This is a genomic window from Clostridium sp. FP1 (assembly GCF_011065975.2).
GTDB lineage: Bacteria > Bacillota > Clostridia > Clostridiales > Clostridiaceae > Clostridium_AD > Clostridium_AD tagluense.
Map to the genome: position 1 here is coordinate 2,216,173 of NZ_JAAMNJ020000001.1, position 57,671 is coordinate 2,273,843.

Genomic DNA, 57,671 nt, shown 5'->3' on the forward strand with positions numbered 1-57,671 from the left:
TTAGTATCGCTGGCGGAGCTTGCGATGGTATTAATGATAGTCAAAAGGGATTTATTATTCGTGGTGGTCGTGAAATGGAAAACCACTTTGAATGCTTGTGGGATTTGTTCCGTTCTATTCCTTCTATTGAGACGGAAGATGTTTCTGTTTTAGATGAATTTTATTGGCTAAATAAAAAAGATCCAAATTATTCTTTGCAGAGAGTAACGATGAATAAAGGTGAGGATGCCCATACCGATGGAAAGTTTGGATTAAGTGATAAAGCTTCTATGGAACTTGTTAAACTATTTATGAGTCGTGATGAAGATTTGTATGATAAGAAGATTTCGGATGTGTTCTCAGAGGAACTTATTAATTCTAACTTCTGGCTTTATTGGAGAACCATGTTTGCTTTCAGAGATTGGCACAGTGCATTGGAAATGAAGCTTTACCTTCAGAGATTTATTCATCACATTGGGGGCCTTCCAGATTTATCTGCTTTGAAATTTACCAAGTACAATCAATATGAGTCATTAATTCTACCAATGGTAAAATATCTTGAAGCTCATGGCGTTAAGTTCCAATATGATACGGTGGTAACAAATGTTATTTTTGATATTAAAAATGGCAAAAAGCTTGCTAAGGAAATTGTTTATAAACATAAGGATAAGGAAGAAACTATAGAACTTACTAAAAATGATTTAGTATTTGTCACTAATGGAAGTTGCACAGAAAATTCTACCCTAGGTGATCAAAACCACGCACCAAAATTTGATAAATCTATAGGCGGTTGTTGGCAGCTTTGGAGAAATATTGCGAAACAAGACCCAGCTTTCGGTGATCCCGATAAATTCTGTACTAGTACAGAAGAAACATTTTGGGAATCTTCTACAATTACCACACTTGATGACAGAATTCCTCCATATATTGAGAAAATTTGCAAACGTGACCCATTTAGCGGAAAGGTTGTTTCCGGTGGTATCATTACTGCAAAAGACTCAAATTGGCTTATGAGCTATACTGTAAATAGACAACCTCACTTTAAATCTCAACCAAAAGATCAGCTAGTAGTTTGGGTATATGGTTTATTCTCCGAGATTCCAGGAAATTATATAAAGAAACCAATGAGAGAATGTACAGGCGTGGAAATTACCCAGGAATGGCTTTATCATATGGGTGTGCCTGAATCTGAGATTCATGATATGGCTACAAAATCTGCAATCTCTATCCCTTGCATGATGCCGTATGTTACTGCATTCTTTATGCCAAGAGCAGAAGGTGACAGACCTAAGGTTGTGCCTGAGGGCTGCGAGAACTTTGCTTTCCTTGGTCAGTTTGCTGACACACCTCGTGACACAGTGTTTACAACCGAGTATTCAGTTAGAACAGCTATGGAGGCAGTTTATACATTGCTAGGCATAGATCGTGGGGTTCCAGAGGCATTTAATTCATGCTATGATGTCCGTCAACTCTTAGATTCTACAGTAAAAATGATGGATGGTAAAAAAATTACTGAATTGAACCTCCCATTTATGGAAAAATTTATGAACGAAAAAACCATGAAGATGGTTTCTGGAACAGTTATTGGAGATTTGTTGAAAAGGTATAAAATGATCTAAACCAATATAAATACAGAGGTAAGTTATCTCAGTCGGCTAATTTATTTTTAGTCGGCTGTTATGATTTACTTTTATATGTCTATTGAAAAATATTTAGAAGAAGTTGTACAATAAATACTTATCTTGACCAGAGTTATAAGGATTTGAGAAAAAAATTAATATAAAATGGAGGGGTACTGATTTGGATATATATAAAATTCTTGAAATCAAACAAAGTGTGTTTGAAGATAATGACAAGCAGGCGGATTTGCTTAGGGAACAATTGAAAAAAGACAAGACCTTTTTATTGAATTTAATGTCATCACCAGGCTCGGGTAAAACAACAACTATTTTAAGAACTATTGAAGCTTTAAAAGATGAAATGAGAATTGGCATTTTAGAAGCCGACATTGACTCAGATGTTGATGCTAATACTGTTTCTAAGACTGGTACAAAAGTAATCCAATTGCACACAGGTGGCATGTGTCATCTAGATGCAGATATGACTAAGCAAGGGTTAATAGGCCTTGGAACAGAAGACGTTGACTTCGCTATTTTAGAAAATGTAGGAAACTTGGTATGTCCAGCAGAATTTGACACTGGTGCATCAAAAAATGCCATGATTTTAAGTATACCAGAAGGCGATGATAAACCTCTAAAATATCCTTTAATGTTTTCCATTGTGGACGTTTTATTAATTAACAAGATGGATGCAATAGGTTATTTTGATTTTGATTTAGAAGCAGTGAAAGCACGTGTAAAAAAATTGAATCCGAATATTAAGGTTATCCCCATTTCTGCTAAAAAAGGTGAGGGAATGGATGAATGGACACAGTGGATACGTACAGAAGTAAAAAATTGGAATGAAAAATAGCACCCATAATTATATGAAATAATGGATTAAATTTGGGGGGGAAATAATGTGGTAAAGAAAAAAGTACTTGAACTAGCCAATAAGATTGCTGCTGGGATTACTGGCGGGATAGTAAAAGTAAAACCAACAGACCCAGAATATAGAATTCTAGAGCCCGTTGTTACAGATGAAATGGCAGAGATAGCACTTAAGCTTGAGATTCGCAAACCAAAAAGTGTAAAGGAAATTGCGGGCCTTTGCGGCAAACCTGCTGATGAAGTAGAGAAAATACTATTTAAAATGGCAATTGATGGTGTTGTTAAAATAGATGAAGAAGAAGGAATTGATAAGTACTCCCTAGAGCTTTATGTTCCTGGTGTAATGGAATACATGGTTGCAAACAAAGGAAATGTTGCAAAGTATCCAGTAATTGCCGAGTGTTTTGAAGAATATACAAGAAAATTAGGGGGATTAATGGCAGGAAATATTCCAGTAGGGCTTGGCGTAATGAGAGTTATCCCAATCGAAACTGCTATTGAGGGGGAGACAAGAAGAGCCTCTTATGAAGAAATCGCAAACCTTCTTAATAAGCATAAGGTTTTCTCTGTTGCGGATTGTTCATGTCGTACATCCATGAGAGTTATAGGGCAAGGTTGTGGGCATACTGTTGAAGAAATGTGTATTCAGCTTGGACCTGCTGCTGAGTACTATATTCGTACAGGAAGGGGCAGAAAAATTACGAGGGAAGAGGCTATTGCTATTTGCAAGCAAGCTGAAAAAGAGGGGTTGGTACATTCTATACCAAATTTATCAGGACCAGGAAATGCCCTTGCCATTTGTAATTGCTGCGGATGTTCTTGCTTCGGACTTCGAAATACAACCTTCTATAAAAATCCTGATTGGTCTAGGTCAAACTATGTAGCAGTAGTTGATAAAGATAAATGTGTTGCTTGTGGAGAGTGTGTAGAAAATTGTCAAGCAAGTGCAGCAACACTAGGACAAAATTTATGTACAAAGAAACCTGTTATAGAGCCTAAGGAAAAAGATACACCAAGGGATACGAAGTGGGGAAAAGATAAGTGGAATTTTAATTATCGTAATCGTAAATTTGTTGAGGATGGTGGAACAAGCCCCTGTAAATCTGAATGCCCAGCTCACATAGCAGTTCAAGGCTATATCAAGATGGCATCTCAAGGAAGGTATAGTGAAGCTCTAGAACTTATAAAGAAAGAAAATCCTTTCCCAGCAGTCTGTGGACGTATTTGTCCAAGAAAATGTGAAGATGCTTGTACAAGAGCGGGTGTAGATGAAGCCCTTGCCGTTGATGAAATTAAAAAATTCATTGCAGACCAAGAACTAAAATCAGAGCATCGTTATGTACCTGAAAAATGTGCACAAAGACCAGGGAAAATCGCTGTAATTGGTGCAGGCCCTGCAGGACTTTCTTGTGCTTATTTTCTAGCGGTTGAAGGATATAAGGTAACAGTGTTTGAAAAGCAAAACAAGCTTGGAGGTATGTTAACCCTAGGAATTCCTTCCTTCAGACTAGGAAAAGAAGTAGTAAATGCAGAAATAGACAGTTTGATAGAATTAGGAGTAGAGTTTAAAGCAGGAGTTGAGGTTGGCAAGGATGTTACCCTATCTGAGCTTAGAGAGGATGGCTACAAAGCGTTTTATGTAGCAATTGGTGCTCAAGCAGGTAGAAATCTAGGTCTTGAGGGTGAAAGTGCTTCCGGAGCAATAACAGGTGTAGATTTCTTACGCAAAGTAAGTCTTGGTGAAAATCTGAAAATGGAAGGTCCAGCAATTGTAATTGGTGGAGGAAATGTTGCTATTGACGTTGCCAGAACTGCAGAAAGAGTTGGTGCCACGCAAATAGATATGTATTGTTTAGAAAATAGACAAGAGATGCCTGCTCTTCCGGAAGAAATTGAAGAAGCGTTGTCAGAAGACATTGCTATCAACAACTCATGGGGTCCAACACGAATTCTTAATGAAGATGGCCATGTTGTCGGTGTAGAATTCAAAAAATGTATTTCTGTCTTCGATGAAAATAAAAGATTTAGTCCTAAATTCGATGAAAATACAACAAAAATTGTTAAAGCAAACAATGTATTGATTTCAGTTGGTCAAGGAATGGAGTGGGGCGGATTATTAGAAGATTCCAAAATAGAATTAAATCCCAATAAGACAATAAAAGCTGATCCAATCACTTTCCAAACAGGTGAGCCAGATGTATTTGCCGGCGGAGATGCATTAACAGGTCCTAAGTTTGCTATAGATGCTATTGCACTGGGAAAGCAAGGATCAATTTCAATCCATCGTTATGTTCATGGAGATAATTTAACAATATGTCGAGAGAGAGAATACCATGCTCTTGATAAAGAAAACTTAAACATGGATGGCTATGACCGCTTGCCAAGGCAAAGAGCACTTCACGTGGATGGAAGCAAGTCAAAAGAAACCTTTAAAGATTTGCGTGTTACATTTACGCAGGAACAAATAAAGAAGGAAACGGAGCGTTGCCTTGGATGCGGGGCTACGGTTATAGATGAATACCAATGTGTAGGCTGTGGAGTTTGTACTACAAAATGCAAATTTGACGCAATTTCACTGGTAAGAAAATATGATAGCGCTGGTGTAGATTTTAAGGATATGAGACCGGCAGTTATAAAACATGTTATCAAACGTCAAGGAAAAATTGCAATGAAAAATGTGAAAAAAATATTCTCAAAATAAAGACATAGCATAGAATAATTAATGTATTATAGGGTAAAAGACGGGAGAGCACGCGTTCTCCCGTTCTTATTCTTTGACAAGGAAGGTGAGTTTATTTGCATGAAGTTGGAGTTTTGATGGAAGTAGTTAAAACTGTTGAAAATTTCGCACAAAAAAATGGAGTAACAAAAATCCAGACATTGGTTCTTCAAATTGGTGAGCTATCATCAATGATTCCTAGATATATTGAAGCCTGTTATCCAGCTGCAGTAGATGGTACCATGTTGCAAGAAACGGAATTAAAAATTGAAATATTACCAGGCAATGGTATTTGCAAAGAGTGCAATAAGGTTTTTAATCTCATTGAGAATAATAATGTATGTCCAAAGTGCACAAGTAAGCACTGGGAGGTATTAAGTGGAAAAGAGTTTATGATTAAGGAAATCATTGCTTGCTAAAATGACAACCCTTGAATTCAGGGGTTTTTATTGTTTTTTTGGTAGTTTGGAGTGAGCATCGGTACTAAATCTCTGCTTTAATACATATAAGTAGTGAGGTGGTTATATATGAAGAGAACTATGGTGTGCAAGCAATGCGATAACAATAAAGTAACCTTTGAAAAAATTCAGCAGCAATTATATATCAAGTGCTCAAAATGTGGGAATACAATAATGCAAACAGTACATCTGGAATCTTGGGATAAAAATGTAGCTAACACATATAAACTTAGAATCAGTATTGAAGATGACAGCTTAATGGAGGCAGATTTAATTGAAACACAAGGTAATAAGATAGCGTTTCAAACTTTAAGTAAAGAACAAACAAAAATTAGATTAATGTATGTAAAAGAATACGAATACATAAGGCAACTTGGAGAAGACGAGTAAGGATGTAAATTGTTTGCTATTTAACAATAAGATATAGGCCTATGAAACCTAAATATTTTTAACATAACTTCTCATTTATATGTTATTTTAATAATATGGACTTAAATTACTATGAGTATTCTTTATAATAATGCACAAAATAATAACGCAAATGAAAATCATTATTAAATAAAGAGGAGGTAATTTATATGGCAAACAGAACATTAGTACCACAAGCTAGAGAAGGACTAAACAAGTTTAAAATGGAAGCAGCTAGTCAAGTTGGAGTTACCTTAAAAGATGGATACAATGGAGAATTAACTTCTAGAGAAGCAGGTTCAATTGGCGGACAAATGGTTAAGAAAATGGTAGAAACTTACGAAAATAATTTATAATTAAAAGGGAGCAATTGCTCCCTTTTCCCATTTTATAAAAATATAAATAAAACATCAAGAATATTCATTTATAAGCAACTATAAATTTCTAAAGTATTTTATCAAATTTAAAAAAATATATGTTATGTTAAACAAACAAAAAGGACAAAATATGATAAACTAATAAGACTAACAAAACTGACAAGGAAGAAGAGAGGTGTATAAAAATGGAATTTATCAATGGTATATTTAATAAAAAAACTCAAAATGTAATAAATGATTACAAAAATAAACTTCCAGAAGATATACAATACATTGATTCGTATATAGAGATAATCAAACTAGCATTAGTGAAGAATAATATAACTAGTGTTGAATTATTTTATTCATTTGATGGCAGAGGATTATTCGATAAGATCAAGAATGAAAATTCATCCAAGAATATTTTAGTTTTATACAAAGGACATATTGACAATCTAATTGCAAAAAATGGATATATAAATATATATCACTCAAAACGGGGTAATTACTCTTTAGTTGTTTTTCAACATCAATTTATATATGAAGAATTATTTGGAGTTGAATTATGGAATGATGGAAGTTCAACACCTCAGAAAATACATACATTTAACTGTTACATAGCAGAAAAAATTAATTATTTTGCAGCCATGAATTGTAAAGTTATGGGTATAGGTATAGGAAATATCAACAAGAAACAGTATGAAAATTTGATGGAAGATTATCACAAGACAGTTAAAACACCCAAAAATAAAACAACCACAGGTAAAGTAGCAATATATACAGGCATTGCATCTACAATTGGGGCTGGATTGCTTATAGGTTTAAAAATATGGTCAAAAAAAGATAAAAGATAATACAGGCAATTATGTATTTAATAAAAAAATCACGCTTATCCTAGCGTGATTTTTTTACATGAAATTTAAGCAATTTATCAAAAGTGGTAATGTGATATGTATGGAATAGATAAAAAAGTAATATTTGGATATATGAAGAATAATATGTATTGAGGTGATTAATATGAATAAGAAACAGTCTCCTACTTCTATAAGTGGGAGTTACACGCCGCAATAAAAATAAAACTATAAATTGAAGGGTGGATGTTTTATGTTAGATAATTTTGAAATTTCAGAAGCTATGACAGTAAAGTTAGATGACTACCTACCAGAAATGCCTACATTTGCAAAAGGAATAAGAAGGGCTCCGAGTAGAGGATTTCATTTAACAGAGGCTCAGACAGAAATTGCACTTAAGAATGCACTGCGTTATATTCCTGAAAAGTATCATGAACAACTTATACCTGAGTTTTTAGAAGAATTGACAAAATTAGGAAGAATATACGGGTACAGATTTCGCCCAGAAGAAAGAATTTATGGTAAACCAATAGATGAGTATAAAGGGAAATGTATAGAAGGCAAGGCTTTTCAGGTAATGATAGAAAATAATCTAGATTTTGAAGTAGCATTATATCCATATGAACTTGTTACATACGGAGAGACAGGAAGTGTATTTCAAAATTGGATGCAGTATCAATTGATAAAAAAATACCTTGAAGTAATGACGCAGGATCAGACACTTGTACTGGAATCCGGACATCCACTTGGACTTTTTAAATCCAGGCCTGAATCACCAAGGGTAATAATAACTAATGCACTTATGGTAGGCATGTTTGATAATCAGAAGGATTGGGAAATAGCCGAAGAGATGGGTGTTGCAAATTATGGGCAAATGACAGCTGGGGGCTGGATGTATATAGGGCCTCAAGGAATTGTACATGGAACATATAACACCCTTTTGAATGCAGGAAGATTAAAATTAGGTATTCCAAATGATGGAGATTTAAGAGGGCATTTATTTATAAGTTCAGGACTTGGGGGAATGAGTGGCGCTCAAGCAAAAGCAGTTGAGATAGCAAATGGTGTGGGAATAATAGCTGAAGTTGATAAATCAAGAATAGACACAAGAATTGAACAAGGTTGGGTTAAAAAGTATTCAGAAGATTTGGATGAAGTGTTTAAAATTGCAAATGAGCACACATCAAGGAAAGAGCCTATGTCCATAGGATATTGTGGTAATATAGTAGATTTGCTTGAATATGCAGTTGAAAATAACATTAAAGTTGATTTATTGACTGACCAAACTTCATGCCATGCTCCATATGATGGAGGATACTGTCCACATGGTATAACTTTTGAGGAAAGAACAAGATTACTTGCACAAGACAGAAAAACATTTAATCAATTAGTGGATAAGAGCTTAAGAAGACACTTTGAATTAATAAAAACACTTGTTGATAGGGGAACCTATTTTTTTGATTATGGAAACTCTTTCATGAAAGCGGTATATGATGCAGGAGTAAAAGAAATATCCAAGAATAAAACAGATGATAAGGATGGATTTATCTTCCCATCTTATGTAGAAGATATAATGGGACCACAGCTATTTGACTATGGTTATGGACCTTTTAGGTGGGTTTGCTTAAGTGGAAAGAATGAAGATTTGCTAAAAACTGATTATGCTGCAATGGAATGTATAGATCCAAACAGAAGGTATCAGGACAGGGATAACTATAATTGGATAAAGGATGCAGAAAAAAATAATCTTGTAGTAGGAACTCAGGCAAGAATATTATATCAGGATGCTATAGGAAGAATCAAAATTGCACTGAAATTTAATGATATGGTTAGAAAAGGAGAAATAGGTCCTGTTATGATGGGACGGGATCATCATGATGTGAGTGGTACAGACTCCCCATTGAGAGAGACCGCTAATATTAAAGATGGAAGTAATGTTATGGCAGATATGGCTATTCAATGTTTTGCTGGTAATGCGGCAAGAGGAATGAGTTTTGTTGCACTTCATAATGGTGGTGGAGTGGGAATAGGAAAAGCAGTAAATGGCGGATTTGGATTAGTACTTGATGGAAGCTATAGAGTAGATGAGATAATTAAATCTGCACTATCCTGGGACGTTATGAGTGGAATTGCAAGACGTTCATGGGCAAGAAATGAACACTCAATTGAAACTGCTGCGGAGTTTAACAAAACGCATAATGGAACTGACCATATAACCATTCCATACATTGTAAAAGAAGGGTTAATTAAAGACTCAATAAAAAAATGTTTGAATAAGGCATATTAAAAGATAATTTATTTTGGGCTCCATATTAATTAGCAGTAGTAAGTCCAAACAGTAGGTAATCCTCTCGCAAGATGATACCTTATTTTTTACGAAAGCTGTATTTCAGTAATACAGCTTTCGTAATTTTATATTGAGTGCTCTAATTACTTTTGTGTTGCTTTTTAGTATTACACATCATATGGGGGACTGCTTAAACTGCAATTTATTATAAAATATAGATTATATTTTAAATTTATTCACTTCTTGTTCTAATCTATCAGTACTTTCTTTTGATTTTAAAACTTCCGCCATAACATCTGTTGATTTATAATTTGCTGTAGTAACTCTATCTGCTATATTTGCAGTTCCACAAGCACCATCGTTAGCTGCTTGGGCCACGTTATTTATAGCGCCTAAAACTTCTTGAACTGAAGCTAAAAGCTCCTCAGAAGTAGCACTAAAATCTGTTACTAGTTCATCTACAAAATTAGCATCCTCGTTATATTTTTCTGAAACATCTAACATTACCTGATAATCATTAGCAACATCTGTAGATACAAAAGTTAATAAATTATTAGAATTAGTAGAAAGATTATTTACTGAAGATATAACGTTTGTTGTTACAGCTTGTATTTTTAGCACCGTATCTTTTGATTGTTCTGCAAGCTTTCTTATTTCATCAGCAACAACTGAGAATCCTCTTCCAGATTCACCAGCTCTTGCGGCTTCGATAGCAGCATTTAATGCAAGTAAATTAGTTTTTTCGCTTATCTGCATGATAGATTCAGACAAGATATTGATTTCACCAACTACCTTTGAATCTTCTATTGCTTGCTCAAGTTGCGTTTGTGTATGAAGAAGAATGCTCGCAGCTCTCTTTTGAGCAATATTGGCATTTTCTTTAATGGAAGTTGCTCTTTTACTAATTTCATTAGCAGCAATAGCACCTTTTTCCGATCTTTGCGCTATAGAATTAATGCTTATTTCCATTTCTTGTGAAGTTGCTGACATTTGTTCAGATGCTGCTGAGGTTTCTTCCATACTTGCAGCTAATTCTTCTGTGGTTGCAGATATTTCTTGTAAGTCACTATCTAATATCTGTACATTGTCTACAATACTATTCACTTTCTGTTCCATAGCGGAGGATTCTGTTTTAATACTATCCACTAAATTCACTAATGAATTTTTCATATTATTAATACCATTGGTAATTGAGCCTATTTCATCTTTTCTTGACAATAATTCAGAGTCAAGCTCTTGGGAAAAATCACCCTTTGCGAGTATTCCTAAATATTGAGAAGATTTTATTATTGGATTGGTAATTCGCTTTGTGCTAATATTAATTAAAATAAATGTTAAAATTAACATAAATATTGAAATAACCAAGACTATAATAGATATTCTTTTAGCACTTGCTATTAATTCATTTTCTGACATAAAAGATGCTAAAATCCAGTCAGTATTATTTATTTTATATGTATTACCAATATATTTAATGTCACTAATAGTCACATTAAAAGAATTTAAATCTTTTGACAATACTTTTTCTACTCCTGGTATATTTACTTCTTTTATATTTTTAAAATTATTAGCAGCATTATTTCCATCTGCCATAATCATTCCTGTATTATGTATAAGCATATAAAAACCTGTTTTCCCTATTTTCATTTTACTTAACATGTTACTAATCACCGATTGTTCAACATCAATTCCTATTGTACCTAATACCTTTCCGTTAGAATCAGTTAATGAACGTACATTACTTATAACCATTGAACCAGTATCGGCTTTATAAGGGGCTGTTCTTATTATATTTCCATTTCCTTTTAAACCTTTCTGATACCAATCTCTAGAAGTTGGATCATATTTTTTTGATATAGTAGTTTCTGGCCAATTTACATAACCACCATCTTTAGTAGCCAAATAAACAAACATTGTACCAGGATGTGAATTTGCATATTGTTCAAATACATTATAAATTCCACGTTCTATTGTTCCGTTTTTAGAGGGTGTCATTTTAGTAGTTTTCGTAGTATTAATATAATTTGTAATATTACTCTTGTTTACTTGAACTGTTAAGGGATGAGTGGCTAGCATATTTATATTTTTATCTATTTGATCATAAAAAATTTGGATAGAATGCTCAGCCAATTTCATCTGTTCCTTAGAATTATTAAGATAATCTTTTCTAGCTTGAGTATTAACTTGATAGCTAATTATAATACCAACAGTTGCAAGTGCCAATATTATAATAAGTATGGTAATAACTAAAATTTGAGTTTGAATACTTTTAAATTTCTTAATCATAATAACTATCTCCTAACCTGAATTATATCCTTCTATTTAAACGTTCTCACCTTATCATACATTTTTTCTCCAAATATCTTATGTACAGCAGCAGTAAAATGCCATTCATCCCAAAAATAATATTGCTCTGCATTATCATGTGCAGGTTTGATTTTTGGATAAGTACTTTGACACGCCTTATTTAGTTCAACTAACCCATATTGGCTTGGATTTTTCATTATATTTTCACTGATTTTAGGTAAGTCAAACATCATGATTTTGATATTTGAGTTTTTTTGTAATTCTTTTATGGTTTCAGGAAGTTTTTTATTTATATGGTTTACAAAAGCTTCAGCAGATTTTGTTCTATTATTAGTAATTTCATAAGGTACAAGTGATAAATCACTGCTATTTACTACAAGAAACTTTTTAGCTCCAAGCCTTTCTAATCTTTTAACTGCGGTATTTATATTAGCAACAGCTTTATCTGCAACGTTTTCAACTGTACCGGGTAAAGAATAATCCATGAATAAAAAATAATCATTGGCAGAAGCGAAAATAAAATACAATGCATCAGGATCAGCCTTACCTGACTTTAAATTTTTTTCGAATTTTTCAATTTGTCCGAGTACTCCTGTATTGCCCAAGTAATCCATCCACTTAGAATAGTTTTTTTCTCCAGTAGTTGCACCACCTGTAGCATAGTCAATTAATGGTACACTTAACTTTTCGGCTAACACTTCAACAGATGTAGGTCCATTTGAATATCTACCTTTCCAATATAATTTATCGGAAGGTTTTAAATATGCATCACCAGGTTTATTACTGCTTGCCATGATTTGTGCAGAAACTTTTTTAGCTTGTCCATTGTCTGAATAACTATCTCCAAATGCAAATACCTGAGTAAATTTTTCACTAACTTTTTCTTTACTTGTTAGATAAATAATTCCAGCAAAAATAAAAATGCATATTATGAAGATTGTAAATATAAATTTGAAATTTTTTTTCATTACCCTTCACTTCCTTTATTAAATAATTGTTAATCCCCTATAAGTTATATAATAAAACATTTTATGATATATACTTAAGGTGTCACCTCCTAAATTTTATAAATTTTGAGACTGAATTAGGTTATAACACACACACATTATGTCACTTTTAGGCGTATTTTGCAATGTTTTTCTAAATTACCATATAAATATAGACAAATAGGACTGTTTTAAAAGTATATTCCATCAGAAAATACTTTCAAAACAGTCCTATGTTTATGATTTTAGTCTAAGGCACCTAAGTAAAGTTTAAAATGTCAATTGCATCCTTTATTGTTTTCTCCAGAGCCTCTCTGCCATAGTCATCAACTAACTTCCTATCTTTAGCATCGTGAGTTAAGCAGGCAGCACCTCCTATGCAACCATCGTTGCAGGCCATGCCTTCAATAAAATTTTCTTTTAAAACACCTTTACTAGCTTTAAAAAGGGCAGTTCTGCATTCTTCAATACCACTACAAGGAATAGGGGAGACTTTAAAATCTGTTACCCCTTGTTCTTTTAAGGCTTCTGCTACCGCATCTGACAGACCACCACTTCTTGCAAAAATTCTTCCAAAGTAAGAGGCATTATCTAGCACATCATTTGGTAAACTTGAAAGATTAATATCTCTACTATCAAATAGTGCTTGAAGTTCTTCAAAGGTTAAGACCACATCTACATATTGTTTAACGTTGTCCTTTTTAACTTCAGCTTTCTTTGCAGTGCAAGGGCCAATAAATATAACCTTACTACTGGGGTGAACGCTTTTAATATATTTTCCTATTTCAGCCATAGGTGATAGATTATGAGATATATGCTCCTTTAAATCAGGAAAATTTTTCAGAACGTAGGCTACAAAGGCAGGACAACAAGAACTAGTTAAGAATTTTTTCTCTGCAAGTTCCTTAGCTTCCTTGTGGGCTACTATGTCCGCACCAAGGGCTGTCTCTACAACATTGTAAAAACCTAGCTGTTTAAGTCCAGAAACTACTTGCCCTATCTTAGCAGTTTTAAATTGTCCTGTAATAGAGGGAGCAATAATGGCATAAACTTTACTATTGGCATGGTTTTCACGGAGAAGGTTTATGGCATCTAGTATATAGGATTTATCCATAACAGCACCAAAGGGGCATTGATAAACACAGGCACCACAAGCAATACATTTGGACTCATCAATATGAGCTTTTTTATGTTCATCCATAGAAATAGCATGGGATGTGCAGGCAGTTTCACAGGGGCGAACATTTTTTATAATTGCACTATATTGGCAAGCGTTTAAGCATTTCCCACAGTTGATGCATTTTTTATGATCTATAACTGCCTTATGAAGGGCGAAGGAAATAGCACCTCTTGGGCAAGCATTTTCACATCTATGAGCAATACATCCTCTGCAAGCAGGGCCAACAGAAAATTGAGTAACAGGACACTCATCACAAGCAATATCTAAAACCTCAATTACATTGGGGTTATTTTTATTTCCACCCATGGCAAGCTTTACACGTTCATTTAAAATAGCACGCTCTTTATAAATACAGCAACGCATAGTAGCCTCTGGGCCAGGTACAATTTTCTCAGGTATATATAGTATTCCATCTTGTAGACCATCCTCAAAAGCAAGTTTTGCAACTTCCTTTAATACCTCATATTTAAGTTCTTGAACATTAGTATCAAATAATCTCATGGTTTTACCTCCTAACATAAGCTTACTTTAACTTTCTTATCCATCTCAATTAAAATGACCTTAATTTCTTTTATAAAACTCATTTTAACTGATGCACTAATCTTCATACCATCTATTTCATTACCAGGGTTAATTGCTTTACCAATAAAGAAATTTACATCTGTAGCTTCCTCAAAGAGTAACTTTGCAAGTAGAGAAGCACCATCAGTTTTATTCTCTAAATCTAGGGATATTTTACTATTCTCTAAGTACTTTCTACCTAGTTCTACTACGCGGCCAAGGGTAATAACTCCTTCAGTAACTAAATCCACACCCTCTATACTAGCGATAGCAGGTATTTCTTCATCCTGAGAACTGGTAGCCGCCTTTATAGGTTTGTTTAAATAGTTACTAACCATTTTTGAAGTACTCCCACCGCAGACTATCTTTTTACCGGCCTTAGAAAAGAAGAGCTTTAGTATTATATTATCCTCCTCTTTTTTCTCGGGAGGGCCTATAATAAGGTTTACTACCTGTCTTTTTCTTATCTTAAATACTGCAACTGTTGAATCATCCTGAGGAGTACCAAGAGATAAATCCAGGCAGGCATCAGCGATGGCAGAGGCCATTCTCTGAGGTGACATATTAGGGGTATACCATAGCTCTATATATTTGATAATTTCATCTCGTGGCCAACCATTTGTAGTAACTCGCCCAAGTCCAGCACTGGTAATGCCATCTGTAAGTAAAATAATCATATCGTAAACTTGAAGTTGTATGTTGCTTTCATAGATTTCTTTTTCGCCAATAATCTTACAGGTGGAGCAGTAGGGAAAATTTTTACCTTCCCTTATTAAAATTACACTCGGATTATCAAATTGAGCTAAATAAGCATTATTATTATAGTGAACTAATTGAAATATTGTAAAAGTCGAGTAGGCAAGATTTCTAACCTTACATACAGGCAATGTCTTTGCTACGGTATACACACTATCTTCAATGGACATATTTCCAGCCATCATAGTGCTTAAAATTTTCGAAGTTAATGTAGCTAAAATGTTTGCTTTAATCCCACTGCCAAGACCATCAGAAAGCACAATAGTAGTGGTATCCTCTTTTTTTACAATTGTATAGTAATCTCCACAAATCTTCTCACCATGCTTACTGAGGCTTACAAATCCACACTCCATAAATATGTTCTTCACTAATATTCATCCTCCTCAAACATGGTGTTTTCCAACTCTTTTAGGGCTACTTGTGTTTCGGCTGTAGTTTCGCCAAGTAGGGAAGCAATTTCGTGAACAATTCCTATTTGTTTTTCTAATATTTTGTCAGCAATATTTTTTGCGTTATTTCTTGAAGCTAGGAGTTTTTCTCTCTTTAAATGCTTGTTAGTTATATCTTTCATTATACAAATTACTACATGGCTATTCTTATCATATACTAGTAGCTCTTCGATGTATTTTTCATACTCTGCTAAATAAACCTTTTTATGTGTCCTACTTTCCTCTTTAGAAATTACATTGACAAAGTCAAACTCGTCCATAATTCTTGACACAGGTACACCTATAACATCTTCACACCTTAAAATCCCGAAAATACTACAGGCAGCCCTATTAATCTGTTGAATTCGAAGATCCATATCTACAGCTAAAATTGCATTGGGAGTTGCACTTATGATCTTATCTGAGAAGGACTCTGCTTTGCTCCTCATATAAGGAAGACACATGGTTATTTCAGCTTTACCAAAGTATACAGCAATAGCTTTTTCCTTGCAGGTATTATAGCCGCAGGTACCACAATTAAGCTCATCACTGAGAGTATTTCTACCCATTTTTTTTAGTATAGCTGCAATATCACTTTTGCTAGGGGGGAGGCAAACAATCTCTTCACTTTTAATTTCTTTATAGAGATTTATATCTGTGTTTAAATCATAATCGCAGATAGTTTCCTTATTAAGGGCAAGTTTCTCCACCTTTATTTGTGCATTTATAAGCTTCAATTTATTTTTACCTCTTGCAGGACCATTAACGCAGCTGCCATTACAGGCACTCATTTCGATGAAGCAATTTTCAAAGTTACCTTCTTCTACTTCAATCAGTGCATCAATGCAGTTATCAATGCCATCTACAGAAATATATTTATAATCTGTATTTATGTTCATGGTTTTAATTATTCCACCAGCTACAGGAAACAATCTAGATAAGTATTTTAAGGATGGGGCATCCTCCATAGCAGTTATGTTAATCTGCGCATCTTCAAGCCACTGATTGAGTTCATCAAAGGTTAAAACCATATCTACTGCTCCTGGATAGTTTTCAATCTCATCTTTTTTAGAAATACAAGGGCCGATAAATACCACCTGTGCACTGGGATTTTTAGCTCTAATCAGATTCCCATGAGCTTGCATTGGAGATAAAATAGGAGCTAAATTTTCAAGAGTACTGGGATGATGCTTTTGAATTAATTTAACTACTGTGGGACAACAGGATGAGATTATTGTTTTTCCAGTGTTTTTAGCTATGAGTTTTTCATATTCACTCTTTACTAAAAATGCACCTTCTGCTGTCTCATAAGCGTCTGAAAAACCTAATTTTTTAAGTATATCTTTAAATGCTTCAAAGGTTGAAACATCATAATTTGCAATAAAGGAAGGGGCAACACTAGCAATGATATCTTTGTCTCCTCTAACTAAATTTTTAGCGATTTCTAAGTCGTTTCTAACTTCTTTAGCGTCCTGAGGACAGGTTAAAATACAATTGCCACAAAGTATACAGTCTCTTTCAAGAATTTGTGCCTGATGGTCCTTAACTTCAATAGATTTTACAGGACAATTCCTTATACACTTATAGCAATTTTTACAATTTGCTTTCTTTAATTTTAAAATGCTCATAGGTTAATCAACCTTCTTTAAAACATATTTATCAAAAACCTCTGTTAAATTCTCTTTTGTTACTCCAGTTACAAGCTGCTCATCCACTTTTATGGTTACCCCTAATTTACAATAACCAAGACAAAAGGCAGGCTTAACATAAACCTCACTATCTAAATGTTTTTCAGTTATCATTACCTTTAATCCATTCATTATTGAATAAGAACCTCTAACGTGGCAACTGCTTCCTATACATACTAAAATATCCATTTTACGCTCTCCTTTAAAAATGTTTATTTATGACTTAATTAAGAATTATTTGTGAGAATTGATAAAAAATTTACAATACTCTTATTGTAACATTGAACTTTAGGAGGGGGTAATGTATAATTTATATAGTACATATGTTTAATAATGAATGGGTGAGGGCTATGAACTTATTACACTTAAAATATATTGTTGAAGTTGAAAAAACTAATTCAATTACAAAGGCTGCACAAAATCTATTTATGGGACAACCTAATTTAAGTAGAGCTATTAAGGAGTTAGAAAAGAAGATTGGAATTACTATTTTCAAGCGTACGGCTAAAGGGGTTGAACCAACTAGAAAAGGTGCTGAATTTTTATCTTATACAAAGGCAATTCTATCTCAAGTTAATGAGTTGGAGTCTTTATACAAGCCTTGCGAATCGGATGTCATAAAATTTAATATATCTGTTCCTAGAGCAACTTATGTTTCTGTGGCATTTTCTGAGTTTGTTAACTCTCTAAATGAGGAAAGAGAAATAAATATATTTTTTAAAGAAACAAATTCCATGGAAGCAATAAATGATGTGCATAACGGAGATTCTAATTTAGGAATTATTCGTTATGAAAAACTATATGAAAACTACTTTCTAGCCTTTTTAAAGGATTCGGATTTGGAATATGAACCACTTTGGGAATTTGACTTATGCCTACTTATGTCAAAGGAACATCCTCTTGCTAATATGGAGGATATTCCATATTATGACCTATGCCACTATACAGAGATTGTCCATGGGGATTTCCAGATACCTTCTCTTTCACCTAGTGAAATTAAAAAGGATGCTGAAGCTAGGCTACATTTAAAGCGAATTTATGTATATGAGAGGGGAAGCCAATTTGACTTACTACAAAGGGTAAAGGGTTCCTTTATGTGGGTATCGCAAATTCCACAGGATGTTTTAGATCATCAGAATATGATAATCAGAAAATCTTCTGCTAGTTCATTGGTTAATAAAGACATTATAATTTATAAGAAGAATCATGTCTTTACAACATATGAAAAGCTATTTATTGATATGGTGAAGAATTTTACAAAGCAATAAAAGCATTTCATTAAAGTGAAATTTAATGAAATGTTTTTTTATTTATTTCCAATGTATTTCATTAAAATATCTTTAATTTTTTTATTTTCACAATAATCTAAGGGAGTCGATCCTGTAGAATTTGTTGAATTTATGTCAAAGCCTAGACTTATGAGAGATTTTAAAAATTCTTCAAAGTGGTCATCATAACAGTTAATATAATCATCGTGAAGAAGAGTATTTTTATATTTATCATGTACATTGATGTCTGCTCCATATTTTACAAGAAGATTAAGAAGCTCCACAGAATAATTAAAGCTACAGTAAAACACTGGGGTCTTACCGGATATGTTGACTGCATTAACTTTAGCTCCTTTTTCCAATATCATAGTTATTACATCTATTTGAGGGTTTACTCTTGCACAAAGTTTATGAAGAGGAGTTTCCAAGAATTCACTGTGATGACTGTTAATATCAGCACCGTTATTTATTAAAAGTTCAATAGTTTTAAAATAATTATTTTCGCTATTATTAATGGCATAATGAAGTATACTTTCCAGTGCAAAGTCAGAATTTAAATCCTTAGCGACCTTCAAATAATTCTTTATTTCATCTATGTTACCTTCTTCAATATATCTATAAATTGATTTAGGGTCTTTAGAGAATATATTACCGAATATTTTCATGTTGGGTACCTCCTGTTAATTAAATATTTTAGCATGCTTAAACATTAAAAAAACCAGCATCTGATGTCAGATTTTTAGCTTTAAAATCAGTTTATTGCTTTTATAATATTATTTTAACATATCAAGGTTAAAATGTAACCTAAGTGGCAAGCTTCTTAGGAAAATTCCCCAAGGGATATTAACAAATTCTCAATACAATTTGTTTTGCCATTTCTTATAATTGAAACTTATGTTATATTTAGTGTGGGTAGAAAAGTAGCTATTGCTTTATATAGAGGAAGGAAGGCACAAGATGAAATTTGATATTTATAAAATTGCTGATAATTATAAATTGACGGAAATAGAGAGACAAGTGCTCCAATATATATTAAAAAATAGTGAGTATGTACTAAATAAAGGGGTAAGAGAAGTTGCTAATATTAATTATACTTCTGCAGCAACAGTAATTAAATTATCGAAAAAATTAGGATATACGGGTTATACTGACATGGTATATCGTTTGAATTTTATAATAAAAAATCATGAAAAAAATCAAGAGCATACTTCTGATATTACTAGTTTTATATCTTATATCGATAAAGAAAAAATAGAGGCTTTTGTTTCTATGCTTATCAAACATAGAAAGAATATAATTTTTATAACAGCTACTGGCTTCTCTGATCCAGTCGCAGATTTTTTTTGGAGAAAGATGTTAGTATTAGGATTTAGATGTATTAAAACAAATTCCTATGCCGTATATGATAATAATCAGATAGGTGGTGGTTTAGTAATTGGAATATCTAAAAGTGGAGAGACTGAAAGTGTAACGAAAGTTATCGATTATGCAGTTGAAAATAAGTTAGATATTATTACTTTCACTGGAAAGCATATGGATCATATGTCTAAACAATCCAATATACATTTTTCTATATTGGATGATAAAGAATTAGATGACCGAAATATTACTGCTAATTATTTTTATGCTAGAGTGATGATTGTTATGGAATACCTATTAGATAAAGCAATGAATAATATATAAGTCGTCAAAAAGGCTTTCTCAAAACTAGTTTTTGGGATAGCCTTTTTTTTGTAAATGTAAACATATTCACTCTTTAGTAAACATGTTATTGAATTGGCCAAAACTATTAACAATATTTATTAATCATGCTATTCTATGTCTAAGTAATTACGAAAGAAAAATTTTATAAGATGGTGAAGGGAGATATAGTTAAATGAAAGACAAGATTTTAAATGGTATGCAAAAATTTGCTAAAGCTATGATTGGACCGGTCTTATTCTTGCCAATCATAGGTATGCTAATTGCTTTGACGGCTGTTCTTACTAATACAGCGTTTGTTACCCAGGGTGGATTAATCTGGTCAATAGGTAAATTCTTAAATGGTATGTTGTCACCAATCATGAACAATTTAAGTGTTGTGTTTTGTGTTGGAATTGCCATAGGTATGTCAAAAAATAAAAAATCAGATGCAGCGTTTGTATCTATAATGTCCTATATTTTGTTTTTAGGTGCTAACAGCAAGTGGTTAGAATTATCAGGTAAATTAATTAAGGGCAATACAGCAGGTGCTTTGTATGGTACAGGGCAGACAATTCAGCTAGGATTCCATGTAACAGACATGGGAGTTTTTCTAGGAATGATTTTAGGTGTTCTAGTAGCCATAACTCACAATAAGTTTATAAACAAAGAATTTAAAGGTGTTATGGCCCCTTATGGAAATAGCAAATACGTATTTATTAGAATGATTCCAATAATTGCAATATTCAGTAGCGGTGTGACTTATATTTGGCCAACTATAGCAAATGGAATAACGGCACTTACAGGGTTTATGAGTACAGCAGGAGCATTTGGAGTATTTGTTTATGGATTTTTAAATAGATTCCTAGTTCCAACTGGACTCCACCATTTAATTTGGTCACCATTTTTATATTCTGCAGTCGGTGATCAGATGATTATTAACGGTGAGAATGTAATCGGAGCAAAACCAATATTCTTAGCATTACTTAATGATCCAACAATTATTATGATGCCAGATTCAGCGAGATTTTTGACTTATGGTTTAGTTAAAACTTTTGGTGTGATAGGTGTATCCTTAGCATTTTATTTTACTGCTAAGAAAGTAAAACGCAATAATTTAAAAGCTCAGTTAATACCATCAACCTTGACTTCTGTAATTGCTGGTATTACAGAACCCTTAGAATTCACATTTATCTTTGCAGCTCCAATATTATGGGTTGTGTACTCAGCTATTGATGGATTCTTTCAAATGTTGGTGTATTTATTTAATGTAAGGGTTTGTGCAACAAATGGTATTTTAGATTTTCTTGTTATAAATATTCCAGCAGGGATTGGCAAAACTCATTGGCCTGTATATATATTAATAGGGTTAATTGAAATAGGTGTTATTTTCATAGTATTCAAATTTATGATTGAAAAAATGAATTTAAAAACCCCTGGAAGAGAAGACGATGACACAGATTTTGTAATTGATTTAAATGAAAATACAGCAAAAGTTAAACAAGATATGAAAATAGGTAATATATCTAAAAATGTCATTGAGGATAGAGATAAAGCCTTGATGATTATAAAAGCACTAGGTGGAAAGAGCAATATAGTAACCTTGGAAAATTGTTTTTCAAGACTTAGAGTAGAGGTTATTGATAATAGTTTAATTGATGAAATAACTTTAAAAACTACAGGAGCATCTGGTGTTGTAAAAAAAGGGAAAAATATACAGGTTGTGTATGGTCTTTCAATTAATAAAATTAGAACAATTGTAGACGAAGCATTACAAATAACAGAATAAGGGAGGAATTATTAAAATGAAAACATTTAAACTAGTAATCGTAGGCGGTGGAAGCACTTATACACCAGGAATTGTTAAAAGTTTACTTTCAAGAAAAGAAGAATTCAAAATATCAGAGTTAAGACTATATGATACAAATGAAGAACGTCAAAATAAAGTAGGTGTAATAGTAAGAAAAGTTGTTGAGATGTTTGATCTAGACGTAAAGCTTATATTTACTACTAATCCTGAAGAAGCTTTTAAAGATGCTGATTTTGTTTTTGCTCAAATGCGTGTTGGATTATACAAAATGAGAGAATTGGATGAGAAAATTCCATTAAAATATAATGTGATTGGGCAAGAGACCTGTGGTCCAGGTGGATTAGCATACGGTCTAAGAACTATTTACCCTATGGCTCAAATGATTGATTATTGTGAAGAATATGCAAGTCCAAATTATTGGATTGTCAATTATTCTAATCCAGCAGCTATTGTAGCAAAAGCTATGTATAAGTTAAGACCAAATGCAAGGATTTTAAATATATGTGATATGCCAGTTGCAATTATGAGAAATATGGCAAATATTTTAGATTGTGATAGACATGAAATAGAAGCGGATTATTTTGGATTAAACCATTTTGGGTGGTATACAAAAATTCGAGTAAATGGTGAAGATAAAACAGAAGAATTAAAGGCCTATGTAGCAGAACATGGTTATATTCCTCCAGATTCAAGAAGTGAAGTAAGGCACAATGATCCATCATGGATTCATACATTTGAGAATGCTAAACATATAATGAATATGTTTCCCAAGTATCTTCCAAACACTTATATGCAGTATTATTTTTTAGGAGATAAAATTGTAGAAGAAGCTGATAAAAGCCATACAAGAGCCAATGAGGTAATGGAAGGAAGAGAAAAGAAGATATTTGCAGCAGTGGATAACTATAATATTACTGGTGAAATTGATCTGACACAATTCTTTACAGGAGTACATGGAGAATTTATTGTGGAAGTAGCCATGAGCTTAGCATATGATCTAAGAAAGAGACATTTGGTCATGGTTGAAAATAAGGGCGCAATTAAAAATCTACCAGATGATGCTATGGTAGAAATACCTGCTTATATTACTAAAGATGGCCCAGAGCCAGTACGTGTAGGAGAAATACCGACTTTCTATAAAGGATTAATTGAACAACAGGAAGCTTCTGAAAAATTAGTTGTTGAAGCTGCAATCGAGGGATCTTATGAAAAAGCACTTATGGCATTTACTATGAACAAGACAATTCCATCTGCTTTTGTAGCAAAACAAATTTTAGATGATATGATTGAAGCTAATAAAGAATATTGGCCAAAGTTAAAGTAAGGGGAGTATATATTTAAAAAAATAGTTAAGTAAGACAAGCTTCACCCAAGGTGGGGCTTGTTCTATTAGGAGGAGCTTTAAGATGAATATAATAGAAGGTATAATGAAAAATAAAATAGTTGCAGTTATTAGAGGAAATAGTAAAGAGGAGGCAGAGAAAATTATAGAAGGAGCTATAGAAGGTGGAATAAAAGTTATAGAAGTAACTTATACAAATAAAGATGCTTCAGAAATCATTAGAAGTTTAGTAGGTAAATATAAGAATGTAATTATAGGAGCGGGAAGTGTCTTAGCAGTAGATACAGCAAAAGAAGCAATTGGAGCAGGTTCACAGTTTATAGTAGGACCAAACTTTGATTGCACTATAAGTAAATACTGTTTAGAAAATAAAGTTGATTATATACCAGGATGTTTTACTCCTACAGAGGTAGTTAATGCATTAAAAACAGGGGTTAAGCTTATAAAGCTATTCCCTGGAGAGGCAGTAGAGCCTAAGTATATAAAATCTATAAAAGCTCCTATTAAAGATCTTAAAATAATGGTAACGGGTGGAGTTAATCTAGAAAATATAGAGGAATGGTTATCAAATGGAGCTGATGCTTTAGGAATAGGAAGTATATTAACTTTAGGAACTAATAATAAACACGAGAAGATAGCAAGTAATGCTAAAAAATTTATGGAAAAAGTTAAAGGTGATAAATAGTGGGGAAATTTCTTTCAATAGGTGAAATACTCTTAAGATTTACTCCAAAGAATTTTGATGTTTATGAAAATAGTAATGAGTTAGAATATTTTTTTGGAGGGTCAGAAGCTAATATATCATCAATACTTTCATCTTGGGATATAGAGAGCACTATATTATCTGCACTTCCAGATAATGATATAGCTAAAAGCATAAAAAGATATTTTAGAGGAGTCGGTGTAGATGTAAGTAATATCATAACAAAGGGTGATAAAATAGGATACTATTTCTTAGAAAGAAGCTTAGGGGTAAGAAGTAGTAGTGTTATATATGATAGAAAACACAGTAGTTTCTCTGAACTTAATATTAATGATATTGATATCTTTAAGGTTTTAGAAGGAGTAACTTGGCTACATTTTAGTGGAATTACCTTAGGTATAGGTGAAAATTCTAGAGAGTTAGTTAGGGAAATACTTAAAGAAGCTAAGAAGAGAGATATTTTTATAAGTATGGATTTAAATTTTAGAAGTAAGATGTGCAATTTCATGGAAGCTAAAAAATATATGACAGAGCTGGCACCCTATGTAGATTTTTGCTTTGGAATTGAACCTATAATGGTTAATGAAAAAGATACAGAAATGTTTGATAGGGAAAATTCAACTAAAGAAGACATATTTAAAAGAATGAAGAAATTAAAGAGTAAATTTGCATTTAAATATATAGTTCATACAGAACGTATAAATGATAAAGAGGATAATAATACCTATTACGCTTATGGATTAGGTGAAGATATTCAAGAATCAGTAAGACTAACTACAAAAATGATTGAAAGAGTGGGGAGTGGAGATGCCTTTGCATCTGGGGTAATCTATTCTATTATTAAAGAAAAAACTCTTAAAGAAGCACTAGATTTTGGAGTAGCTTCAGCTACTTTAAAGTGTACAATTAAAGGAGATAGTATGATAGTAGCTCCAAAGGATATAGAAAAAATAATATCAGAAAAAAATATTATAGATAGGTAGGGTGAAAAATATGTTATTTTCTCAAAGGTTAAGAAAAATAGCTCCTGAAATGGATTCTTTAAAAATAGGAATGGGATGGGACAGAAAAGATTTAGAAAAGATGCAAATAATAGTAGAAAGTACCTATGGTAAAAGTCATCCAGGAAGTGCTCACCTAAATATAATAGTAAAGGAGTCTATGGATGAATTAACTAATTTAGGAGCAAAAGCTGCAGATTACTATGCTACAGATATTTGTGATGGTCAGGCCCAGGGACATGATGGAATGAATTATTCTCTCGTATCTAGAGAAATAATTGCAGATATTATAGAGATACATGTTAATGCAACAGGTTTTGATGGGGGTGTATTTATATCAAGCTGTGATAAAGGAATTCCAGGAAATCTAGTAGCTATGTGTAGAGTTAATATACCTTCTGTAATTGTTCCAGGTGGAGTTATGGATGCAGGACCAAATCTTCTAACCTTAAACCAGGTAGGAACCTATAGTGCTATGCATAAAAGAGAAGAAATAACTAATGAACAATATGAATTCTATAAAGAAAAAGCATGCCCTAGTTGTGGAGCTTGCTCTTTTATGGGAACAGCAGCTACTATGCAAGTACTTAGTGAAGGTTTAGGACTAGCTCTTCCAGGCTCAGCTCTTTTACCTTCTACTTCAGGAATACTAAAAGTTTATGCTAAGAAATCATCAAAAGCACTTATAAACCTTGTAGATAAAGGAATAAAGGTATCAGATATAGTTAATAAAAAATCAATTGAAAATGCAATAATGATTCATGCAGCTATTGGAGGGTCAACTAATGCATTATTACACATACCTGCTATTGCAAAAGAACTAGGGATAGAAATTAATCCAGAAGATTTTGATAGAATCCACAGAGAAGTACCTTTTATACTAAATGTACGACCAAGTGGACACTGGCCAGCTAACTATGTGTTTTATGCAGGCGGAGTACCAGCTATTATGAATAAAATTAAAAGATATCTTCATCTAGATGTTCTTACAGTTACAGGAAAAACCCTAGGAGAAAATCTAGATGAATTTAATGCTGTAGAAGCTTATGGTGAATATTTGAAATCAATTCCTTCAGTTAATGTTAGTGAAATTATATATGATGCTGAAAATCCAATAAATAAAAGTGGATCAGTATCTGTTCTAAAAGGAAATATAGCACCAGAAGGATGTGTAGTTAAACACTCAAGTCTTCCAGCTGAAATGAAGGATATAAAATTAAGTGCAAAAGCCTTTGATTCAGAAGAAGAAGCCTTTGAAGCTGTAATTAATGGAAGCATTAAACCTGGAGATGCAATAATAATAAGGTATGAAGGGCCAAGAGGTTCTGGAATGCCTGAAATGTTCTACACTACAGAAGCTATAGCATCAGATGAAAAATTAAATTCTACAGTGGCATTAATAACTGATGGAAGATTTTCTGGTGCAACAAGAGGACCAGCTATCGGTCATGTTTCTCCAGAAGCTACTAATGGAGGACCAATAGCTCTTGTTAAAGATGGAGATATAATCCATATTAATATAAAAGATAGAAGTATAAACATTGTAGAAATCAATGGAGAAGAAAAATCATTAGAAGAAATTCAAGATATACTAAATGAAAGAAAAAAAGAATGGAAACCAAAACCGCCTAAATATACAAAAGGTGTGCTTGGAATGTATACAAGCATGGCAACTTCTGGTATGAAAGGTGGAGTTATATCCAATTGGCCTCATTAATGAAACAGAATCTGGCACTTTTCCATATATAATTAGTGATTTATAATTAGAGATATGTGCTAATACATAAAGAATAAGCTTTGAACACATAAGAATCTTTTCTAGAGATTATTATTATTATTATTATTTAAATAACAAAGTTTATACTAGATATAAAATAATTAAGGAGGAACAAAAAGATGAAAAAATTATTATCAATTCTGACAATGGTAGTACTTATTTTCGCAGTATTTGTAGGTTGTTCATTAAAACCACAGAATTCAGCTGCTGATAAAGGTGAACAAGTATTAGTTGTCAACAAAGAGAAAAAAGAAGTTAAAATACTCGCTGAAGTAAATGGAAAATACTTTACTGAATCAACTAGACATGGTGTAGTATTTAAAGATGGATCAAATGGTGAGAAATCTCTTTTAAGAGGACTTGCTAATCAAGTTGATTTTTATAATGCAGTAGAATCTCTAGGGGCAAAGCCAGGAAACAATGTTAAGATGGCTGATATGACTAAAGGAGTAAAGGTTCAAGGTTCAAAGCTAAATGTATTTGTTACGTGGGAAGGACTTGGAAAAGAAATTCCATTTAATGATATTATATCTTCAAGTGATCAAAGACCTATGGATATAAGATTTGGTGGAAATATTGAAAATGCTAAAACCATGAATACTGGTTGTATATTATGCTTAGATAGTTGTGCAGTTGGAATTACAAGTAATGCTTCATATGAAACAGGGGCATCAAAAACTGTAAAATTCTATGGTGAAAAAGATGTACTTCCTAAGGATGGAACAAAAGTTACTGTGATATTTAGATTCGCGGAGTAATATTTTCGTACTCCTTATATTGAGCAGAACTCTTTTCTGTAAAGGTTATAAAAATATTTAAGAAGGATGGTATTAAAATGAAAAATATTTTTAAAGGAACTAAAGGAAAAGGCTTATGTATTTTAATAATTGTTTGTTTATATCTTTTTATACCGCCAATAAGATATAATGTAAATGAAGCTTTGTCTGTCTTAAAAACTTTAGATGTTGGATCGGCTAAAGAATATATACTTAGCTTTGGCATTTTGGCACCGATTGTATCATTTTTACTAATGATATTACAATCAATTGTTGCACCACTTCCAGCATTTATTATAACATTTTCTAATGCGGGACTTTTTGGATGGGTTAATGGAGCAATTCTATCATGGTCAAGTGCTATGGCCGGAGCTACATTATGTTATTATATTTCAAAGTTTTTCGGAAGAAATGTGGTGGGAAAGCTTACAAGTAAAATAGCTTTAGAAAAGATTGATGAGTTTTTTCAGCGATATGGTAAATATGCAATTTTAATTGCTAGACTAATACCTTTTATATCTTTTGATATAGTTAGTTATGCTGCTGGTTTGACATCTATGAGCTTTTGGTCATTCTTTATAGCTACTGGTATAGGACAACTTCCTGCAACTATTGTTTATTCATATGTTGGGGGAATGTTAACAGGTACAACAAAGACCTTTGTAATGGGTCTGTTAATACTATTTGCATTAAGTGCATTGATTGTATTACTTAAAAAGATGTGGAATGATAAGAAAAGAATTCAAGTTTAAAAAATAAATATTTAATTGATATATAATATAGATTTTTACAAGAAATGATACATTTAATAATTGGAGGGAAAATATGAAGAAGATATTGGCATTATTTATGATTTTTATCTTATCTTTAGGCTCATTTGGATGTAGCCAAAAGAGTAAGAATACAACTGACAATGTAATAAATAAGGACTGGGATACGATATTAAAAGATGCTAAGGGAACAACTGTTAATTTTTATGGTTGGGGTGGAAGCGAAACAACAAATAAGTGGATTGATGGTTATTTAGGTAAGACATTAAAGGATAAGTATGATATAACACTTAAAAGAGTGCCTATGAATATTGAAGACATATTAAATAAGTTAGTTGGAGATAAACAAGCTGATAATAAAAATGGAACTATTGATGTAGTTTGGATTAATGGAGAAAATTTTTATACAGCAAAACAAGCAGGAATACTTTTTGGACCTTTTGCAGAAAAGCTTCCTAATTTTAATAAGTACATAAATAAAGATTCAATAGAGGTAAAATCTGATTTTGGATATCCTGTAGAAGGATATGAAGTACCTTATGGAAAAGCACAATTTGTAATGATATATAATGGAATGAAGGTATCAAATACACCTTCAGGAGCAGAAGAGTTATTAAAGTTTGTAAAAGAAAATCCAGGAAAGTTCACATATCCTGCACCTCCTGATTTTACTGGAAGTGCCTTTGTAAGAAACATTATATATGAGACTGTTGGATATGATAAAATAGCTAATGCTAAGGCAGATAAAACATCATTGGAGAAGGTAATTCAACCAGCCATGGATTATTTAAAGCAATTAAAGCCTTATTTGTGGAATAAAGGAAAGACTTATCCAGCTACTATAGCTCAGCTAGATAATATGTATGCAGATAATCAATTGTCAATGAGTATGTCTTATAATCCGAATTCAATACCTGCTAAAGTAAAAAGTGGTGAGTATCCAAAGGGGACACAAAGCTTTATCTTTGATAAGGGAACTGTAGGAAACACTCATTTCTTGGCAATACCATTCAATTCTCCTAATAAAGCAGGAGCAATGGCAGTTATAAATACAATAATTACTGTTGAAGCACAGACATCAAAATATAATCCAGAAGGATGGGGAGATTTACCTGTTTTAGATAATAGCAAACTTTCAGCAGAGGAAAAGAAGAAGTTTGAAGCTATTAAGCTTGGTGAAGGAGTAATACCTCAGGAACGGTTATTAAAGCATAGAGTTCCAGAAGTGCCATCACAATTAGTACCTATTATAGAAAAGATTTGGTCAGAGCAAATTCCTGGAGATAAGTAAGAATGAAAAAAGAGATTAAGCCATATATATTACTCCTTCCCGCTGCAATTGTCTTATTAGGAATATTAACATCTGGTATAGTAATTGCTCTATCGCAAAGTTTAGGTTATATGCCTATTATAGGGCTTAGAGAGTTAACAATTAAATACTATGTTTCTATAATTACGGATAAAGGTTTTTTAGAATCCTTAAAATTCAGCTTAAATATTTCATTATTTTCATCAACAATTGCAGTTATAGTTGGTGTAGTATTGGCTTACTCTATGCTTATTAATAAACATAGAAAGAGTATAGAAAAGATATTATACATACTTCCTATAATAGTACCCCATATGGTTGCCGCTTTTCTGATGTTTAATATTTTATCTCAAAGTGGCTTACTGCCTAGAATTTTATATCATCTTGGTATATTAAAAGCACAATCTGATTTTCCAATTTTAATTTTTGATAGATATGGAGTTGGAATCATAATATCTTATCTTTGGAAAGAAATACCCTTTGTGGCTATGATAGTATATACGTTTATAAGTAACATAAATAAAGGTCTTGAGGAGGTGGCCTTGAATTTAGGAGCTAGCAGAGGGCAGTTTTTCTGGCATGTGATGCTTCCTTTATCTTGGCCTTCAATTATTTCTTCATTTATTATTATATTTGCTTTTTCCTTTGGGGCATTTGAAGTTCCATATTTGCTTGGGCCAACTACTCCAAAAACTTTGCCGGTAAAAGCCTTTATAGAGTATACAAATCCGGATATTTCAAATAGACCTTATGCAATGGCTTTAAATGTTGTTTTAGCCTTTATTTCCTTAATAATAGTATGGATTTATGATAAAACCCTCAGTTTGTTTTGTCGAAAGGTATAGAGTTAAAATTTTGATTTAGACAGGGTATTTATTTTGTGAGGAGTAGGGGGAGATTTATGAAGAAAAATGTTATTTTTAATATTGTTATTTATTTGGCTGCTTTTTTAGTTATTTTTCCACTAATAGTTTTAATTTTATGGGGCTTTAGTAAAAGGTGGCCCTGGCCCTATGTTTTGCCTATTGAGTATAGTTTAAGGGGAGTAACCTACTTTTTAACTGGATCTGACAATTCAATTAAAATACTTTTATATAGTATTTGGTTATCCTTCGTAGTTACTGTAATTACCTTAATAATAAGTGTGCCAGCTGCTAGAGCTTTAGGCTTATATGAATTTAAAGGGAAAGGCTTTTTTAAGTTACTTGTGCTTTTACCACTTATTATTTCACCAGTAGCGGTGGGTATTGGTATTCAAGTGTTTTTTATAAAGGTTGGACTTGCTAACACCTTCTTGGGAGTAGTGTTAGTGCACTTAATACCATGCCTGCCTTATGGTATAAGAATACTTACTAATGTATTTGAAGTTTTAGGTGAATCTATGGAGTCTCAGGCAAGAACACTAGGTGCAAGTAAGATACAAACCTTTTTTTATGTAACCTTACCTTTAATATCCCCAGGTTTAATATCAGCGGCAAGTTTAGTATTCATAGTATCTTTTAGTCAGTATTTTTTAACTTTTATAATAGGTGGAGGAAATGTTGTAACACTTTCAATGGTTATGTTTCCATTTATTGAAAGTGGGGATAGAATGATAGCATCCAGTTATAGTATTGTATTTATTGCTGCTACTTTAATACTTTTAGTTATAATGGAGAAAAGAGTGAAAGCTTACTATACAATAGAAAATCATTTTTATATTTAGGAGAAAGACGTATGAGTAAATTACAGATAAAAAATTTAAATAAAAGTTTTGATGGCATAAAAGTATTAAAGGATATAAACTTTTTTATAGATGATGGTGAAATAGTATCACTTTTGGGCGAATCTGGATGTGGAAAAAGTACTACATTAAAGATTATTGCAGGACTTATCGAACTTGACAGCGGAGATATAATTTTAGATGAATGCTCTATTTTAAGTATACAAGCAGAGAAACGTAAGACGGTAATTGTATTTCAAGATCATTTGCTATTCCCTCATCTAAACATAGAGGATAATATTGGTTTTGGACTTAAGATGGCTGGAATTAAAAAAAGCATCAGAAAAAATAAGGTTGCAGAAATAATAAGTTTATTAAAGCTTCAGGGACTGGAGAAAAGATACTCAAAGGAATTATCAGGAGGTCAGAGGCAACGAGTTGCATTAGGTAGAGCCTTAGCGATTGAACCTACAGTTCTTTTATTAGATGAGCCTTTTTCAAGTCTAGATATAAGGTTGAGGGAGGAAATGAGAGAATTAGTATTAGATATACAAAAGAAGTTGAGAATAACAACTATTTTAGTTACTCATGATAAAGAAGAAGCACTAATGATGTCAGATAAAATTGCAGTAATGATAAATGGTAAGATAGTTCAGTTTGATACCCCGGAAAATGTTTATGAAAAACCTTCAAGTCCATTAGTTGCAGATTTCTTTGGAGAAAAAAACTACATAGAGGGTTCTGTTAGTAATGGAACTTTTGAATGCAAGCTTGGAAGTTTTCAAGTAGAATTATTTTTCACGGGAAATGGGCAAATGATGATAAGGCCAGAAAATATAGAACTTTTATCTGAAGTTGAAGGTTATAATATGAGTAATATTATAAAGGGTGTTGTAAAAAAGAGAAGATACTTGGGAGATAAGGTACACTACACTGTGGAAGTGGAAGGAAAAGAATTTAAAGCAATATCTAGTGAGTACATGAAGTTCAATATAGGAGAAAAAGTAAAGTTAAAAATAGACTTTTCAAAAGGAATTGTCTATCCGATGACTAACAGGTGTAGTAGTTAAACTACATATGATTAAAGTTTCATTTTATAATGAAACTTTAAAATTCTTTAATGATGGTGATAAGTATGGTATCGATTATAATTCCTGTATTAAATGAAGAAAAAAATATTGAGAAAACATTAAGTCAATTTAATGAATTAAAAGGTGATAAAGAAATCATTGTAGTAGATGGAGGAAGCAGGGATAATACAAAAGAAATTGCAGAGAGATTTGCTAAGGTAATATACAGTGAAAAAGGAAGAGCAAATCAGATGAATAAAGGTGCGCGAAAAGCTAGTGGAGATATATTATGGTTTGTTCATTCAGATTCAATTATTAGAGAGAATTCTATTGAAGAACTTCAGTTAGCTATAGAACAAGAATATGTTGGTGGCGGCTTTTCACTGAAGTTTTACGATTATAATACATTATTTATGAAATATATATCCGTAACATCCAACCTTAGAGCTAAATATTTAGGACTATACTTTGGTGACCAAGGAATTTTTGTTAAAAGGTCTGTGTTTGAGAGTTTAGGAGGGTATCCTAGACAAGAGATAATGGAAGATTGGGAGTTTTCTCTTTCAATGAAAAAGGTTGGTAAACTAAAATTGATTATCACTCCTATAAGTACTTCAGCTAGAAGATTTAAGAATGGTGGTCAATTAAGAACTCATCTATTGATGCATAAAATAAAATTGATGTACTTACTAGGAATACCTACAGATAAATTAGTTAAAATTTACAAGAATGTGAGATGAGCTAATGAATGCTCTTATACTTATGACTAGAACCCCAATTGCAGGTATGACAAAGACACGATTGATGAAGGTACTTACAGGGGAAGAATGCGCAGAAATACATAGATGCTTTCTTTTGGATTTGTTTAAAATGGTTAGTGAACTTAGACAAATAGCAGATATATATGTTACCTATACTCCAGAAAATTCTCTTTATCTAATGGCTGATATTATTCCAAGCTTTATAGACAGTTTTCCACAAAAGGGATATGACATAGGAGAGAGAATGGATAATTCAATTCAAAAACTTTTGAATAAAGGATATTCAAAGGTGATATTAATTGGGTCAGATATACCATCTCTTCAGTCTGAAGATATCAAAAAAGCTTATGAAGAATTGGAGGATAAGGATATTTGCATTGGACCTACTAATGATGGTGGTTATTATTTAGTTGGTATGAAGAAAAGGTGTAGGGATATCTTTAGTAGTAATTTAAAATGGGGATATAAGTCTGTATTTGAAGCTACTGTGTCAATAGCTAATAATTTAGGACTGAAGGTAGGTCTGGTAGCGAAGCTTAGTGATATAGATGAAAAAGAGGATATTGAGGATTTTATGAAAAGAATACAAAAAGAAGAATTTAAGGTCAAGACTTTGCCTATTAATACAGTAAACTTTATACAGAATAGATGGGGAGGTGGCATTAATGTTAAAAGATATGTTAAATAATAAAATTTATGAGTATATAAAATATAATAAATTAAATAGAGAACTGAATCTGGGGGAGAATTGTAAGGTGAAATTCCTAGCTCAGGGAGAATATAATATTAATTTTACAGTTGAGGGTTGTAATAAAAAATATGTTTTTAGAGTAAATACTGGCAGCCAAATTGCTTCAGGAAATCAAATAAGATATGAATATGAAGCGCTAAGAAGACTAGAGGTAAGTGGGGTAACACCAAAGGTTTATTATGTAGATGATACGAAAAAAGAGCTGAACTATGGTGTGCTAATAATGGAGTTCTTAGAGGGAAAACCTTTAGAATATCATAAGGACTTAAATTCTGCAGCAGAAATATTCTCAAAAATACATTCTATAGATATAACAAAAAATAATTTTAAAAATTTAATCATAGAAGAGAAAATATTTACCGAAAGAATAAATGAATCGCAAAGGCTTTTAAAGGATTTTTTTCACTCTCCTAAAATACCGTTACAACTCAAAGAGTTTTTTTATGTATTTGTTCAGTGGGCTGAAAAAAACAAGTATGTAGAAAAATATTTTTTGGAAAATAAGTGGCATGTTGTTAATAATACAGAAGTCAATTCTAGTAATTTTATAATAGGGAGAGAAAAATCCTACCTTATAGACTGGGAGAAACCGGTGATAAGTGACCCTTGCCAGGATTTGACTCAATTTTTAGCACCTACTACTACCCTATGGAAAACAGATTACATACTAGACAGAGAGGAAAAAGAAGAATTTTTTAGAGCATACGTCAATGGGTTAAAGGATAAGGATAACAATATAAGGGAGCGAGTAGAGTTATATACTCCATTTCTTTATTTAAGAGCCTTATCTTGGTGTGCATATGCATATCTAGAGTATCAAAAGGAAGATAAGGAAATTAAAAATATGGATACATATAATAAAATTAAACAGTATCTAGATTTAGATTTTATGAGAGGTTTATTAGAGAAGTATTTCATAGCTTAAGTAAATTTACTATGAGAATATAAGTAGATTTATAAAAAAAATCTACTTGTATTCTCATAGGATTTCTTCATATATTTAATTTAATATTCATTGCAATTACTAAGCCATGCTTTATGTAGAAGTTTAATAGCTGGAGCAATCTGATTTAATTCAATTCCACCAAAGCCTAAGACAACAGCGCCAGCTAAATTCTTATTAGGATGTTTCCAAAATTTCGAGGCAGGATACACTTTCACACCTACTCTATAGGCTCTCTCAATGAGTTCATCTTCTGACATAGTCCATTTTACCTGCACTAAAAGGTGAAGGCCGGCATTCATACCAAAAATGGAAATTTTATCTGTAAATTCTTTCTTTAGAGTTTCAACTAATGTATCATGCTTTTTCTTTTGCACTTGATTACTTTTTCTAACATAACGTTCCCAATGACCCTGTTGCATAAAGAGCTCTAGAGTTTTTTGGATAATAAATGGAACCGAAGAAGGGTAGCCATTGAACATGCTACGAAACTTATCCATCATAGGTGCAGGAACAACCATATATGATAAACGTAATGTAGGGAATAAAAATTTTGAAAAACTTCCAATGTATACAACTTTATCACTACAAAGAGATTGAAGGGATTGTATTGGCTTCGTGTTATATCTAAGATGGCAGCTGTAATCATCCTCAATAATTATTGAATTATTCTGAATCGCCCATTCTATGAGTTCAAGCCTTCTAGAAATAGGCATTATAATTCCTAATGGGTATTGATGTGATGGAGTAACGTAAACTGCTTTAGCCTTTGTTAAACTTAATTCCTTCACGTTTATGCCAGATGAGTCTAAGGAGATAGGATTCACATTAAAACCATTATTTCTAAGTGTAGAACGAGTTATATGATATCCTGGTTCCTCCATTGCAATTGTATCAGTAGTATCTCTTATAAGTTGGCAGAGCATACCTAAACAATAATGAACACCCGCTCCAATAAAAATCTGATCACTAGTACATTTTACACCACGGTGATAATGAAGATATTTTAATATTTCTTCACGTAGGCCAGGTTCTCCAAAAGTCGGTCCATAACTTGTCATTTCAGATTTAGACTCTCTTAGACACTTATTTGTTAGTCTTTGCCATTCGCGTATAGGTAGCTCTCCTTCACTCAGTTTCCCATATTTAAAATCATATTGAATTGAGTTGTCTATATTATCAGTTAGGGCAGGTCTAGTATAGAACCTCTCCCTTGTAACAGGAATAGATGAAAAATCTAAATTTTGAACATAGTAGCCATTCCGAGGTTTACTGATTACATATCCTTCGGAATATAATTGGTGGTAAGCTGTATCTACAGTATTCCGACTTATGCATAAGTCAGTGCATAGTTTCCTAGTTGACGGAAGCTTACTCCCACATTTTAAGTTACCACTTAAAATCCTTTCTTTAAATTGTCCATATATCTGAATATATAGTGGAATATCTATTTTATTGTTTAAAACAAACATGGGGTCACATCCTTTTAAATTAAGTAATACATTTACTTGATACACCAATAATTTAACTTATTATGTTAGTTCATGTCAAAATAAATATTTATATATAGGAAAAAACTATAGCATCAGTAAAATGTATCAGAAATAGCTATAACATCAACAAAATGCATCATAAATAGTGTTGATACTTATATAGATAATAGATGTTTCCACGAGAATGCTGGCGAGTAACAATGTGAATATAAAAAATTCGATTCTTTTATAAAAATCTCCGAGGATTATGAACAAATTGTAAAGTGAGAGTAATGCCAGACTAGGAAAATGATCATTAGATTTATCTATAGATATAGCTATAAACATAGGAAATATCTATTGGACAACTATAAAGAACATTGATAGACTATTTCTGCGTTAATCTTTAACAAATATGAAAGTATAAAGGAGAAAAAATGAAAAAGAGTGTAATATACGGTATTTCTTTTATTATTATAGGGGCGTTACTTGCGATAGGCCCCCATACATTATTTGCAGTTTGCCCTAAAGGGGAAAAAATCATGAAATGCTGGTGGTCTGCACAGGCAGAAATTTCAATTGGCATTATGCTTATAGTAGCAGGAATTACTATACTATCTTTTAAATCAGAGGAAATTCAGTTTGGTATTTGTATAATGACTACTGCTTTGGGAGTTATGGCTATTTTAATTCCAAGTGTTCTTATTGGTGGTTGTATGAAAAAAACGATGATGTGTCAAAGCATGACTTTTCCATGTATTTATATTATTGGAGGGCTTACCACAGCTGCTTCCATTTTTAATTGTATATCCTTATTTAAACGAATTAAGAGGAATTAAAATAAAATGAAAAAACAAAAAGGATTAAATATATTCTCCATCTCCCTGCAGAATATAAAGCATAGAGCCTTTCGTAATGGATTTATGATATTCTTTGTTTTTTTGCAGACGTTTGCATTATTTTTTAGTACTATGTTAATGATGAATATGGAAAGAGGAATTATAAATACAACCGAAAGAATGGGCGCTGAGGTCATTGTTGTTCCAAATAAGAATTCGAAAGAGCTACAGGAGTCATTATTTATGGGAAAACCTTGCACAATTTATTTTGATCGTCAGTGGGTAAATAAGTTAAAAGGAGTAAAAGGGGTAAATAAGATTTCACCACAGCTGTATTTAGCTACTTTGGAAGCAGCTTGTTGTGAGGCAGCAGTACAATTAATTGCTATTGATCCAGAAACTGATTTTCTTATAGAGCCTTGGTTAAAAACTCAAGGAGACCTAGAATTAAAAAAAGGACAAGTTGTGGTTGGTCATGATGTTATTGCGAAAGTAGGGGAAAAAGTTACTTTTTATAATACGGAATTTCAGGTTGCTGCAAAGCTTTCAAAAACTTCAATGGGATATGATAATTCTGTATTTATGAGTTTCGACACTGTCTTTGAGCTTGCAAATTCTAAGAGTGCCAATAATAACTTAAAATTAGATAATAGCGAAAATTTAATATCCATGATAGCCATAGACGCAGATGAAGGGTATTCTCCTGATAAATTAGCTGTTGAAATTCAACATGTATATAATGATGATGATATTGCAGTACATACAGCAAATAGTCTCTTTAGTGGAATAGCTACAGAATTGAAAAAGTTTACATCTTATAGTAGCGTACTAATTGTAATATTATTTATAGCTACGGCTATGGCCTTAATCAGTATTTTTACTATTACTATTAATGAAAGAAAACGAGAATTTGGAATTCTATATACCTTAGGTGCCAATGGCAGACAAATTTTTTCTATGATAATAATTGAAGCATTGATTATTAGTATCATTGGAGGAGTCCTTGGGGTTTTGGTATCAGAAGGATTACTATTGTTATTTCGAAATTTCATTGGTATGAGTTTTGGAATTCCATATTTCGAAATGAGCTTTACAGAGGTATTATTGGTATCTAGTAAATGCATGCTGGTATCTGTGCTAACAGGTTTTGTAGCTTCTTTTTATTCTGCCTATAAAATAAGTAAAGAAGAGCCTTATGCGCTCATAAGGGAGAATGAATAATGATTTTAGAAATAAAAAACCTAAGCAAAAAATATAAAAGAAAAGATGAAATATTCTTAGCAGTTAATGATGTGAATTTATCAATTTCAGAGGGGGAGTTTGCATGTATAGTGGGTCCCTCTGGTTGTGGAAAAAGCACTTTGCTTAATATGGTAGCAGGGTTACTTAAACCTACATCAGGGGAGGTTTTCATTGATGGAAGTGAAATTTTCGGAAAAAGTAAAAATGAATTAGCCCTTCTAAGAAATGAAAAAATAGGATATGTATTGCAGGGACAAAATTTATTATCGAACTTTACAATTCTAGATAATATATGCATGCCTGCATATTTATCAACTAGAAAAAAAACAGTGAAAGCTAGGGCAATGGAACTCTTAGAGGAGGTGGGACTGAAAGGAATGGAGGAGGAATATCCAGCCAGGCTTTCAGGCGGTGAATTAAGAAGAGTTTCTATTATACGAGGATTAATAAATAATCCCAAAATAATTATAGCAGACGAGCCTACAAGTAATTTAGATCCTGAAAACTCAAAAATGATTATGAAATTCTTTAAAGAAACTAGCTCTAAAGGAACAACAATTTTAATAAGTACACATAATATTGGGCTTTTAGATTACACACAAAAAACCTATGAAATGGAAAAAGGGATTTTAAAATAAAAGACTATAATATTAGATTAAGGAGCGAAAAAATGGAAAACACACCTAATAAGAAAAAGGGTAGGGTTAGTAAAATTATAATAATCCTATTACTTTTAATTTTAGTTTTAAGTTATTTATTTGTCCCAGCTGTAAAGGAATCATTTAATACCATCTTTAAAATGTTTGCAAGTGGAGATTTTACACTTGTTAGTGCATTTGTAGCATCCTATGGAGCTTATGCGGCAGTTATTTCTTTTTTATTAATGATATTCCAATCTATAGCCGCACCACTACCTGCATTCTTAATTACCTTTGCTAATGCAAACCTATTTGGTTGGTGGCAAGGAGCACTTCTTTCATGGACTAGTGCCATGGCAGGAGCAGTAGTTTGTTTTTATATTGCTAGGGTTTTAGGGCGAGATGTTGTAATCAAATTGACAAGCAAAACAGGACTAGAACAAATTGATAAATTTTTTATAAAGCATGGTAAAATAAGTATTTTGATAGCCAGATTATTACCCTTTATTTCTTTTGATATTGTAAGTTATGCAGCAGGTTTAACTTCTATGTCATTTGGTTCATTCTTTATTGCAACGGGTATAGGGCAATTACCTGCAACAATTATTTACTCCTATGTAGGAAGTATGTTAACTGGAGGAGCAAAATTGTTTGTAACAGGCTTATTATGTTTATTTGCACTATCTGCATTAGTTATATTGTTTAGGCAAATTTATGTAGAAAAACAAAAGAAAAAATCAACTGTAAATAATCTATTTTACAGATGTTTAATAAAAAAAATATAAATTAAGAGGAGATTGAATAATTATGACAATGAAAAAAGTATTAACCGTTTTATTAGCAACAACACTTATATTCTCACTTGCAGCTTGTAGTAAAGCAGCACCAAAAGCATCAAAAACTGAGGCGAAAGTGTTAGTAGTTAACAAAGAGGCAAAGGAGATAAAAATGCTTTGTGAAGTAAATGGTAAGTATTTTAAAGAAGCAACTCGTCATGGTATTGTTTTTGCAAAAGGATCAAATGGCGAAAAATCAGTTCTTCGTGGTCTGGCAGATGAAAAAGAATTCCACCAAGCATTACTTGATATCGGAGCTAAACCTGGAAATAATTTAAAAGCAGCAGATATGAAAGCAGCCGCAGATAAAGGAGTAGCTGTTAATGGAGACAAGTTAAACGCCGTAGTAACTTGGGAAGGACAAGATAAAGAAATTCCCTTTGCGGATATTATCAAAGCAAGCGTAGAAAAACCAATGGATTTACGTTTTGCTGGAAACCTTGAAAGTGCTAAGAAAAACAATACTGGATGTGTACTTTGTTTAGATAGCTGTGCAACAGGTATTACAAGTGATGCAGCATATCCAACTGGAACTACACAAAACAACGTTGTTAAATTCTATGGCGATGAAGACGTGTTACCAGAAGATGGGAAAGTAGTAACAGTTACTTTTCGTCTTGCTAAATAATTGAAACTTACGGTGTTATATGAAATATTTAAATATTATTTATAATAGTTTTTTATGGGCACTGGTAATTGCAATTACCAGTTTTAAAAGTGAATGGCTTGAAATGCGGATAAATATAGGTTACATATTCTTTGTAACCTTCATCCTTTTATCTGTAATTTTAAGCTTAATTCCAAGAAGAAAACAACTCAAACTAAGTGGTGTATTTACCACTGCTAATTTGCTTATTTGTACAATTTATGCCATGGTACTTTATGGTTTCCAGAGATTAAAGACAGTACCTGCTTCAATTATTCGGGAAGGAATTCATATAAATAAAATTCAATTTTCAGCAATCAATTTGGTATTACTTATTATTATAATCTTAGGTCTTGTGCTAATAATTATTTTTGACAAATCAAAACAAAAAAAATATAAATAAAATTGACTGGCTTAAAATTAAGTGTATAAAACTAAATTTTGAGCCATTGTCATTGTTACACTATATTGGTGAATGGTTGGAGGTACACGTTATCTAAAAAGTTTTCACTGGGAAGTATTTTATTGTTTTTTCTATAAAAATCTTTAATATTAGATATTTGCAAATAACACCGGATTGATAAGGGTGTTATTTTTTTATTATCATCGAATTTTTGCGAAATTTTGTTAGTATTAAAGCAAACATGGGTATAGTAAATCTTATTTGAGTATAGAGGCTAAAATCAATATTGAAAAAATAGGAAAATAGGGTTATATTATAAGTAATCAATATCAAGTGATAAATAATATTATTAAAGAAAGATAATAATTTAACAAAGTTTGTCTTTTGTGAAAAATTAAAAATTAAGGGAGGCCAATATATATGAAAATTGCGGTTGTAGGATGTACCCATGCAGGCACAGCAGTTGTAGTAAACGCAAGGGAGCTTTATCCAGATAGTGAAATCACTGTCTATGAAAGGAATGATAATGTATCCTTTCTTTCCTGTGGTATAGCTTTAAGCGTTTCAGGTATAGTTAATGAACCAGAAAAATTATTTTATAATTCCGTAGAAAACTTGAGAAAAAATGGAATAAATATGAGAATGAGTTATGATGTAACGGATATAGATATAGAAGGGAAAACTATTACAGCTAAGAACTTAAAAAATAATGAGATAGTAAAGGAAAAATACGATAAAATAGTTCTTACCTTAGGATCATGGCCAATAGTTCCTAATTTTGAAGGTAAGAACCTTGAAAATATATTACTTTGCAAGAACTATGATCATGCTAAGACAATTATAGAAAAATCTAATGAAGCTAAGAATGTAGTAATTATAGGTGCAGGATATATAGGAGTGGAACTAGCTGAAGCTTTTGAAATAAAGGGTAAGAATGTAACTTTAATTGATGCAGAAGATAGAATAATGAGTAAGTACCTTGATAAAGAGTTTACAGATATAGCAGAAGGAGAATTTAAGGGCCACGGAATAAACCTAATATTAGGGGAAAAGGTTCAAAAATTTGAAGGAGAAGATGGAAAAATAGCTAAAGTAGTTACTGATAAAAACACTATAGAAGCAGATTTAGTTGTACTTTGTATAGGATTTGTACCAAATACAATGATTGTTAAGGATAAATTAGACGCTCTTCCAAATGGAGCAATAATAATAGATGAGTATATGAGAACTAGTGCTGAGGGAGTATATGCAGCAGGGGATTGTTGTGTGGTAGAATATAACCCAGCAAGGGATAAGAGATATATACCACTAGCAACAAATGCAGTTAGAATGGGGACTCTTGTAGCTAAAAATTTAGTTGAGCCAACTCTTAAGTATATGGGTACCCAAGGAACCTCAGGAATAAAGATATATGACAAGTGCATTGCGTCTACTGGTCTTACTGAGGAGGTAGCAAAACATACTACATCTATGGATATAGGCTGCGTAACTATAAATGAGAATAATAGACCAGAGTTTATGCCAACCTTTAGTGAAGCTATGTTAAAGCTCGTATATGAAAAAAATACAAGGAGAATACTTGGAGGACAAATAATATCTGAGGAGGACTTGACTCAGCATATGAATACTTTATCTGTGGTAATACAAAACAATATGACCATAGAAGAATTGGCAATGACAGATTTCTTCTTCCAGCCACACTTCAATAAACCATGGAGTTTATTAAACACAGTGGCACTTAAAGCATTATAGAACATGAAAATTTAATTAGCGAAAATCCTTTATTGAGGATATTAGAAAAGTTCAATTAATAAGATAAAACTTAGACCTAGGTTAATATAAATTAATCTAGGTCTTTCTTGTGCGTCCAGCAGGTCATTGCCATTTTCAAGATAAGTAATGCCAGTTATAATTAAGCCACCACCACTTTTGTTTTGATATTTTTTAGGCCCTAGTTGCTTTAGTGGTACTTTAAAAATTTATAAAAAACACACAAAATAAACATTAGGTTGACACTTCACTGACATTTACAGTAGATATAATTAAAATATAGAAACTAAATAAATTGATGTTTGTATATTAAGGGAATAAGAGAAAACTTTACACTTGTTAATCATGAATTTGCATGTAAAACAGTATTTGGGAGGAGATGTAAAAATGAAAAAAAAGATAAAGAAAATACAAATATTTAGACTAATATTACAAGAATTTGTGCGGAAAGCCCACTCTTTCAGGTGTGGGATGGATAGCACTACTAAAATATACCATTAGACATGGTTATTTTAGTACGATATAATATACTTAGGTTTTAAAACGAGCCATATACTATCGTTAATGTGTCAATTGTGATGCTTGATAGTGAAATTCTTGAAGAAAATAATTAGTTTTTATATGTTGTAATTTATAGTTTTTATTATAAATGAGAGTATAAAAGAAGTTATTTAGTATTCAAGAACCCCATTCATTTATGTGTGGGAGTTTCAGTTGTAGTTCTTGTACGGAGTATGGGAAGTAAAGTTCTAGAAACGACTAGTCCTTGGGATGCTTTTGCGCAAATAACGAATTTCAACCAGGTGCTATCTGATTATACTATTGGATTTATACTATTAGTTCTAATAACAATAGGAGCTTTCTTTATAGAAAGATTTTTCTGTAGGTATTTATGCCCCTTAGGAGCTGTTTTTAATATATTTTCTAGAATAGGTATATTAAAAATTAAAAAGCCCACTGATAGATGTGGAAAGTGTAGATTGTGTACAAATAATTGTTCAATGGCACTATCGCTTTATAAAGTTGAAAGTATACGTGGTGGAGATTGTATTAACTGTTTAAAGTGTATCGAAGCATGCCCTAGGAATAATACTCAGTTAAATGTTTTTGGTGAAAATGTAAATCCTGAACTGGCTAGTTCTGTAGCAATAGTTGCTATGGTAGGACTTTATAACCTTAACAATTTAGGAGCAGCGGCATTAGCTCAAAGTAAATTAACAAAACAAACTAGTACTTTTGTAAGTTCTAGTATAAATAACACGCCTCAAAAATATGAGGATATAGCAACTTCAGACGCTAGTGTAGCAGTGAAGGAATTATTAGTGCAGTTAAGGATGCGTTAAGTCAAGCTAAAGAATAGACTAATTGGTAGAAATCTCAATTTAGACCATAAACGGATCTCCATTGGTTACAATGTTTAAAAGATTATAGAGACAAAATAAAAAGCAGGGTTGTGTTAGATTTAATAACTCACAACCTTGCTTTTTATTTTTATTTTATAGCATTTAGATATAGTTCTGATACATAGTCCCAATTAACTACGTTCCACCACTCAGAAATATAGTCAGGACGTCTGTTTTGGAATTTCAAATAATATGCATGTTCCCAAACATCTAATCCTAAGATAGGTATAAATCCTTCACTAATTGGATTATCTTGGTTTGGTGTTGAAATAACTTCAAGTTCTTTGTTTTTATTTATTACAAGAAAGGCCCAACCACTTCCGAATCTAGTTGTTGCTGCTTTTGCAAAATCATCTTTAAATACTTGGAAGCTTCCAAATTTTTCATCAATAGCTTTGCTTAGTTCTGATTTTGGTGTGCCCATTTTACCTGGTGACATAACATTCCAAAACATACTGTGATTAAGGTGCCCTCCTCCATTATTTCTAACAGCCATTCGTATATCAGATGGAATCTCCTCTAAATTTTTTAATAACCATTCTAAGCCTTTATCATAAAGCTCTGGATGTTTATCTAAAGCTGCATTTAAGTTATTTACATAAGCCTGGTGATGTTTACTGTGATGTATTTCCATTGTTTGAGCATCTATATAAGGTTCAAGTGAACTGTATTCATAAGATAGTTTTGGTAATTCAAATTTCATAATTAATTCCTCCTAATAGTAAAGTTTATTATGGTATTATAATAACTCAAATGATATTAGTTGTCAAGTGACAATGATAATCAATAAGACTTTTATTAATTATCTTATTGTTATAATAATAGAAAATTTTATGTAAGGCTATCTGTATAAAGTAAATCTTTTGATAGTAACTTACTATTTTTATAGGTAGTTCTATATACTTTTACATTCTTGCCTACAACTTCATTAACAATTTCATATTTTTTATTGTTAAGACTTGAATTTGAGTAAACATTAAATGTTACATTTTTGTTTTGTGTTATAGCTTCTATATACATAGGATAGGAATGCGTATTCTTAAATCTATAATCCAGAATGCCGTAAGCAATTGTAGCATCCATATCTACACCAATACAGCTAGAATGTAAAGAATGCTTGTACCTTTCCATAGAAGAGATGTTAGCCCTTAATATAGCATTATAAAGAGTAGTTGAAACTTGGCATACTTCTCCACCAGAAGCTATATCCTTAGAATTAATATTTCCATTTACAAGGGTTACGATAGACATGATGTCCAATAAGTACGTCTTCATATGAAGAAATAAAAGCTGTATTGAAAAATTCCAATACAGCTTTTGTTTGCTATTATTTTTTCTCAATTATATTGATATTTTTTCTCTTCATAGGTTGTTCATAAGAAAAATTATACCATTTTTCTAATGCGACTTTATCGCTTAATAACTTAGAAATTTCGGGAGAATTATTATCGATAAGTATTGCACTAGAAGTATTAAATAAAAATACCCCTTCTGCACCAGCTTTGTATACTTCTCTAGCTCTTAATAAATAGTGATTTAAAGCCAAAGATGTTCTTTTTGGTATTTCATATCCTGCTTGAAGATATTTTTCTTCTTCTTTTGTTAAGTCACTACCACTTACATTAGCACATATTCCTATGTACAGCTTTACATTTGTTCTTTTAAACCCGCTAGTTCCTGATGCATAACCTACATATACTTTAAAATATCCATTTAATTTTAGTGGAACTATTAAGGATTTTAAAAGATCTTTCTGCGTTTCAATTAATGTCCCTTCATCGTTGTTATCATACTTTATAGTGCTTACATTCCATCCTTTTGATTGGGTGCTAGCTAATAGCTTATCCATATCCGAAAATGTATAAGTTGCTCCTGGCTTTGATTCAACTGCTTCGTATTCATTTGCGGCAGGGTTTTTTACAATAAATTTATATTGAATTTTTTCACTTGAAGGTTTCTCTTGTTGTGGATATATTAATGAGTCAATTTCAATATTATATAGACTGCCTTCGTCATATCCATCCTTAGGTGGTTCAATAACAATTGACTTTTTATCCTCACCAATTTTAATTGTCGGAGTACGTACTATGGTATTGTCATTTACATTCCATATAGTTACGTTTTCATGGTAAATTGGTTTATCTAAATTAATAGTCCAAACATGATTTTTGTCTACAATCTGCATATCCCTTATTTCAGCAGCTTGTACATTTTGTTTTGTAAAAAGAACAAAAAATAATATAAATAACAAGCCTTTTAAAAACCTTTTGTGCATTTTAATTTTCCCCCTCGTATTCTGTAGTGTAATAGGCTTTTTTTAAAACCTACTGTAATAATATACATTTTACTACCAAATAATGCATATTGAAACAATTCTTTGATTATAGTAAAATATGCCATAACAATCATCTTTTAGTACAAATAAATTTTGGGATATTATCAACCCGTTATGGAGCTCTTACAAAAGACTTAACCACAGAAGAGGTTATAGATTTATATAGAGATTTCTAAAAAAAAGTTTTAACATGTTCTTAACGAAAAATATGTTGTTTTTTGATTGAAAATTATATATAATTACTCACAGAAATAATGTGATATGGGGGAGGTAGATCCATGGAAAAAATGTCTTTTGAAGTTAGAAAAGCTTTTACTAGCGACATTGAAGAAATACGAATACTCGCAGGAGAATCTTTTAAGATGTATACTGCAAATGCATCAATTACAGAACTTATTGCACCTCTTAATGAAACTTATGAGGAAGTAAAAAAGGCTATAGAAACTACTGAAGTTTTTGTAGCTCTATATAACGAAGAGGTTATTGGCAGTGTGAGAATTGAAATCAAGCCTGATGGAACTGCTTATTTAAGTAGATTTGGCGTTTCAGCCTCACATCAAAATAACGGTATCGGGAAAATATTAATGAATGCAATTGACAACTCAATGAAAGAACTCGGGATTACATCTTTATATCTTCATACTGCATCCAGAATGTTTTCACTTATTAGATTTTATTATGGAAGAGGTTTTTATATAGAATCCACCACTAATGACAGGGGATACATTAGGGCCTTGCTATGCAAGGAATATATTACAGAAAAAAACGAAGACTTATTGGATAATGATTATGAAAATCGTTCAGTAGTATAATAAAAATATTTTAAAATCGTGTATTATGGTGAATTGAAAAAGTAACTTCCACCGTAAAAAAAGTTAGAAATAAGGTAGAAATATAACTCCTTATTCTACAGAATAAGCTACCACCTGGATCACTCCTAAAGCAGCCTGATATTTTTTGCCTCAGTTTTACGAACTTCTTTGCAATATGACCACTTAATTAAAGAAATAATTTCAGAAACTCCATCATTATAATTATTAATAATTTTCATCTCATCCAGTCAAATCATATTTTTAATCTATCTGATGTTTATATTCGACGTTGTATAACCCAAACTATTTTTGACAATAGTTTTGCTGATACAGAGAAATCAGCTAATCCATTAGGAAAATTAATGGGTTAGCTGATTTTTGCTGCATCCCACTTGCTTATAGTAAATGTTATGGACATGGGAGTTAAGTAGATTAATAAGGATAAGCATCTCATTGTAATAACAAAAAAATGAGAGGTCAAAGTCAAGAAACAAACATTTATTGATAGCCCAGAAATATGATAGGGTTACCGAAGGAATTATTTGAGTTTCAAGAAGAGTGGGTGTGTTATACTAATTATGTCAGATAAAATTAGATTCTTAGATTTAATTTTGCCAATAGAATATGTTATATTATAAGGAGCTAATAGGACTATGGATGATAATTTGTAAAACCACTTAGGGAGGATATTATGTATAAAATATTGGTAATTGAAGATGAAGAGAAAATTAGAGATATAATAAAAGAATCCCTTGGAAAATGGGGTTTTGAAGCCTACGTCATTAATAACTTCAATAATGTATTTGAAGAATTTGTGCAGATAAATCCACAGCTTGTTCTAATGGATGTAAATCTGCCTGCTTTTGATGGTTTTTATTGGTGTAATAAGATTAGAAGTGTTTCTAAGGTGCCCGTCATCTTTTTATCTTCTAGAAGTACAAATATGGATGTTATTATGGCAGTGAATATGGGCGCGGATGATTACATTACAAAACCTTTTTCCATGGATATACTTATGGCAAAAATAAATGCGATTTTACGTAGAACCTATTCCTATGGAGATACAAGTATGGATACCCTTGATTATAAAGGGGTTGTGTTATCATTAAGGGATAACACTCTTTACGTAGGCGAAAAATCAATTGAACTAACTAAAAATGAATTTAAAATATTATATGTATTAATGAAAAAACATGAAACCATAGTAAGCCGCGAGGATATAATGCAAGAGCTTTGGCAGGATGAAAACTTCATCGACGACAATACGCTAACAGTTAATATAAACAGGCTGAGAAAAAAGCTAAAGGAAATTGGCCTTATAGATTTTATTAAGACTATTATAAATCAAGGGTATGTTATTAAATGAGTTTTATTAAATATTTAAAGGAAAATCTTAAACTCTTAGTATTTTATATTCTGCTCATGGCTTTTATTTTATTAACTATATGTTTTGACAGAAAAACCCGCGTACTTACTTCTAATGTTCTTTATATTATATTTGTTTCTTTTTTCATGTTAATAATTTATATTAGTATAGATTATTATGCAAAGTCTCAGCATATCAAAAAGCTTTTACTGGTTAAAGCTTCAGAAGATAAAACTCCTATTCTGCCTATGCCAATAGATTATAAAGATGAAATATATGCTGAAATAATTCAGATGCTTTATGAAGATTTCTTGAAAGTTACAAGAGGCATGGAAATAGATTTCAAAGAAAATGCAGAGTTTATGACTGCCTGGGTTCATGAAATCAAAACTCCAATTACTACATCAAAGCTATTGCTTGAGAGCGGCGGCGTGGCCTCGACCTCCTTAAAAGAAGAGCTTGAAAAGATTGAGGATTATGTTGAAAAGGTACTTTATTATTCAAGAAGTAATAATTTTTCTGAGGATTATATTCTTTCAGAAGTAAATATCAACAAATTAATTAAAGAAAGTATTAAAAAACATTCAATTATATTTATAAAAAAACATATTAAATTGATAAATAAAGTTTCTGAAAATCTTATTATAGATACGGATAAAAAGTGGTTGCTTTTCATAATTGATCAGCTCTTATCAAACTCATTAAAATATACCAGTGATGGTGGAAGCATAATATTTAAACATATTGAAGCTACAAAAGAAGTTTTATTAATAATAGAAGATACTGGAATAGGTATTAAAAGTGAAGATATAAATAGATTGTTTAAAAAGTCTTTTACAGGTTTTAATGGAAGAAACGAAAACACAAAATCCAGTGGAATGGGACTATACCTTTCACAAAAGATTGCTAAAAAACTTGGTCACTATATTACCCTAGAGTCAGAATATGGTAAGGGCACTAAAGTAATTATTCATTTTTTAAAATGGAATAATTATTATGAGGTTACAAAAATGTAAGGTGAAAGAGCAAAATGTAAGCCGAGACAATGGCGGTATATTTTGCTTTTTTGTATACTAAGAGTGTAAAACATATTCAAAATAATTAATGTTAACGGGGGTATTATTTATAATGAACGAAGTATTAAAGATAGAAAATCTAAGGAAAGTTTATGGATCAAAATTTGGCAGTGTAAAATATACAGCACTTGATGATATAAATTTAAAAGTAGAAAATGGTGAATTTGTAGCAATAATGGGACCCTCGGGTTCAGGAAAAACAACCTTTTTAAATGTGATATCAACTATTGATAAACCAACCTCAGGAAGTGTTTTAATCCATGGTAATGACATAACCAAGCTAAAAGAGCCTAATTTGTCTAAATTTAGAAGAGAGAAACTAGGATTTATTTTCCAAGACTTTAATTTGCTTGATACTATGACTCTAAAGGAAAATATTGTACTGCCCTTGGCTCTCTCAAAAACTCCTTATAATACTATAAAAACAAGGGTACAAGAAATAAGTATTAAGCTTGGTATTAGTGATATATTAGGTAAATATCCTTATGAGGTATCAGGAGGACAAAAGCAAAGAGCAGCTGCTGCAAGAGCAATGATTACGAGTCCCTCTATGGTGCTGGCAGATGAACCTACAGGCGCTTTAGATTCCAAATCTTCCAAAGAACTACTTGGCTGCCTTGAGAATTTAAATGATAAAAATAAGGCTACAATTCTTATGGTTACTCATGATGCCTTTGCAGCATCTTATTGCACGCGAATTATTTTTATTAAAGATGGTAAACTTTTTAATGAAATTTATAAAGGTGATAAATCAAGAAAGGATTTCTATCAAAATATATTAAAAATTCTTTCAGTCATAGGAGGGGATACAGATGACCTTAATTAGTATGGCTACACGCAATATAAAGAAAAACTTCAAAAATTACTGGGCATTTTTTCTAAGTTCCACTTTCAGTGTTTTTTCATTATATCTTTTTATGTCTATTGTAAATAATAGTGATGTAAAAGCACAACTAGGAGAGATGAAAAGCGTTATGATTATATTTATAATAGCTGCCTACATGATTGCAGTTTTCTCAGCATTTTTTATATGGTATTCTAATTCTTTCCTTATAAAGTCAAGGAAAAAAGAATTTGCGACATATATGTTACTAGGTATGTCTAAAAAACAGACCGTAACATTAAACTTTATTGAAAACCTGATAACTATATTTGGTGCCTTTTGCAGCGGAATTGCTCTAGGACTAATTTTCAATAAATTTTTTGTAATGCTATTATATGTAATGATACAGGCTACAGGTGATGTGCCTTTTCAGATTAGTTTAGAAGCTTTAAAATTTTGCTCTATAGTATTTGGGGTTATGTTTATAATAATTAGTATTCACGGTTCTATCCTTATATACAGGGATAACCTTATAGATCTTTTTAATTCATCAAAAAAAGCTGAAAAAGGTTTAAAAGTATCATTTCTAACACTGATAATTGGAATACTTTCTATAGTTTTTTTAGGCTATGGATATTATTTGTCTATTAGAAAGATTGATTCTAATATTTTTATAGCGCCCTTAGTAGTATTGTTAGTTGTTATAGGTACTATATTATTTTTTACAAGCTTTACTTCTTTAATTATATATATTAGTAAAAAGAATGAAAAAAGTCTCTTTAAAGGAACAAAGCTCATACATATTTCACAACTTTACTATAGATATAAAGGTAATGTAGGTACCCTAAGTGTTATAGCGGTTACAACTACAGTAGCCCTTTGTGCCATGATTTTCTGCTTTGGACTATTTAGTAACGTGGAAAAAAACTCAAGAAATATGAGGCCATTTTCTATAGAATATGCAAATGGTACTAATAATACAGATAAAATATTTGATGATACTATTAAAAATCACAAAGGGATTTCCGTTGCATATAAGGACACTATGGAGCTTCTTCGGGTAAAATCTAAAGATTACCTACTTGGAAATAATACATTTTTAGTTTTAAACGAAAGCAAATTTAATGAAATTAATAGTCATGAAAAATCGGACATAAAAATAAATTTGAAAAATGATAAAGAATGCTATTTCTTTCAAATAGCCATGGATAATAAAAACGTGATTGGTAAAGAGGTTAAATTAATGGGGGATGGTAGTGAATATAATCTAAAGATAACCGATACTGGTATGAAATACTTTATAGCACTTGATGACTCTAAACCAACGTTTATTGTGAAGGACAGTGTATACTCTAAAATGAAGAGTACAATTTCTAAAGAGAATACCTATAAAATAACTGGATATATACTTAATAATGATTTCCTTTCACAAAATTTTATTAAAGATCTTAAAAGTAAAATCCTCTCTGAAAATAAGCTTTTAACCTTCTATGAACATTTTACGGATGGTATAAAGTTATCGGGTATGATGGCCTTCGTTGGTTTATTTATTGGATTAGTATTTCTTACAGCTACAGGAAGCATTATATATTTTAAAATGTCCATGGAAGCTACGGAGGATAAAAATAAATTTATAATCCTTAGAAAAATAGGGGTTAGTAAAGCTGAAATAACAAAGGCAGTTTCAAAGGAACTCATGATTTTATTTGGAGTACCCTTCGCTCTGGCAACGATAAATACTTTTGCCGCCTCAATTCCAATTGGGAAAATGATGGGATTTGATATTACTAAAGAACTTATTATTATAATTTTGGTTTATGCAGTGCTTTATAGTATATATTATTTAGTAACCTTAAAATCCTATATTAAAATTGTAAGTAGCTCATATTAATATTTCAGCTATATTGAAAATGATGTAGTGGTAAAAGTAGAAGGTCAATATACACCTTAGGATGTATTATTTCTCCTTCAAGGAAAAATAAGCTGTCAAGCATTTTTGAAAATGTCCTCAAATATTTAAAACATTAGCACCAGTTTTTCTGGTGCTTTTATTAATTTGGGTTACTTAATGAATGTTGCACAAAGTGGCTATAAGATTATTTAATTACTTTGAAATTTTCCTAAAATCTTTTCTAAATATCTTTTAGCCGTAGGCTTATAATTGGGGGTCCATTAAAGCTTAAAGGTCATTTTTGAAAATGTGTATGAATCCTTCTATTTATATTAGCGTAGCTAATGGATGAGAATCCATTTCTTTTTATTAATTTGATTTTATTATTTATGACTTCCATTGGTCAGTTTCTTAATCTATTATCAAAGTATATTTTGGGTTCACTTAATAAACCTTTGAAGATTGTCTTTTTCAAAGATCTAAAATGAACAGATTTTTAGTGTTTCTATGCTACATTATTGTTCCGGTGAGCCTGTTTCTTTAGATACCGCTCAAACGAATCTTGTTTCCAAGGGTGATTCATTGGTGGTATGTAGCGTTTGCTAGGTTGGGTATTGGGAACTGCTAAATCAAAGTTTTTGGAGGAGAGTTCATGTCCAGGTAATAAATCTAGCGCATAAACTTTCTCATCTACACACAAGAAAATCTCGCCATTAAATGATTGAATTACCGTTCCAACTGTTCCTTTGCGATAATGTACAGGATATCCATTGCAATCAACAGGCAAATAATAATTCTTTTTAAATTTGATACAACTTCCGTTATCCACCTTCCTACTGGTCAATACGGCAAGAGTTAAGTTGATTTTTTCAATATCTGGTTGCATTTCAAAGACAGATTTGATATTATCAACAGGTAATGCAAACTGAGCATTGAATTCTTTTATGTAGGAGTTTAAGAATTCGTTTGCTTGCTCAATTGTGTTTATACCACTTATCCGCATTTCCAAGGGGAGGCGTGATTGTAACGTCTGAAACATTCTTTCTACGCGTCCCTTGGCTTGTGGAACACTACTGGTTTTAATTTCAATACCTAATTGTTTGCATGCATAGCTAAATTGTGTAAATGTGTCCTCTTCAACTGAAGGGGAATTTTTTTGTTTATATTCAAAGACCGTACGCCTATCAGTGAATAACATGTAGGGAATACCATAGTTAGTAAGTACTTGGTGTAGTACATGATAGTACCCATTTAAAGTTTCTTGCGGATCGAAATAAGCACCCACAATAGCACCAGTAGCATCATCTACTGCGATATGCAACTGACTTTTATCGTTACCGAACCAAAGATGTACCGAAGCATCCATTTGAAGCATTTCGCCTGCATAAGCACATCTTGGACGTCTAGGATGTGCATCCTCGGCAGCAATTATGGAACTTTGAATTTTAGCAATTTCTTTTATAGAATTAGTTGCTTTTTGCAGTTCTTTTAATTCAGCCTTAATCCTTTTTCTTGTAGCACGCTTCGCCTTAGGGGACAGGATGAAATCTTGCATAAGGATAGAACGAATGGTGCTAGTAGAAACCGTTATATTCTCGTGCTTTTTTAGCAATTCGCAAAAATGGGTAATATTAGCTTCAGGGTATTTGGTGCAATATAAATCTAGGATTAACTGCTTGGTATTAGCATCAAGAGCATGTGCGGGCTTTCGCCCTCGATTACCATGAATAAAGAATTCCTTTCCACTTTCTTTATACCCCTTAATCATTCTGTTAATATGCCTAACCGAACAATTGAGAGCAATAGCTGCTCGCTTTTTATTGGCATCTGTTTCTATTAATTTTTTTATAGTAGAGTACTTATCCATTTCTTCCATAGTTAAATTCACCTTTCTTATTATCAGCACCTCATTTCTAGTCATGAGGTTTATTATACAATGTTTTCATATTTGGGACATAATCAAATGTGGTATAGTAAGACATTATCATAAACGGATCATAATTATTTCTCCTTCAAGGAAAAATAAGCTTGATTATTTAGAAAAGTAGTGGTATTATAAATATAATATTTTTTTAAGGGGAGATTAATTATGAAAAACTTATTAAATCAAAAAATACAATTTGTCTTTACTAGCCAATTTAGATAGGATTTGTACCTGCAAATTAAGCATAGGTACAGGTCCATTGATGCTTGCATCAAATGATTTGTATCTATGTTGGCTATGATTGTAAGTTTTTCATTAGTAATATGAAAAAAGCCACATAGATTATCTATGTGGCTTTTTTGATTATTATCCTAAGTCACATGGATTTCCATGTGACTTTTTTGTATTTTAAATATCTTACCTAAATTTTAAAAAGGAGGTTTTTTTTATGGAAGTTGTAGCAGGAGTACTAGTACAAAGTTTAATTTTATCAATTATGGTATTGGGGGTGTATATAAGTTATAAAATTTTAGACTTCCCTGATTTATCAGTTGATGGAAGTTTTTCCTTGGGAGCAGCAATAATAGCTGTAACCTTAAAAAGTGGAATTTCTCCTATTTTAGGTTCAGTGCTTGCTCTAGTTGCGGGATGTATAGCGGGGTTACTCACAGGAATACTGCATGTTAAATTTAAGATATCAAATTTACTTTCAGGTATTTTAGTAATGGGAATTTTATATTCTGTAAATTTACGGATTATGGGGAAAGCAAATATTCCTATTTTTAGTGATACAAATATATTTTTCGATTTTAACCCTTTAATTGTAGCTTTAATTTTTGTTGTAATATTTAAAATTATCATTGATATGTTTTTAAAAACGGGATTGGGATATGCATTAAAAGGAGTGGGGGATAACCCACAAATGATTAAATCACTGGGAGTAGAAATAGGAAAAATAAAGATATTTGGGCTTATGATATCTAATGGCCTTGTAGCTTTTTCTGGAAGTATGATGGCTCAATATCAAGGGTTTTCAGATATATCTATGGGTATAGGTACATTAGTTTTAGGTATTGCTTCTATAATCATTGGAGCATCTATTATTAAAAGTGGAAAGTTCATAAGACAGACAAGTAGTGTGATTATAGGAACTCTAATTTACCAAATCACCATATATTTAGCTATGAATATCGGACTTACACCTATGGATTTAAAAATGGTCACATCTTTTGTAATAATTTTATTTATAACAATTGGCGCTAGAAACAAAAGTGGAACAACTAAAACTGTAAGGAGGCTACTAAATGTTAAAAATACAAAATTTATCAAAAAGTTTTTATAATTCATATTTAGGTGAAAATGTGTTATTTAAGCACATTAATTTAGATGTTAAACAAGGGGAATTTATAATAATAATTGGTAGCAATGGAACAGGTAAGTCCACATTATTAAACATAATTTCTGGATTAGTTAAAGAAACCTCAGGTAACATTTTTCTTGAAGGAAATGATTTAACTAAAATGCCTGAACATAAAAGAACAGAAAATATAAGTAGAGTTTTTCAAAATCCCTCCTTAGGGACATGTCCAACTATGACCGTTAGAGAAAACTTATCTCTGGCTTTGAATAAGGGGAAATTAATTAATTTGAAAAATTGCCTTAGATATAAAACTAAGGAATTGGAAGAGCTTTTAAATGGAGTATCACTAGATCTAAAAAAACTTTTGGATGTGGAGGTAAAGTATTTATCCGGGGGGCAACGGCAAGCATTATCATTAATAATGGCAGGTTTATCTACTCCTAAGTTATTGCTACTAGATGAACATACTGCAGCCTTAGATCCGAAGACATCTAAGGAGATAATGGAGTTAACTCAAAAGATTGTAAAAGAAAAAAATATTACTACAATAATGATAACTCATAATTTAAAGGATGCACTCCAGTATGGCACCCGACTAATAATGCTACACAAGGGTGAAGTTATTTTAGATTTAAACCAAGCTGAGAAGAAAAAATTAACAATAGAAAATATATTAAAAAAATTTGAATATGCAATATAAAGGAGAGAGTATTATGAAAAAAATAGTAGCTATCGCAGTAATAATTACATGTATGTTAACGGGATGTGCAAAGGTGGATAAGAAGAAGAAAGTTATAAATATAGGTATAAGTCAAATAGTAGAATATACTGCACTAGATCAAAGCCGCGAGGGCTTTATAAAAGCATTAGAGGAGAAGGGTTATAAGGACGGGGACAATATAAAGATTGATTATCAAAATGCTCAAGGAGATATAACTACAGCTCAAATTATTGGCAAAAAGTTTGCAGCGCAAAAGAAGGATTTAATTTATGCTATCGCTACTCCTTCAGCACAGGGGGCATATAATGCTACAAAAAAAATTCCCATAATAATTACGGCTGTTACGGACCCTGTGCAAGCTGGAATAGTAAAATCTTTAAATAAGCCGGGAACCAATGTTTCAGGTACTTCAGATTATTTGCCAGTGGAAAAACAATTAGCGTTAATAAAGCAATTGATGCCGAGTGTCAAAAGAATAGGAGTTTTATATAATACAAGTGAAGTGAATTCGGAAGTACAAGTAAACGAACTAAAAAAGGCAGCTAAAGGATATGAAGTTATTACCTCTGGAGTAACAAATACTAATGAGGTTAATAGTGCCATAAATAGCTTACTTACGAAAATAGATGTTTTATATGCACCAACTGATCAGTTAATAGTGTCATCCATGCCTATAATAGCAAAAAACACATTGGAGGCAAAAATACCTGTTATAGCATCTGAAAAAGGCTCAGTGGAATCTGGAGCATTAGCTACTGTAGGAATTAATTATTATAAGCTAGGATATGAAGCAGGAAACATGGCAGTTGATGTACTAAGGGGGAAGGATATATCTAATATGCCACTTAAAATTTCAGCAGAAACAGAAGTGTACATAAATAAAAATACACTAAAAGCATTGAATATATCTATGCCAGAAAATCAAAATATTAAATATATAGATAACAAATAAAAACAAAATCTTCCTTAAGCCCTTGCAATGTATTTTTTATTATAAT

At 31.9% G+C, this 57,671-nt stretch carries 52 protein-coding genes (1 of these 52 running past the window's edge); 40 read left to right on the forward strand and 12 right to left on the reverse strand.

The genetic code is table 11. The features are described 5' to 3' along the window. The 8 genes from G9F70_RS10695 to G9F70_RS10730 form a co-directional block, all read left to right on the forward strand. Positions 1-1,598 carry the 3' portion of an oleate hydratase gene (locus G9F70_RS10695; protein WP_164946254.1) on the forward strand. Its footprint begins 172 nt before the window's first position, so the window shows 1,598 of its 1,770 coding nt (coding positions 173-1,770); its start codon lies off the left edge, out of view; the stop codon is at positions 1,596-1,598. A 181-nt stretch (positions 1,599-1,779) separates the two neighbouring features. Beyond that, positions 1,780-2,451, forward strand: coding sequence for a hydrogenase nickel incorporation protein HypB (gene hypB, locus G9F70_RS10700; protein ID WP_164946253.1), 672 nt, complete (start codon positions 1,780-1,782; stop codon positions 2,449-2,451). 48 nt (positions 2,452-2,499) lie between these two features. Then, the gene (locus G9F70_RS10705) at positions 2,500-5,169 is read left to right on the forward strand and encodes an FAD-dependent oxidoreductase (RefSeq protein ID WP_164946252.1); all 2,670 of its coding nucleotides are present in this window, start codon (positions 2,500-2,502) and stop codon (positions 5,167-5,169) included. 95 nt (positions 5,170-5,264) lie between these two features. Continuing rightward, the gene (locus G9F70_RS10710) at positions 5,265-5,606 is read left to right on the forward strand and encodes a hydrogenase maturation nickel metallochaperone HypA (RefSeq protein WP_164946251.1); all 342 of its coding nucleotides are present in this window, start codon (positions 5,265-5,267) and stop codon (positions 5,604-5,606) included. 108 nt (positions 5,607-5,714) lie between these two features. Then, positions 5,715-6,035, forward strand: a complete 321-nt coding sequence (locus G9F70_RS10715) for a hypothetical protein (RefSeq protein ID WP_164946250.1) — start codon at positions 5,715-5,717, stop codon at positions 6,033-6,035. Positions 6,036-6,223: 188 nt separating this feature from the next. Then, the gene (locus G9F70_RS10720; protein WP_187353002.1) at positions 6,224-6,409 is read left to right on the forward strand and encodes an alpha/beta-type small acid-soluble spore protein; all 186 of its coding nucleotides are present in this window, start codon (positions 6,224-6,226) and stop codon (positions 6,407-6,409) included. Between the two features lie 206 nt (positions 6,410-6,615). Next, complete coding sequence (locus G9F70_RS10725) at positions 6,616-7,263, forward strand: hypothetical protein (RefSeq protein ID WP_164946249.1); 648 nt, start codon at positions 6,616-6,618, stop codon at positions 7,261-7,263. Between the two features lie 250 nt (positions 7,264-7,513). After that, a complete protein-coding gene (locus G9F70_RS10730) occupies positions 7,514-9,547 on the forward strand; it encodes a urocanate hydratase (protein ID WP_164946248.1) in 2,034 nt (677 codons plus the stop codon). A 219-nt stretch (positions 9,548-9,766) separates the two neighbouring features. Here the strand turns inward: G9F70_RS10730 and G9F70_RS10735 are convergent, their stop codons facing one another. The 6 genes from G9F70_RS10735 to G9F70_RS10760 all read right to left on the reverse strand — a co-directional run bounded on the left by G9F70_RS10735 (position 9,767) and on the right by G9F70_RS10760 (position 17,642). Beyond that, on the reverse strand, positions 9,767-11,833 hold the full coding sequence (locus G9F70_RS10735) for a methyl-accepting chemotaxis protein (RefSeq protein WP_164946247.1): 2,067 nt from the start codon (positions 11,831-11,833) through the stop codon (positions 9,767-9,769). A 32-nt stretch (positions 11,834-11,865) separates the two neighbouring features. Then, a complete protein-coding gene (locus G9F70_RS10740) occupies positions 11,866-12,822 on the reverse strand; it encodes an SGNH/GDSL hydrolase family protein (protein WP_164946246.1) in 957 nt (318 codons plus the stop codon). Positions 12,823-13,099: 277 nt separating this feature from the next. Further along, positions 13,100-14,521 carry a 4Fe-4S dicluster domain-containing protein gene (locus G9F70_RS10745; protein ID WP_164946245.1) on the reverse strand — a complete coding sequence of 474 codons (1,422 nt, stop codon included), beginning with the start codon at positions 14,519-14,521 and terminating at the stop codon, positions 13,100-13,102. Positions 14,522-14,532: 11 nt separating this feature from the next. After that, entirely contained in the window at positions 14,533-15,705 is a 1,173-nt protein-coding gene (locus G9F70_RS10750; RefSeq protein ID WP_164946244.1) for a SpoIIE family protein phosphatase, read from the reverse strand. Then, complete coding sequence (locus G9F70_RS10755) at positions 15,705-17,393, reverse strand: [Fe-Fe] hydrogenase large subunit C-terminal domain-containing protein (protein WP_164946243.1); 1,689 nt, start codon at positions 17,391-17,393, stop codon at positions 15,705-15,707. Before G9F70_RS10755 ends, G9F70_RS10750 begins: the two co-directional genes overlap by 1 nt. A 3-nt stretch (positions 17,394-17,396) precedes the next feature. Next, entirely contained in the window at positions 17,397-17,642 is a 246-nt protein-coding gene (locus G9F70_RS10760) for a (2Fe-2S) ferredoxin domain-containing protein (protein WP_164946242.1), read from the reverse strand. Positions 17,643-17,776: 134 nt separating this feature from the next. Here G9F70_RS10760 and G9F70_RS10765 point away from each other — a divergent pair, with 134 nt between their 5' ends. Next, positions 17,777-18,721, forward strand: coding sequence for a LysR family transcriptional regulator (locus G9F70_RS10765; protein ID WP_224617514.1), 945 nt, complete (start codon positions 17,777-17,779; stop codon positions 18,719-18,721). Between the two features lie 38 nt (positions 18,722-18,759). Here the strand turns inward: G9F70_RS10765 and G9F70_RS10770 are convergent, their stop codons facing one another. Further along, positions 18,760-19,386 carry an ankyrin repeat domain-containing protein gene (locus G9F70_RS10770; RefSeq protein ID WP_164946240.1) on the reverse strand — a complete coding sequence of 209 codons (627 nt, stop codon included), beginning with the start codon at positions 19,384-19,386 and terminating at the stop codon, positions 18,760-18,762. Between the two features lie 292 nt (positions 19,387-19,678). On the opposite strand from G9F70_RS10770, the gene G9F70_RS10775 reads away from it, so the two are divergent. The 15 genes from G9F70_RS10775 to G9F70_RS10845 all read left to right on the forward strand — a co-directional run bounded on the left by G9F70_RS10775 (position 19,679) and on the right by G9F70_RS10845 (position 35,098). Next, a complete protein-coding gene (locus G9F70_RS10775; RefSeq protein WP_164946239.1) occupies positions 19,679-20,404 on the forward strand; it encodes a MurR/RpiR family transcriptional regulator in 726 nt (241 codons plus the stop codon). A 193-nt stretch (positions 20,405-20,597) separates the two neighbouring features. Next, complete coding sequence (locus G9F70_RS10780; protein ID WP_164946238.1) at positions 20,598-22,190, forward strand: PTS transporter subunit EIIC; 1,593 nt, start codon at positions 20,598-20,600, stop codon at positions 22,188-22,190. A gap of 16 nt (positions 22,191-22,206) precedes the next feature. Beyond that, the gene (locus tag G9F70_RS10785) at positions 22,207-23,535 is read left to right on the forward strand and encodes a 6-phospho-alpha-glucosidase (RefSeq protein WP_164946237.1); all 1,329 of its coding nucleotides are present in this window, start codon (positions 22,207-22,209) and stop codon (positions 23,533-23,535) included. A gap of 82 nt (positions 23,536-23,617) precedes the next feature. After that, on the forward strand, positions 23,618-24,238 hold the full coding sequence (locus tag G9F70_RS10790; RefSeq protein WP_164946236.1) for a bifunctional 2-keto-4-hydroxyglutarate aldolase/2-keto-3-deoxy-6-phosphogluconate aldolase: 621 nt from the start codon (positions 23,618-23,620) through the stop codon (positions 24,236-24,238). Next, positions 24,238-25,239 (forward strand): sugar kinase, encoded by a 1,002-nt coding sequence (locus G9F70_RS10795; RefSeq protein WP_164946235.1) that lies wholly within the window; start codon positions 24,238-24,240, stop codon positions 25,237-25,239. Before G9F70_RS10790 ends, G9F70_RS10795 begins: the two co-directional genes overlap by 1 nt. A gap of 10 nt (positions 25,240-25,249) precedes the next feature. Then, positions 25,250-26,974: a dihydroxy-acid dehydratase gene (gene ilvD, locus G9F70_RS10800; RefSeq protein ID WP_164946234.1), complete on the forward strand. Its 1,725-nt coding sequence runs from the start codon at positions 25,250-25,252 to the stop codon at positions 26,972-26,974. 179 nt (positions 26,975-27,153) lie between these two features. After that, the gene (locus tag G9F70_RS10805; protein WP_164946233.1) at positions 27,154-27,792 is read left to right on the forward strand and encodes a YdjY domain-containing protein; all 639 of its coding nucleotides are present in this window, start codon (positions 27,154-27,156) and stop codon (positions 27,790-27,792) included. 77 nt (positions 27,793-27,869) lie between these two features. Continuing rightward, positions 27,870-28,562, forward strand: coding sequence for a TVP38/TMEM64 family protein (locus G9F70_RS10810; protein WP_164946232.1), 693 nt, complete (start codon positions 27,870-27,872; stop codon positions 28,560-28,562). Positions 28,563-28,635: 73 nt separating this feature from the next. Next, positions 28,636-29,871 carry an ABC transporter substrate-binding protein gene (locus G9F70_RS10815; RefSeq protein WP_164946231.1) on the forward strand — a complete coding sequence of 412 codons (1,236 nt, stop codon included), beginning with the start codon at positions 28,636-28,638 and terminating at the stop codon, positions 29,869-29,871. A gap of 2 nt (positions 29,872-29,873) precedes the next feature. Further along, entirely contained in the window at positions 29,874-30,734 is an 861-nt protein-coding gene (locus tag G9F70_RS10820; protein WP_164946230.1) for an ABC transporter permease, read from the forward strand. A gap of 56 nt (positions 30,735-30,790) precedes the next feature. Then, the gene (locus G9F70_RS10825; protein ID WP_164946229.1) at positions 30,791-31,594 is read left to right on the forward strand and encodes an ABC transporter permease; all 804 of its coding nucleotides are present in this window, start codon (positions 30,791-30,793) and stop codon (positions 31,592-31,594) included. A gap of 11 nt (positions 31,595-31,605) precedes the next feature. Next, entirely contained in the window at positions 31,606-32,661 is a 1,056-nt protein-coding gene (locus G9F70_RS10830) for an ABC transporter ATP-binding protein (RefSeq protein WP_164946228.1), read from the forward strand. A gap of 65 nt (positions 32,662-32,726) precedes the next feature. Then, positions 32,727-33,401, forward strand: coding sequence for a TIGR04283 family arsenosugar biosynthesis glycosyltransferase (locus tag G9F70_RS10835; RefSeq protein ID WP_187353001.1), 675 nt, complete (start codon positions 32,727-32,729; stop codon positions 33,399-33,401). 22 nt (positions 33,402-33,423) lie between these two features. Beyond that, positions 33,424-34,110, forward strand: a complete 687-nt coding sequence (locus G9F70_RS10840; protein ID WP_224617515.1) for a TIGR04282 family arsenosugar biosynthesis glycosyltransferase — start codon at positions 33,424-33,426, stop codon at positions 34,108-34,110. Next, positions 34,088-35,098: a phosphotransferase gene (locus G9F70_RS10845; RefSeq protein WP_164946225.1), complete on the forward strand. Its 1,011-nt coding sequence runs from the start codon at positions 34,088-34,090 to the stop codon at positions 35,096-35,098. The genes G9F70_RS10840 and G9F70_RS10845 overlap by 23 nt, the downstream gene beginning before the upstream one ends. 80 nt (positions 35,099-35,178) lie before the next feature. Here the strand turns inward: G9F70_RS10845 and G9F70_RS10850 are convergent, their stop codons facing one another. Then, positions 35,179-36,588 carry a PLP-dependent aminotransferase family protein gene (locus G9F70_RS10850; RefSeq protein WP_164946224.1) on the reverse strand — a complete coding sequence of 470 codons (1,410 nt, stop codon included), beginning with the start codon at positions 36,586-36,588 and terminating at the stop codon, positions 35,179-35,181. 437 nt (positions 36,589-37,025) lie between these two features. Here G9F70_RS10850 and G9F70_RS10855 point away from each other — a divergent pair, with 437 nt between their 5' ends. From G9F70_RS10855 to G9F70_RS10890, 8 genes are all read left to right on the forward strand, one after another. Beyond that, the gene (locus G9F70_RS10855) at positions 37,026-37,427 is read left to right on the forward strand and encodes a DUF4418 family protein (protein WP_164946223.1); all 402 of its coding nucleotides are present in this window, start codon (positions 37,026-37,028) and stop codon (positions 37,425-37,427) included. A 6-nt stretch (positions 37,428-37,433) separates the two neighbouring features. Continuing rightward, the gene (locus G9F70_RS10860; protein WP_164946222.1) at positions 37,434-38,648 is read left to right on the forward strand and encodes an ABC transporter permease; all 1,215 of its coding nucleotides are present in this window, start codon (positions 37,434-37,436) and stop codon (positions 38,646-38,648) included. Then, positions 38,648-39,307 carry an ABC transporter ATP-binding protein gene (locus tag G9F70_RS10865; protein WP_164946221.1) on the forward strand — a complete coding sequence of 220 codons (660 nt, stop codon included), beginning with the start codon at positions 38,648-38,650 and terminating at the stop codon, positions 39,305-39,307. The genes G9F70_RS10860 and G9F70_RS10865 overlap by 1 nt, the downstream gene beginning before the upstream one ends. 32 nt (positions 39,308-39,339) lie before the next feature. Continuing rightward, a complete protein-coding gene (locus tag G9F70_RS10870) occupies positions 39,340-40,092 on the forward strand; it encodes a TVP38/TMEM64 family protein (protein WP_164946220.1) in 753 nt (250 codons plus the stop codon). A gap of 22 nt (positions 40,093-40,114) precedes the next feature. After that, on the forward strand, positions 40,115-40,771 hold the full coding sequence (locus tag G9F70_RS10875; protein WP_164946219.1) for a YdjY domain-containing protein: 657 nt from the start codon (positions 40,115-40,117) through the stop codon (positions 40,769-40,771). 19 nt (positions 40,772-40,790) lie between these two features. After that, positions 40,791-41,192, forward strand: coding sequence for a hypothetical protein (locus tag G9F70_RS10880; protein ID WP_164946218.1), 402 nt, complete (start codon positions 40,791-40,793; stop codon positions 41,190-41,192). A gap of 420 nt (positions 41,193-41,612) precedes the next feature. Beyond that, positions 41,613-42,944 (forward strand): FAD-dependent oxidoreductase, encoded by a 1,332-nt coding sequence (locus G9F70_RS10885; protein ID WP_164946217.1) that lies wholly within the window; start codon positions 41,613-41,615, stop codon positions 42,942-42,944. A 752-nt stretch (positions 42,945-43,696) separates the two neighbouring features. Continuing rightward, positions 43,697-44,305 (forward strand): 4Fe-4S binding protein, encoded by a 609-nt coding sequence (locus G9F70_RS10890; protein ID WP_164946216.1) that lies wholly within the window; start codon positions 43,697-43,699, stop codon positions 44,303-44,305. Positions 44,306-44,453: 148 nt separating this feature from the next. Here the strand turns inward: G9F70_RS10890 and G9F70_RS10895 are convergent, their stop codons facing one another. The 3 genes from G9F70_RS10895 to G9F70_RS10905 form a co-directional block, all read right to left on the reverse strand. Continuing rightward, complete coding sequence (locus G9F70_RS10895; RefSeq protein ID WP_164946215.1) at positions 44,454-45,068, reverse strand: superoxide dismutase; 615 nt, start codon at positions 45,066-45,068, stop codon at positions 44,454-44,456. A 128-nt stretch (positions 45,069-45,196) separates the two neighbouring features. Then, positions 45,197-45,640 carry a VanW family protein gene (locus G9F70_RS10900; RefSeq protein ID WP_224617517.1) on the reverse strand — a complete coding sequence of 148 codons (444 nt, stop codon included), beginning with the start codon at positions 45,638-45,640 and terminating at the stop codon, positions 45,197-45,199. Positions 45,641-45,692: 52 nt separating this feature from the next. Next, positions 45,693-46,640 carry a hypothetical protein gene (locus G9F70_RS10905; RefSeq protein WP_164946213.1) on the reverse strand — a complete coding sequence of 316 codons (948 nt, stop codon included), beginning with the start codon at positions 46,638-46,640 and terminating at the stop codon, positions 45,693-45,695. 338 nt (positions 46,641-46,978) lie between these two features. On the opposite strand from G9F70_RS10905, the gene G9F70_RS10910 reads away from it, so the two are divergent. From G9F70_RS10910 to G9F70_RS10930, 5 genes are all read left to right on the forward strand, one after another. Then, the gene (locus G9F70_RS10910; RefSeq protein WP_164946212.1) at positions 46,979-47,512 is read left to right on the forward strand and encodes a GNAT family N-acetyltransferase; all 534 of its coding nucleotides are present in this window, start codon (positions 46,979-46,981) and stop codon (positions 47,510-47,512) included. A gap of 691 nt (positions 47,513-48,203) precedes the next feature. Further along, the gene (locus tag G9F70_RS10915) at positions 48,204-48,878 is read left to right on the forward strand and encodes a response regulator transcription factor (RefSeq protein ID WP_164946211.1); all 675 of its coding nucleotides are present in this window, start codon (positions 48,204-48,206) and stop codon (positions 48,876-48,878) included. Continuing rightward, on the forward strand, positions 48,875-49,894 hold the full coding sequence (locus tag G9F70_RS10920) for a sensor histidine kinase (RefSeq protein ID WP_164946210.1): 1,020 nt from the start codon (positions 48,875-48,877) through the stop codon (positions 49,892-49,894). The genes G9F70_RS10915 and G9F70_RS10920 overlap by 4 nt, the downstream gene beginning before the upstream one ends. 112 nt (positions 49,895-50,006) lie before the next feature. Beyond that, positions 50,007-50,780: an ABC transporter ATP-binding protein gene (locus G9F70_RS10925; RefSeq protein WP_164946209.1), complete on the forward strand. Its 774-nt coding sequence runs from the start codon at positions 50,007-50,009 to the stop codon at positions 50,778-50,780. Then, positions 50,767-52,668, forward strand: a complete 1,902-nt coding sequence (locus tag G9F70_RS10930; protein ID WP_164946208.1) for an FtsX-like permease family protein — start codon at positions 50,767-50,769, stop codon at positions 52,666-52,668. The genes G9F70_RS10925 and G9F70_RS10930 overlap by 14 nt, the downstream gene beginning before the upstream one ends. 505 nt (positions 52,669-53,173) lie before the next feature. Here G9F70_RS10930 and G9F70_RS10935 read toward each other — a convergent pair. Then, positions 53,174-54,544, reverse strand: coding sequence for an ISNCY family transposase (locus G9F70_RS10935; protein WP_164948111.1), 1,371 nt, complete (start codon positions 54,542-54,544; stop codon positions 53,174-53,176). Between the two features lie 496 nt (positions 54,545-55,040). Here G9F70_RS10935 and G9F70_RS10940 point away from each other — a divergent pair, with 496 nt between their 5' ends. From G9F70_RS10940 to G9F70_RS10950, 3 genes are read left to right on the forward strand one after another with little or no spacing between them, the layout of a single operon-like run. Then, positions 55,041-55,934, forward strand: a complete 894-nt coding sequence (locus G9F70_RS10940) for an ABC transporter permease (RefSeq protein WP_164947306.1) — start codon at positions 55,041-55,043, stop codon at positions 55,932-55,934. Beyond that, positions 55,897-56,652 (forward strand): ABC transporter ATP-binding protein, encoded by a 756-nt coding sequence (locus G9F70_RS10945; RefSeq protein WP_164947307.1) that lies wholly within the window; start codon positions 55,897-55,899, stop codon positions 56,650-56,652. The genes G9F70_RS10940 and G9F70_RS10945 overlap by 38 nt, the downstream gene beginning before the upstream one ends. Before the next feature lie 13 nt (positions 56,653-56,665). Beyond that, positions 56,666-57,625 carry an ABC transporter substrate-binding protein gene (locus tag G9F70_RS10950; RefSeq protein WP_187353016.1) on the forward strand — a complete coding sequence of 320 codons (960 nt, stop codon included), beginning with the start codon at positions 56,666-56,668 and terminating at the stop codon, positions 57,623-57,625. The last annotated feature ends 46 nt before the right edge of the window (positions 57,626-57,671 follow it).

Bases quoted from the DNA above. Each gene is read 5' to 3' on its own strand.
- G9F70_RS10945 (WP_164947307.1), top strand. From the start codon at position 55,897: ATGTTAAAAATACAAAATTTATCAAAAAGTTTTTATAATTCATATTTA.
- G9F70_RS10910 (WP_164946212.1), top strand. From the start codon at position 46,979: ATGGAAAAAATGTCTTTTGAAGTTAGAAAAGCTTTTACTAGCGACATT.
- G9F70_RS10885 (WP_164946217.1), top strand. From the start codon at position 41,613: ATGAAAATTGCGGTTGTAGGATGTACCCATGCAGGCACAGCAGTTGTA.
- G9F70_RS10760 (WP_164946242.1), bottom strand. From the start codon at position 17,642: ATGGATATTTTAGTATGTATAGGAAGCAGTTGCCACGTTAGAGGTTCT.
- G9F70_RS10850 (WP_164946224.1), bottom strand. From the start codon at position 36,588: ATGTTTGTTTTAAACAATAAAATAGATATTCCACTATATATTCAGATA.
- ilvD (WP_164946234.1), top strand. From the start codon at position 25,250: ATGTTATTTTCTCAAAGGTTAAGAAAAATAGCTCCTGAAATGGATTCT.
- G9F70_RS10940 (WP_164947306.1), top strand. From the start codon at position 55,041: ATGGAAGTTGTAGCAGGAGTACTAGTACAAAGTTTAATTTTATCAATT.
- G9F70_RS10855 (WP_164946223.1), top strand. From the start codon at position 37,026: ATGAAAAAGAGTGTAATATACGGTATTTCTTTTATTATTATAGGGGCG.
- G9F70_RS10875 (WP_164946219.1), top strand. From the start codon at position 40,115: ATGACAATGAAAAAAGTATTAACCGTTTTATTAGCAACAACACTTATA.
- G9F70_RS10785 (WP_164946237.1), top strand. From the start codon at position 22,207: ATGAAAACATTTAAACTAGTAATCGTAGGCGGTGGAAGCACTTATACA.
- G9F70_RS10820 (WP_164946230.1), top strand. From the start codon at position 29,874: ATGAAAAAAGAGATTAAGCCATATATATTACTCCTTCCCGCTGCAATT.
- G9F70_RS10740 (WP_164946246.1), bottom strand. From the start codon at position 12,822: ATGAAAAAAAATTTCAAATTTATATTTACAATCTTCATAATATGCATT.
- G9F70_RS10840 (WP_224617515.1), top strand. From the start codon at position 33,424: ATGACTAGAACCCCAATTGCAGGTATGACAAAGACACGATTGATGAAG.
- G9F70_RS10870 (WP_164946220.1), top strand. From the start codon at position 39,340: ATGGAAAACACACCTAATAAGAAAAAGGGTAGGGTTAGTAAAATTATA.
- G9F70_RS10900 (WP_224617517.1), bottom strand. From the start codon at position 45,640: ATGAAGACGTACTTATTGGACATCATGTCTATCGTAACCCTTGTAAAT.
- G9F70_RS10805 (WP_164946233.1), top strand. From the start codon at position 27,154: ATGAAAAAATTATTATCAATTCTGACAATGGTAGTACTTATTTTCGCA.
- G9F70_RS10825 (WP_164946229.1), top strand. From the start codon at position 30,791: ATGAAGAAAAATGTTATTTTTAATATTGTTATTTATTTGGCTGCTTTT.
- G9F70_RS10920 (WP_164946210.1), top strand. From the start codon at position 48,875: ATGAGTTTTATTAAATATTTAAAGGAAAATCTTAAACTCTTAGTATTT.
- G9F70_RS10890 (WP_164946216.1), top strand. From the start codon at position 43,697: ATGGGAAGTAAAGTTCTAGAAACGACTAGTCCTTGGGATGCTTTTGCG.
- G9F70_RS10730 (WP_164946248.1), top strand. From the start codon at position 7,514: ATGTTAGATAATTTTGAAATTTCAGAAGCTATGACAGTAAAGTTAGAT.
- G9F70_RS10755 (WP_164946243.1), bottom strand. From the start codon at position 17,393: ATGAGCATTTTAAAATTAAAGAAAGCAAATTGTAAAAATTGCTATAAG.
- G9F70_RS10925 (WP_164946209.1), top strand. From the start codon at position 50,007: ATGAACGAAGTATTAAAGATAGAAAATCTAAGGAAAGTTTATGGATCA.
- G9F70_RS10715 (WP_164946250.1), top strand. From the start codon at position 5,715: ATGAAGAGAACTATGGTGTGCAAGCAATGCGATAACAATAAAGTAACC.
- G9F70_RS10770 (WP_164946240.1), bottom strand. From the start codon at position 19,386: ATGAAAATATTCGGTAATATATTCTCTAAAGACCCTAAATCAATTTAT.
- G9F70_RS10860 (WP_164946222.1), top strand. From the start codon at position 37,434: ATGAAAAAACAAAAAGGATTAAATATATTCTCCATCTCCCTGCAGAAT.
- G9F70_RS10895 (WP_164946215.1), bottom strand. From the start codon at position 45,068: ATGAAATTTGAATTACCAAAACTATCTTATGAATACAGTTCACTTGAA.
- G9F70_RS10815 (WP_164946231.1), top strand. From the start codon at position 28,636: ATGAAGAAGATATTGGCATTATTTATGATTTTTATCTTATCTTTAGGC.
- G9F70_RS10935 (WP_164948111.1), bottom strand. From the start codon at position 54,544: ATGGAAGAAATGGATAAGTACTCTACTATAAAAAAATTAATAGAAACA.
- G9F70_RS10745 (WP_164946245.1), bottom strand. From the start codon at position 14,521: ATGAGATTATTTGATACTAATGTTCAAGAACTTAAATATGAGGTATTA.
- G9F70_RS10765 (WP_224617514.1), top strand. From the start codon at position 17,777: ATGTTTAATAATGAATGGGTGAGGGCTATGAACTTATTACACTTAAAA.
- G9F70_RS10735 (WP_164946247.1), bottom strand. From the start codon at position 11,833: ATGATTAAGAAATTTAAAAGTATTCAAACTCAAATTTTAGTTATTACC.
- G9F70_RS10880 (WP_164946218.1), top strand. From the start codon at position 40,791: ATGAAATATTTAAATATTATTTATAATAGTTTTTTATGGGCACTGGTA.
- G9F70_RS10775 (WP_164946239.1), top strand. From the start codon at position 19,679: ATGAAATTTGATATTTATAAAATTGCTGATAATTATAAATTGACGGAA.
- G9F70_RS10720 (WP_187353002.1), top strand. From the start codon at position 6,224: ATGGCAAACAGAACATTAGTACCACAAGCTAGAGAAGGACTAAACAAG.
- G9F70_RS10725 (WP_164946249.1), top strand. From the start codon at position 6,616: ATGGAATTTATCAATGGTATATTTAATAAAAAAACTCAAAATGTAATA.
- G9F70_RS10830 (WP_164946228.1), top strand. From the start codon at position 31,606: ATGAGTAAATTACAGATAAAAAATTTAAATAAAAGTTTTGATGGCATA.
- G9F70_RS10790 (WP_164946236.1), top strand. From the start codon at position 23,618: ATGAATATAATAGAAGGTATAATGAAAAATAAAATAGTTGCAGTTATT.
- G9F70_RS10950 (WP_187353016.1), top strand. From the start codon at position 56,666: ATGAAAAAAATAGTAGCTATCGCAGTAATAATTACATGTATGTTAACG.
- G9F70_RS10915 (WP_164946211.1), top strand. From the start codon at position 48,204: ATGTATAAAATATTGGTAATTGAAGATGAAGAGAAAATTAGAGATATA.
- G9F70_RS10905 (WP_164946213.1), bottom strand. From the start codon at position 46,640: ATGCACAAAAGGTTTTTAAAAGGCTTGTTATTTATATTATTTTTTGTT.
- G9F70_RS10780 (WP_164946238.1), top strand. From the start codon at position 20,598: ATGAAAGACAAGATTTTAAATGGTATGCAAAAATTTGCTAAAGCTATG.
- G9F70_RS10810 (WP_164946232.1), top strand. From the start codon at position 27,870: ATGAAAAATATTTTTAAAGGAACTAAAGGAAAAGGCTTATGTATTTTA.
- G9F70_RS10845 (WP_164946225.1), top strand. From the start codon at position 34,088: ATGTTAAAAGATATGTTAAATAATAAAATTTATGAGTATATAAAATAT.
- G9F70_RS10865 (WP_164946221.1), top strand. From the start codon at position 38,648: ATGATTTTAGAAATAAAAAACCTAAGCAAAAAATATAAAAGAAAAGAT.
- G9F70_RS10835 (WP_187353001.1), top strand. From the start codon at position 32,727: ATGGTATCGATTATAATTCCTGTATTAAATGAAGAAAAAAATATTGAG.
- G9F70_RS10930 (WP_164946208.1), top strand. From the start codon at position 50,767: ATGACCTTAATTAGTATGGCTACACGCAATATAAAGAAAAACTTCAAA.